This window comes from Nostoc sp. NMS7 (assembly GCF_017115085.1).
GTDB lineage: Bacteria > Cyanobacteriota > Cyanobacteriia > Cyanobacteriales > Nostocaceae > Nostoc.
This window is the reverse complement of record NZ_JABXKJ010000107.1, coordinates 1-57,671: the sequence shown is the minus strand read 5'-3', so window position 1 is coordinate 57,671 and position 57,671 is coordinate 1. Positions and strand designations below refer to the sequence as shown.

General features: G+C 44.3%; 49 protein-coding genes and 5 pseudogenes (1 of these 54 running past the window's edge). 39 read left to right on the top strand and 15 right to left on the bottom strand.

Translation table 11 applies throughout. The annotated features are described in order from the left end of the window. The 9 genes and pseudogenes from HWQ38_RS11425 to HWQ38_RS11385 all read right to left on the bottom strand — a co-directional run. A pseudogene (locus HWQ38_RS11425) lies at window positions 1–68 on the bottom strand (DUF3611 family protein) (it extends 499 nt beyond the left edge of the window). A 411-nt stretch (window positions 69–479) separates the two neighbouring features. Then, on the bottom strand, window positions 480–1,826 hold the full coding sequence (locus HWQ38_RS11420; RefSeq protein WP_292793339.1) for a DUF2254 domain-containing protein: 1,347 nt from the start codon (window positions 1,824–1,826) through the stop codon (window positions 480–482). Then, complete coding sequence (locus HWQ38_RS11415) at window positions 1,823–2,830, bottom strand: mechanosensitive ion channel family protein (RefSeq protein ID WP_292793337.1); 1,008 nt, start codon at window positions 2,828–2,830, stop codon at window positions 1,823–1,825. Before HWQ38_RS11415 ends, HWQ38_RS11420 begins: the two co-directional genes overlap by 4 nt. 235 nt (window positions 2,831–3,065) lie before the next feature. After that, window positions 3,066–4,076, bottom strand: coding sequence for a DUF389 domain-containing protein (locus HWQ38_RS11410; protein ID WP_292793335.1), 1,011 nt, complete (start codon window positions 4,074–4,076; stop codon window positions 3,066–3,068). Window positions 4,077–4,324: 248 nt separating this feature from the next. Beyond that, complete coding sequence (gene rppB, locus HWQ38_RS11405; RefSeq protein WP_292793333.1) at window positions 4,325–5,659, bottom strand: two-component system sensor histidine kinase RppB; 1,335 nt, start codon at window positions 5,657–5,659, stop codon at window positions 4,325–4,327. 45 nt (window positions 5,660–5,704) lie between these two features. Then, window positions 5,705–6,439 (bottom strand): two-component system response regulator RppA, encoded by a 735-nt coding sequence (gene rppA / locus HWQ38_RS11400; protein WP_292793331.1) that lies wholly within the window; start codon window positions 6,437–6,439, stop codon window positions 5,705–5,707. 76 nt (window positions 6,440–6,515) lie between these two features. Next, a complete protein-coding gene (locus tag HWQ38_RS11395; protein WP_292793329.1) occupies window positions 6,516–6,791 on the bottom strand; it encodes a hypothetical protein in 276 nt (91 codons plus the stop codon). A gap of 10 nt (window positions 6,792–6,801) precedes the next feature. Beyond that, on the bottom strand, window positions 6,802–8,169 hold the full coding sequence (locus HWQ38_RS11390; RefSeq protein ID WP_292793328.1) for an NAD(P)/FAD-dependent oxidoreductase: 1,368 nt from the start codon (window positions 8,167–8,169) through the stop codon (window positions 6,802–6,804). Between the two features lie 53 nt (window positions 8,170–8,222). Then, a complete protein-coding gene (locus HWQ38_RS11385) occupies window positions 8,223–8,750 on the bottom strand; it encodes a DUF2231 domain-containing protein (protein WP_292793327.1) in 528 nt (175 codons plus the stop codon). A gap of 640 nt (window positions 8,751–9,390) precedes the next feature. On the opposite strand from HWQ38_RS11385, the gene HWQ38_RS11380 reads away from it, so the two are divergent. The 33 genes and pseudogenes from HWQ38_RS11380 (at window position 9,391) to HWQ38_RS11230 (ending at window position 43,503) form a co-directional block, all read left to right on the top strand. After that, complete coding sequence (locus HWQ38_RS11380; protein ID WP_292793324.1) at window positions 9,391–9,780, top strand: SDR family oxidoreductase; 390 nt, start codon at window positions 9,391–9,393, stop codon at window positions 9,778–9,780. Window positions 9,781–9,905: 125 nt separating this feature from the next. Then, on the top strand, window positions 9,906–12,029 hold the full coding sequence (locus HWQ38_RS11375; RefSeq protein ID WP_292793322.1) for a glycogen debranching N-terminal domain-containing protein: 2,124 nt from the start codon (window positions 9,906–9,908) through the stop codon (window positions 12,027–12,029). A 35-nt stretch (window positions 12,030–12,064) separates the two neighbouring features. After that, the gene (locus HWQ38_RS11370; RefSeq protein WP_292793320.1) at window positions 12,065–13,312 is read left to right on the top strand and encodes a permease; all 1,248 of its coding nucleotides are present in this window, start codon (window positions 12,065–12,067) and stop codon (window positions 13,310–13,312) included. An 11-nt stretch (window positions 13,313–13,323) separates the two neighbouring features. Further along, on the top strand, window positions 13,324–13,479 hold the full coding sequence (locus HWQ38_RS11365) for a hypothetical protein (protein ID WP_292793318.1): 156 nt from the start codon (window positions 13,324–13,326) through the stop codon (window positions 13,477–13,479). A 218-nt stretch (window positions 13,480–13,697) separates the two neighbouring features. Beyond that, a pseudogene (locus tag HWQ38_RS11360) lies at window positions 13,698–14,867 on the top strand (sodium:proton antiporter); the annotation flags it as partial. A gap of 186 nt (window positions 14,868–15,053) precedes the next feature. Further along, window positions 15,054–15,872 carry an alpha/beta fold hydrolase gene (locus tag HWQ38_RS11355; RefSeq protein ID WP_292793316.1) on the top strand — a complete coding sequence of 273 codons (819 nt, stop codon included), beginning with the start codon at window positions 15,054–15,056 and terminating at the stop codon, window positions 15,870–15,872. 23 nt (window positions 15,873–15,895) lie between these two features. Further along, complete coding sequence (locus HWQ38_RS11350) at window positions 15,896–17,536, top strand: alpha/beta hydrolase (protein WP_292793314.1); 1,641 nt, start codon at window positions 15,896–15,898, stop codon at window positions 17,534–17,536. Window positions 17,537–17,818: 282 nt separating this feature from the next. Further along, on the top strand, window positions 17,819–18,193 hold the full coding sequence (locus HWQ38_RS11345; protein ID WP_292793311.1) for a hypothetical protein: 375 nt from the start codon (window positions 17,819–17,821) through the stop codon (window positions 18,191–18,193). Between the two features lie 354 nt (window positions 18,194–18,547). Continuing rightward, window positions 18,548–18,772 (top strand): annotated as a pseudogene (locus tag HWQ38_RS11340) (ISNCY family transposase); the annotation flags it as partial. 564 nt (window positions 18,773–19,336) lie between these two features. After that, the gene (locus tag HWQ38_RS40410; RefSeq protein WP_366933270.1) at window positions 19,337–19,426 is read left to right on the top strand and encodes a hypothetical protein; all 90 of its coding nucleotides are present in this window, start codon (window positions 19,337–19,339) and stop codon (window positions 19,424–19,426) included. Continuing rightward, window positions 19,413–19,631 (top strand): hypothetical protein, encoded by a 219-nt coding sequence (locus HWQ38_RS11335; RefSeq protein ID WP_292793308.1) that lies wholly within the window; start codon window positions 19,413–19,415, stop codon window positions 19,629–19,631. Before HWQ38_RS40410 ends, HWQ38_RS11335 begins: the two co-directional genes overlap by 14 nt. A 59-nt stretch (window positions 19,632–19,690) precedes the next feature. Next, on the top strand, window positions 19,691–19,807 hold the full coding sequence (locus HWQ38_RS40405) for a hypothetical protein (RefSeq protein ID WP_366933269.1): 117 nt from the start codon (window positions 19,691–19,693) through the stop codon (window positions 19,805–19,807). Continuing rightward, entirely contained in the window at window positions 19,770–19,982 is a 213-nt protein-coding gene (locus HWQ38_RS11330; protein WP_292793306.1) for a hypothetical protein, read from the top strand. Before HWQ38_RS40405 ends, HWQ38_RS11330 begins: the two co-directional genes overlap by 38 nt. A gap of 114 nt (window positions 19,983–20,096) precedes the next feature. Next, the gene (locus tag HWQ38_RS11325; RefSeq protein WP_292793303.1) at window positions 20,097–20,660 is read left to right on the top strand and encodes a DUF3611 family protein; all 564 of its coding nucleotides are present in this window, start codon (window positions 20,097–20,099) and stop codon (window positions 20,658–20,660) included. 11 nt (window positions 20,661–20,671) lie between these two features. Then, the gene (locus HWQ38_RS11320) at window positions 20,672–21,184 is read left to right on the top strand and encodes a DUF1269 domain-containing protein (RefSeq protein WP_292793300.1); all 513 of its coding nucleotides are present in this window, start codon (window positions 20,672–20,674) and stop codon (window positions 21,182–21,184) included. Window positions 21,185–21,319: 135 nt separating this feature from the next. After that, window positions 21,320–21,820 carry a universal stress protein gene (locus tag HWQ38_RS11315; protein WP_292793298.1) on the top strand — a complete coding sequence of 167 codons (501 nt, stop codon included), beginning with the start codon at window positions 21,320–21,322 and terminating at the stop codon, window positions 21,818–21,820. Between the two features lie 13 nt (window positions 21,821–21,833). Continuing rightward, window positions 21,834–24,251, top strand: a complete 2,418-nt coding sequence (locus tag HWQ38_RS11310) for a phosphoketolase (RefSeq protein ID WP_292793295.1) — start codon at window positions 21,834–21,836, stop codon at window positions 24,249–24,251. 58 nt (window positions 24,252–24,309) lie between these two features. Next, window positions 24,310–24,486 carry a hypothetical protein gene (locus tag HWQ38_RS11305; RefSeq protein ID WP_292793293.1) on the top strand — a complete coding sequence of 59 codons (177 nt, stop codon included), beginning with the start codon at window positions 24,310–24,312 and terminating at the stop codon, window positions 24,484–24,486. After that, complete coding sequence (locus HWQ38_RS11300) at window positions 24,483–25,025, top strand: RpiB/LacA/LacB family sugar-phosphate isomerase (protein WP_292793291.1); 543 nt, start codon at window positions 24,483–24,485, stop codon at window positions 25,023–25,025. Before HWQ38_RS11305 ends, HWQ38_RS11300 begins: the two co-directional genes overlap by 4 nt. Before the next feature lie 211 nt (window positions 25,026–25,236). Further along, entirely contained in the window at window positions 25,237–26,265 is a 1,029-nt protein-coding gene (locus HWQ38_RS11295; protein WP_292793289.1) for a class I fructose-bisphosphate aldolase, read from the top strand. Beyond that, window positions 26,262–26,888: a histidine phosphatase family protein gene (locus HWQ38_RS11290; RefSeq protein ID WP_292793285.1), complete on the top strand. Its 627-nt coding sequence runs from the start codon at window positions 26,262–26,264 to the stop codon at window positions 26,886–26,888. Before HWQ38_RS11295 ends, HWQ38_RS11290 begins: the two co-directional genes overlap by 4 nt. A gap of 20 nt (window positions 26,889–26,908) precedes the next feature. Next, complete coding sequence (gene tpiA, locus HWQ38_RS11285) at window positions 26,909–27,697, top strand: triose-phosphate isomerase (RefSeq protein WP_292793281.1); 789 nt, start codon at window positions 26,909–26,911, stop codon at window positions 27,695–27,697. Beyond that, window positions 27,694–29,325 carry a glucose-6-phosphate isomerase gene (pgi, locus tag HWQ38_RS11280; protein ID WP_292793279.1) on the top strand — a complete coding sequence of 544 codons (1,632 nt, stop codon included), beginning with the start codon at window positions 27,694–27,696 and terminating at the stop codon, window positions 29,323–29,325. The genes tpiA and pgi overlap by 4 nt, the downstream gene beginning before the upstream one ends. 34 nt (window positions 29,326–29,359) lie before the next feature. Then, entirely contained in the window at window positions 29,360–30,292 is a 933-nt protein-coding gene (locus tag HWQ38_RS11275; RefSeq protein WP_292793277.1) for a polyphosphate kinase 2 family protein, read from the top strand. A gap of 152 nt (window positions 30,293–30,444) precedes the next feature. Next, complete coding sequence (gene pgm, locus HWQ38_RS11270; protein ID WP_292793273.1) at window positions 30,445–32,139, top strand: phosphoglucomutase (alpha-D-glucose-1,6-bisphosphate-dependent); 1,695 nt, start codon at window positions 30,445–30,447, stop codon at window positions 32,137–32,139. Further along, entirely contained in the window at window positions 32,136–34,679 is a 2,544-nt protein-coding gene (glgP, locus tag HWQ38_RS11265) for an alpha-glucan family phosphorylase (protein ID WP_292793271.1), read from the top strand. Before pgm ends, glgP begins: the two co-directional genes overlap by 4 nt. Before the next feature lie 182 nt (window positions 34,680–34,861). After that, window positions 34,862–35,869 (top strand): slipin family protein, encoded by a 1,008-nt coding sequence (locus HWQ38_RS11260; protein ID WP_292793270.1) that lies wholly within the window; start codon window positions 34,862–34,864, stop codon window positions 35,867–35,869. A gap of 157 nt (window positions 35,870–36,026) precedes the next feature. Next, window positions 36,027–38,234 (top strand): glycogen debranching protein GlgX, encoded by a 2,208-nt coding sequence (gene glgX / locus HWQ38_RS11255; protein ID WP_292793268.1) that lies wholly within the window; start codon window positions 36,027–36,029, stop codon window positions 38,232–38,234. Beyond that, on the top strand, window positions 38,231–39,424 hold the full coding sequence (locus HWQ38_RS11250) for an acetate/propionate family kinase (protein WP_292793266.1): 1,194 nt from the start codon (window positions 38,231–38,233) through the stop codon (window positions 39,422–39,424). Before glgX ends, HWQ38_RS11250 begins: the two co-directional genes overlap by 4 nt. Before the next feature lie 31 nt (window positions 39,425–39,455). Next, on the top strand, window positions 39,456–41,948 hold the full coding sequence (locus HWQ38_RS11245) for a plasma-membrane proton-efflux P-type ATPase (RefSeq protein ID WP_292793264.1): 2,493 nt from the start codon (window positions 39,456–39,458) through the stop codon (window positions 41,946–41,948). Window positions 41,949–41,963: 15 nt separating this feature from the next. After that, the gene (locus HWQ38_RS11240; protein ID WP_292793262.1) at window positions 41,964–42,095 is read left to right on the top strand and encodes a hypothetical protein; all 132 of its coding nucleotides are present in this window, start codon (window positions 41,964–41,966) and stop codon (window positions 42,093–42,095) included. 207 nt (window positions 42,096–42,302) lie between these two features. Continuing rightward, window positions 42,303–42,683: pseudogene (locus HWQ38_RS11235) on the top strand (polyphosphate kinase 2 family protein); the annotation flags it as partial. Window positions 42,684–42,840: 157 nt separating this feature from the next. Next, entirely contained in the window at window positions 42,841–43,503 is a 663-nt protein-coding gene (locus tag HWQ38_RS11230; protein ID WP_292793260.1) for a restriction endonuclease subunit R, read from the top strand. Window positions 43,504–43,784: 281 nt separating this feature from the next. Here the strand turns inward: HWQ38_RS11230 and HWQ38_RS11225 are convergent, their stop codons facing one another. The 3 genes from HWQ38_RS11225 to HWQ38_RS11215 all read right to left on the bottom strand — a co-directional run bounded on the left by HWQ38_RS11225 (window position 43,785) and on the right by HWQ38_RS11215 (window position 47,193). Continuing rightward, window positions 43,785–45,491: a DUF262 domain-containing protein gene (locus tag HWQ38_RS11225; RefSeq protein ID WP_292793258.1), complete on the bottom strand. Its 1,707-nt coding sequence runs from the start codon at window positions 45,489–45,491 to the stop codon at window positions 43,785–43,787. A gap of 532 nt (window positions 45,492–46,023) precedes the next feature. Next, window positions 46,024–46,725, bottom strand: coding sequence for a response regulator transcription factor (locus HWQ38_RS11220; protein WP_292793255.1), 702 nt, complete (start codon window positions 46,723–46,725; stop codon window positions 46,024–46,026). A 192-nt stretch (window positions 46,726–46,917) separates the two neighbouring features. Further along, window positions 46,918–47,193, bottom strand: a complete 276-nt coding sequence (locus tag HWQ38_RS11215) for a sulfite exporter TauE/SafE family protein (RefSeq protein WP_292793253.1) — start codon at window positions 47,191–47,193, stop codon at window positions 46,918–46,920. Window positions 47,194–47,497: 304 nt separating this feature from the next. On the opposite strand from HWQ38_RS11215, the gene HWQ38_RS11210 reads away from it, so the two are divergent. The 4 genes from HWQ38_RS11210 (at window position 47,498) to HWQ38_RS11195 (ending at window position 49,813) form a co-directional block, all read left to right on the top strand. Next, the gene (locus HWQ38_RS11210) at window positions 47,498–48,334 is read left to right on the top strand and encodes a sulfite exporter TauE/SafE family protein (RefSeq protein WP_292793251.1); all 837 of its coding nucleotides are present in this window, start codon (window positions 47,498–47,500) and stop codon (window positions 48,332–48,334) included. Window position 48,335: 1 nt separating this feature from the next. Beyond that, entirely contained in the window at window positions 48,336–48,725 is a 390-nt protein-coding gene (locus HWQ38_RS11205) for a DUF1634 domain-containing protein (RefSeq protein WP_292793249.1), read from the top strand. 334 nt (window positions 48,726–49,059) lie between these two features. Then, window positions 49,060–49,497, top strand: a complete 438-nt coding sequence (locus HWQ38_RS11200; RefSeq protein WP_292793247.1) for an Rrf2 family transcriptional regulator — start codon at window positions 49,060–49,062, stop codon at window positions 49,495–49,497. A 19-nt stretch (window positions 49,498–49,516) separates the two neighbouring features. Beyond that, complete coding sequence (locus HWQ38_RS11195) at window positions 49,517–49,813, top strand: hypothetical protein (RefSeq protein WP_292793245.1); 297 nt, start codon at window positions 49,517–49,519, stop codon at window positions 49,811–49,813. A 23-nt stretch (window positions 49,814–49,836) separates the two neighbouring features. Here the strand turns inward: HWQ38_RS11195 and HWQ38_RS11190 are convergent, their stop codons facing one another. Next, the gene (locus HWQ38_RS11190; protein WP_292793244.1) at window positions 49,837–51,762 is read right to left on the bottom strand and encodes a transglycosylase domain-containing protein; all 1,926 of its coding nucleotides are present in this window, start codon (window positions 51,760–51,762) and stop codon (window positions 49,837–49,839) included. A 552-nt stretch (window positions 51,763–52,314) separates the two neighbouring features. Between HWQ38_RS11190 and HWQ38_RS11185 the strand changes: the two genes are divergently transcribed. Then, window positions 52,315–53,715 (top strand): ATP-binding protein, encoded by a 1,401-nt coding sequence (locus tag HWQ38_RS11185; protein WP_292793241.1) that lies wholly within the window; start codon window positions 52,315–52,317, stop codon window positions 53,713–53,715. A gap of 364 nt (window positions 53,716–54,079) precedes the next feature. Here HWQ38_RS11185 and HWQ38_RS11180 read toward each other — a convergent pair whose 3' ends face one another. Beyond that, the gene (locus HWQ38_RS11180; protein ID WP_292793367.1) at window positions 54,080–56,671 is read right to left on the bottom strand and encodes a chloride channel protein; all 2,592 of its coding nucleotides are present in this window, start codon (window positions 56,669–56,671) and stop codon (window positions 54,080–54,082) included. A gap of 235 nt (window positions 56,672–56,906) precedes the next feature. On the opposite strand from HWQ38_RS11180, the gene HWQ38_RS11175 reads away from it, so the two are divergent. Then, a complete protein-coding gene (locus HWQ38_RS11175; protein ID WP_292793239.1) occupies window positions 56,907–57,047 on the top strand; it encodes a hypothetical protein in 141 nt (46 codons plus the stop codon). Window positions 57,048–57,256: 209 nt separating this feature from the next. Here HWQ38_RS11175 and HWQ38_RS11170 read toward each other — a convergent pair. Continuing rightward, window positions 57,257–57,671: pseudogene (locus tag HWQ38_RS11170) on the bottom strand (hypothetical protein); the annotation flags it as partial.

Below are 57,671 nucleotides of genomic sequence, written 5' to 3'. Positions count from 1 at the left end.
ACTAAACGAAAGATTGCAGCAAATTCTTGTTTTTTTGGTGGATGTGAAAATTGTTCTATATCTAACATATATACCTCCTAAGTAGATGATTTAAGGGAATGTAGAAAATTGGAATTTATTTATTCCTCTTCTTTACCTGCTATACTAAACCTTTAGTTAAGCATCAGAACTTTACTTTTAAATCCAGGTTAGAAGCCTAAATTTCGCGTAGTAAGCATAAATAAAATGCTAGTAATAACGACTGCTATTCTTGACTTAGAAAGGAAGAGTTTCAAGCTTTTTAGTAGACGGATTCAGCATACGATGAAGATCCTTTTTTATTGTAGAACATTTATCAAGTGTTTTAAATATATGTCTCAGTTTGTGAATTGTTTGCCTCTGCATTACGATTTATCCAATTTCGCAACGCCCAAAAACTAATTAAAGCTGCTAATCCAGCCCCCAGAGAGTCCATAATTAAATCATCCAATTTAGAAGTTTCATTTTTTTCTTTCAGCTAATATCTGATTTTTTAAAGCTTGAATCGCATTGTCATATTGCTTTTGCACATCCTGGCGGTCTAGTTCTTCTGGTAAACCCTCTTGACTACCGCGCAAAATCATCTCTGCATGACGCTGTAAAACTACTTGGTATTTGGGATTGTTAGTGTAAGTTGCAACATTAGCGATCGCTTCCAATAAACGAATGGTTACTGATGCATCAGATCGTGCATATTGCCGAATTCCATTAAAGGCACTATCAACCAATCCCTCAAATGTTACCCCAAAAGCGATCGCACGTAATTTATCATCTTCATCGTAACGGTAGGGTGAAGGAAAATTTTTTTGAGCTAAACGGGACAGTCCCGCTCCTAGTCTATCAACACAGCGAATTGCGGTAAATGGGTCATTAATTCCTGGAGAAAGCGCACGTAGGGCAATTTCTACTAACTGATCGATGGGAAACTCGATATCTTGCTGTTCGCTACGTTCTTTACCCAAAATAAAGGCATCATTGATTTGTTTGGTTAATTTTTGGTTCACAAATTCACCAGGAAAAACCATAACTAAATCACTGTCCTTAACAACAAATTTTCCCGGTCGAGACTCGACGCGCAGTAAAAGATTGTGTTTTCGGGCAATTTTCATCAATCCTTCGTCGTCAATTGCTTGTATATAACCATTATTATTAACTTTTACAGGACTTGCAGCGAAGTCAAAATTTTCAGGTATTTCTGCAACTTCTTGTTTAAATGGGACGCTACGCCCAATTTTTTTGGGAAACAAGCGATCGATGGCTTTATCTAAGTCATCACTAACGTTTTCGATGATATGTGAAGCTTGAATTATTGTAGAAGCATGATCGATAAAATAAATCAAAACTCCGATGCTAATAATTGCGAGTAAAATACCGCATGTAACCGAAACTTGCGGTACAAACTGACTATATCCATCTCCGTCACCATGAATAGTCCGAAGTATGAGCAAGCAGTAGATAAACGTACTTATAAATGTGCCAAGCACAAGTTGATTACCAGTGTCCTGCATGAAATTACGCAGTAGACGGGGGCCAAAATTGGAAGCAGCTAACTGAAGCGCCACGATTGTAATTGAAAAGGCAGTAGCAGCAACGCTAATCATTGAACCTGCAACTGCTCCTAAAAGCGATCGCGCTCCATCTGCTCCACCAGTGTAGCTCCACCAATAATTAATATTTGCTTTACCTGTGCGATCGAGCATTAACATTGTAAATGCCAACGCAGTGGTAAGTATAGCCATAATTGAGGGAATGAACCAGTAACTTGAGTGGAGCGTATCCCAAAGTTTGCTCAGTTTGACATTTTTCATGTTTCGTTATTGACCGTTGTAGAATCTACTTTACTATTGCCATCATCTTGCTTTTGAGCAAGTAACCTGAGTGAACTGCTAATGCTGCGAGGCTTTGGTATTTCACCTTTACCAGATGGCCAACCTTCACGCTGACGGGAGCGATCGCCATCTATCTCTTCTGTCTGGTCATGGAATAAAATTTGCTGTGTGGGAAAAGGCAAATCAATGCCATTTTCAACTAAGGTTTTCTTAATTGCAGACAGCACTTTGTCCCTTGATGCGAGGTCATCTGCACGTCGTGGCGGGTTGATCCACCAACGAATGCGGATATTAACGGTACTTTCGGCAAGTTCCATGAGCAGCACATCAGGAGCAGGATCTTTCAGTATTTCCGGCACACTATGCAATGCTTCAAGCATTAACTCCTTGGCTCGGTCTATATCATCGCCGTAACCAATACCGACATCATACTGTAGTCGGCGACTTTCAAAGGCAGTGTTTACAGTTACCGAATTAGTGAACAATTCTGAGTTAGGAATGACAATGCGACGACCATCGTAAGTTCTAATTGTTGTCGCTCGTGTCTCAATATTTTCTACAGTTCCTTCAAAGCCTTTAAAAACTATTTGGTCATTGATTTGGAACGGCTCTGTCAAGAGGATCAGAATCCCAGCCAAGAAGTTTTGCAGAATGTCACGAAAGGCAAAGCCGATCGCTACGCCGCTAATCCCCAGTAGTTGTATCAAATCTCCGGCTCGGAATGTCGGTATTACAATCGACAAAGCCACAAATAGCCCGATTAACAGTATTGTACCTTGCGCCAAGCGTCCCAGTACTAGTCCTAGATTCCGAGCTTGGTGGCGATCGCGAGTCAATCGTTTAACTACTCTCTTAATCGCTCTAGCCACCGCGAAGAAGATTGCAAAGACAATCAATGCCAGCACGATATTCGGCAGTAGGACAATGAATCCGTTAATCATTCCCTGAATTCTATCCCAGAGTGCGGATATATCTGCATTCATGATCTTACTTGCTTAATTAGTCAACTTTAATAACTATATAAAAAAATCCTGATATCTAACTCCACCTTTAGTTCGTTTTTCCTATCTATAAATAGGATGAAAAATTTATTTTAGGGCAAGATAATAGGATTTTAGATATTAGATATAGGAGTGAAAATGAATGTAGAGACGTAGCAGTGCTACGTCTCTACAAGGATTCTGAATAACGCATATTTAAATTCGGTCGATATCTATTTTATTTGTGAGGATAATCTGATTTTTCTCCTCTGACTTCTTTCACTTGACTAACTTCAAAAATCAGGGAAAAACGTTGCCTAGTTTCTTTTTCAAGAAACGCTTCTAAAAGGCTTACTTGCTTTGATGTTACAGGTTCTTGTGCGCTAACACTCAAGCGAACTTGAGGCGGATTACTCAGCCAATTAGTATCAGTTTTCAGTAGTTCCAAACGTTGAAAAGTTACAGTTCGGTTCAGCAGTGCCTTTCTCAAATGGGTTTCGAGTTCTGCTTGTCTAACTAATTGGGTAAAGCTCACAGTTAAAGGTATCAGTAAAGCACCTGTTAACCCCAATGCCCATAGCAGTGCTTTTTGGGCGCGATCGACAGGAGAATAACCGGTGAATAAAAATGTCAGCATACAAGCAAGGCTAATACCCAAAAGATTTGTTAGGTAGAGCAAAGTCGCTCCTAAGCTGAGTGACAAGTTAAATTTTGCTAGACCTAAACCGATGACGCAAATTGGGGGCATAAGGGCAACAGCTATTGCCGTCCCTGCCACACTAGCAGAGATTTTTGAATTTACCTTAGCGTAGCCACTAATACCACCTGCTGCGACTGCAATACCCAAATCAAGCAGGTTAGGTTTGGAGCGAGATAGCACTTCACTGCCGAAACTAGGTAGATTAACGATCCAACCTATACTGCAAGAAATTACAAGTGCTAGTAATGTGCCTAAGAATACTGCTATTACGCCTTTACGAAATAGGTTGATATTTCCAATTAATGCACCAAAGGCTAAACCTCGAATTGGCAACATCAGAGGTGCGATAATCATTGCGCCGATAATTACAGCAGTGCTATTGGCAAGTAGACCAAATGTAGCGATCGCACATGAGCCAATAATCAAAACCAAATATGTTGCGTCGAGACTAGACTCTTCCAATAACTCATGTACCAACTGTTTTAGTTGTGATGGTTCAACCCTTTTGCGCTTAAAACCCCTAAAGCGATTGCGAATATTATTTATCAAAACTCCTCCAAATCAAATGATTTTAGATTCTGGATTTTAAACAAAAGCTTTAAGTAAGTCGGTGTAATTAAAGCTAACTGGCGGTGACTGTCATTAGTCATTAGTCCTTTGTCATTGGTCATTGGTAAGGGTTTTAAGCATATTTATGTTTCGTAATATAATTTGGTTCATTCCCACCAACTTACTTAGCATAGAATATCGTTATCAAGATAAATAATGCACTAGATAGCAACATTTATTTCCAGAAATCACGATGAAAGAGGAAGTCGAACTGTAAATGTACTACCTAGCCCAGGTTGACTTTGAACGTGAATATTGCCTTTATGCGCTCTGGCGATTGCGATGGCGATCGCTAATCCCAAACCCGAACCGCCAGAGGTACGAGAGCGATCGCGATCTACTCGGTAGAAGCGATCAAAAATTCGCTGTTGATGTTCAACAGCAATACCAATTCCTGTATCTTGAATTTTAATCATGGCGTAAAGCTCACTTTTTTCCAAAAAAACCGTAACTTTCCCACCGCTAAATGTAGCTTGAATTGCATTAGAAATTAAGTTGGAAATTAAGCGATAAAGCTGTTCTTCATTTCCCATCACATACAGTTTTTCTAGGATTTGTACCTGTTTAGAGAGATTGACTTTAGTTTCTACTGCCAAAAATGCTAATTCCTCAATTAAGTCGCTAATTAAATCATTCAAACAGCAAGACTGATATTCTCCTGTTAGTTCTTTTTGGTCTATCCTCGTTAATAACAGCAAATCTCCTACTAATTGTGATAGTCGCCGATTTTGGCGTTTGAGTACATCTAAAATTCCACCATTGGATTTTGGTTCTTGCTGTAACTTGATAGCAGCTTCAATAGTAGAGTACATTGCTGCTAAAGGTGTGCGAAACTCATGGGCAGCATCAGCAGTAAATTGTTGCATTTGTTGGTAGGAAAGATATACAGGTTGCATTGCCCTTCCTGCCAACCACCAACTAGACAAACCAACGAAAATCATGGAAATTGGCAATCCCAACACCAAAGCTAATCTTAAATAAGCAATATGTTGGTCTAAATCAGTGATACTACGCGCCACTTGTAGATAACCCGAAACCTGTTTTTGAGTATACAAAGGTAAAGTGATTTCGCGGTATCGAGCGCCAGAAGAATCTGTTAATATTTGCCAATGCTGTAATTCTGAGGTAATCGGTAAATTGTCAAATTCCATACCTCCACTAGCAAAAAGTTTTCCTGAGCGATTCAATAAGCGTATATAGTAATTAACTGGATTCGCCGCCTCTGTGATTGATTTTTTAATAGCTGTTGTTTTAGGCAAACAATTTGTCTGAGCCACACATAATTCTAAAGAAAATTCTTTATTCAGGCGTTGTAATTGTCCGGGTTGCTGCCAAGCCGGTTCAATACTTTTATGGAGTGCCTTTGCGACTGATTGCAATCCCTGGTCTATGGTTTCATAGTAGGCATGGGCAACCACACTATAAACCCCCAAACTAGATAGCCCTAAAATACCGCCCATGACGAGGGTATACCAAGCTGCCAGCCGCAACCGAGTCTGGTGGAAAATGGGGTTGCGTTCCATATTTCTATAACCTTGGTGAAAGTGTCGCTGTCGAGTTAGCAGAAATCATCTGCTTATTTCCGCAGCTGGAATATTGAGACGATAGCCCACACCATAAACAGTTTCAATTAAAGATTCGTTCTCTTCTTCTCCTAATTTGCGTCTCAATAAGCGAATTTGTGCTGCTACGACATTACTAACTGGTTCTGCACCAATTTCCCAAAGCTGATTAATAATTTGGTCGCGGCTGACAATTTGGTTAGGATGTCTCATGAAATATTCCAGCAATTGAAATTCCTTGACAGTTAAAGAGAATATTTGATTTTCACCGTGACCATACTGACGAGTAAGTTGATGAGTGCTGTAATTGAGCGTCAGGCAACCTACTTGTAAGCGTCGGGGTTGGACTTGAGGTGTCAGCGTTACTCCTACGTAAGAAGATCGCCGTTGTAATGCCCGCAATCTTGCCAGCAGTTCTGCCATATCAAAGGGTTTAACCAAATAATCATCTGCACCGCTATCTAGACCAATAATCTTTTCCTCCATTCGGTCTTTAGCCGTTAGCATTAATACAGGTAGAGTTAATTGGCGCGATCGCAACCATTTACACAACTCTATCCCCGATACTCCAGGCAGCATCCAATCAAAAATCGCAAGTGTGTACTCAGTCCAGCCAGTTTCTAAATATTGCCATGCCTGAGTACCATCTAGAAACCAGTCAACTATATACGCCTCATGGCTCAGGACTTGTTTGATTGCTGCACCTAAATCTGCTTCATCCTCAACTAATATCAGCCGCATAGTCAACCCAGTGCTAAAAGCCTTCTTTAATTACGCTTTCACGAAAAAGTGAAATAATTATGAAATTCTTATTCTACTAAAGAAATAAATAAGAATTAATGCCGTCTAGCAGTTGGGCAACTATAAGCTCAATTTGGATATGTGCAATATCACAACTTTTCCAGGCACTCGGCATTGGGCGGCCTTTTCCAGGCACAATATAGTCTAACAGTTCAATTCCCACACCATCTTCAACAGGTCGCAATGCTGTAATCTTGACTTCTGCTCCTGGTAAATTATCCAAGCGAGATTGGGTTGCACGCCAGTTGAGACTGCGGCTATCAATATGCATTCCCAGGAAGCTTTTTGCCACTCCCCAATCCTTATTTATTTTTCTCCTCGTCTCCCAACATTTTTAATAATTTTCTGGCAACTAAAACACCTACAACTCCTGCACCAACTACTTCCACTGCTTGCACGACTTTTTTACCTACATCGTGAGGGTCAAGGTGGTGATGAAAAATCTCTTCATCCACCCATTCAGTTGTTGCTTTAAAGTCATGAATTGGTGTTGGCAATAGCGTTAAATAAGTGCCTTGACGGATTAAATGCCCAGATTCGCCTGCAACTTCAAAAACATTGAAAAGGTTAGCAGCAGCATCATTTAACCCCAATTTTAAGAGAGTTCCGCGTATATTTACCTTTGCTGGTTTGAGTTCTTCTCCTAGAGCGATCGCTTTCAAATTCTGGGCAATATTGGCTCCTTGCTGATAAGCAACTTGGGCTGTAGGTGGTAGCGAATTATCCTGAACTGCTGCACAATCACCGCCTGCAAAAACTTCTGGAAAGTCGAGCAGTTGCATAGTGGGAGTGACTAAGGGACGGTTATGATGATCCCGATGTTCTTTGGGAATTGGTAAGTCTTGAATCAGTGGATGAGTGGAAGTACCAGCAGTCCAAATAGTGGTGTATGTTGGCAGTATGTTAACTTGATTATTGCTCTTATATTCAATTGTATTGGGGTAAACAGCAGTAGCTTCTGCTCCCATGAGAATTTCAATTGGTATAGTCCGTTTTTGTAATTCTTTCTCCGCAATTGGACGTAGTGGATCGTTAATATCGCCATCAAGGATTTTTTGACCATGATTGAGAAGAATCACCCGAATTTCAGCAGAATTTCCTCCCAAAGCGCTATACCAATGTGGGAGAAAATCAGCTAAAGTTGCCGCCATTTCTACACCAGAAGCACCACCACCAACTATGACTACTGTTAATAGTTTTCGACGTTGTTCTACATCTTCAGTTTGGATAGCTTTTTGCAAACAGTCGCGTAAATGACGATCAAGAGCGATCGCATCTGCTTGCGTCCAGAAAGGAAAGGCATTTTCTCTAGCACCTTCAACTTGATGATAGCCAGTAACACTGCCCAAAGCTAATACTAAGTTGCTGTAATTGTAAGAGTTTCCCGAAGCTAATTTGACTGCCTTTTGATGCAAGTCTATCGATTGCACTGCATCTTGAACAAAGATAACACCGCTACCTTTAAGTAATTCCGAAAAACGCGGGACTACTTGAAAGCTATCCATCTCACCATCGAAATATTCATATAGTAGCGGCTTAAAGCAAAAGCGCTCGTCTTTATCTATCAATATAACAGAGCGAGGATAATTTTCGTGAGCTAGGTGTAAGGCTGTAAATAATCCCGTAAAGCCGCCGCCGATAATCACAGTTTGATAAACTGGGCTGTTCATAGAATCCCTCGAAAATCTTGTTAAATTATGATGTTTTATTAATGAAAGCTATGCTAGATGAATAAAAACAAAGCTATCAAAATAGCGGTGAGGAACACAGCAAATCCAATAGCATATTCAACTCGGCGACTAAAAAATCCAACAGCAGCAATTAGAGCGATCGCTAGTCCAATAATGCCAACATATTGCTCTTTTTGTAACCCCCGTGCAATTAGTGGATCTTTACCTGGTGCTGGAGTTTCTTGAATTGCTTTTGAGGCGTATTGATCAAGGGATTCAACGTATACATCTGTTTCCATTAAGGCAAAGTAAGTACCGCTAATCAGTGTTGATTGGGCTGCTGTCTGGACTTTTGCTAGTCCGGCTTCAAACTGGCCAAAGATAATCGCTAAGAAAATTGCGATCGCAGCAACAAACATATTCCAGAAACTCACCTCAAATAAACGCACATTGCGGCTAAAATATCCCACTACATCGCAAAAGAAAGAAAAAAACACCATCGCAATCACAAAGTGAACGATAATTGGGTGCAAAGGATCGGGGTACGGTAGATTCTGGCTATTGAGAGGTAAGGCAGACATCGTTTTTTCCTTGGGATGTCAGGATCTGTGATTACTTAGATATTTTGTAAAAATAGGATTCAGTATTGAATGTTTGAAGATTTTTAATTTTGCAGATGCTGACAACATTTAGAATTCCTAACAATTAATATCTAAAAGATAGAGCAAAAAGCTACTATCTTAGGGATGAATTATCCAAAAATAAATTATGGTTTCCTGTAAGCTAAATTCCTCCAATTTATAATTCTAATAAATTTATTTATGGGGTTTTCCCCCTGCCCCCTGATCCCTGCCCCTTTTCCTCTTCATTGACTTCATCCTTTAAAGATTTCATCCAATAATGAAATCGTGATGAAATTTTTATAGCTCTTTCGGTAGAGATATTTATTATTCCAATGGCTAGAAGCGTTCATTCTTGCAAACCTCTAAAGTAATGCCAGAATCACCAAAATAGCTGTCAAAAATTAAAAACATAAGCAAAATGTGTAATTGGTATAAAAAGTTCAACGTAGGACAGCTTGCTTCAATTTGGATTCAATCATAAGTTTTCAATATCAGCTATCCTCAAACTTTGCAAATGAAAATACATAGCAAAAATTCTGAAAAAGTATTATGAGTTATTCCCCTTATCTGCTTAAAGGTCAAAAAGCACTTGTGACAGGTGGTAGTTCTGGGATTGGTGAAGCGATCGCTCGCTATTTGGCTGCATCAGGTAATTCCTTGGGCTGGTCACGTCAATTATGCTACTAGCAAGGGTGGTATTAATATGATGATGCAAAGTATTGCCCAAGAACTTGCCCCCCACAAAATTCGTGTTAATAGTATTGCTCCTGGTGCAATCAAAACCCCAATTAACAAATCAGCTTGGGATACCCCACAAGCAGAGGCAAATTTACTAAAACTAATTCCAGCAAAACGTGTGGGTGATGTAGAAGATATCGCCAAAGCAGCAGTTTGGTTGGCTTCTGATGACTCTGATTATGTCAACGGTACAACACTGTTTGTAGATGGTGGTATGACATTATATCCAGGTTTTACAGAGAATGGTTAAGATAATTCGTAATTCGTAATTCGTAATTCGTACTTAAGTTTTGTAGCTGGGATTTAAAAAGAGCCACAAAACTTGCTGCTTGTTGGAAGCGGGGAAATTAAAACCACACAATTGGTTAATTGAGAATGCCTACAAAAGTTACTGTCAATTCGGGTTTGATAACCATTAACGATGGTTCCTCTTTTTTAGTAACGGCTAGTGATGGTTCTATCGACGAGAATTTACCTCAAGGTTTTTTTGTTTGGGACACACGGCTGATTTCTTACTACGAAATTTCTCTGAATCGCTATCGCCTTTCGCTGCTAGCCTCTAGCAATATCACCCATCATAATGCACTTTACCAATTCACTAACCCACAACTTCCTATTATCAACGGCTCTTTACCTGCTGGTAGTTTGCTTGTAACTGTTCGGCGCGACATTGTGGAAGGTATGCATGAAGATATTGATATAATTAACTATCACAGTGAAGCTGTTAAGTTTCAATTAATGCTAGCTGTGCGTTCTGATTTTGCGGATATTTTTGAAGTCAAATCACAGCAAATATTGACGCGGGGTGAGACACAAACCAAATGGGAAAATGGTGTACTTACTACTGAATATCGCAATGGCTCTTTCTTGCGAGGTATTGTGATTGAGCCAGTTTGTGGTAATTCTGAGCCACGCTATGCCAATGGTCGTTTAATGTTTGATGTGGTCATTGCTCCTGGGAAAACATGGCACACTTGTGTCAATTTTACAGCCTTAGCTGATGGAAATGTTTTCAAACCTCAAAATACCTGCGCTGTGCCTCACAATACGAAAGCGGGAAAGGTTAGGGATGAATTTCTGACTAATGCAACAAAGTTGCGCTCGTCTAATGCTGAAATTGCCGAATACTATCAGCAAGCGATCGCAGATATGGGAGCGTTGCGGATTGAGGTGGATGATAATGGACATCAATTTTGGATGCCTGCTGCTGGTATTCCCTGGTTTGTTGCTGTTTTTGGACGTGACTCAATAATTGCTAGCTTGCAAGCGATCGCAGTTTATCATGAATTTGCCCGTGGCACGTTGCTAAAACTGGCTCAACTCCAGGCAACTGAGTTGGATGATTGGCACGATGCCCAACCAGGCAAAATGCTGCACGAAATGCGGCGCGATGAGTTAACCACACTAAACTTACTTCCATATCATCCCTATTACGGAACAGTAGATACTACCATCCTTTGGATTGTTACTTTATCTGAAGCCTATAACTGGAACGCCGACCTCAGTATGCTTGATGAGTGCCGAGAACCACTGGAAAAGGCGCTAAATTGGATTGATAAATACGGCGACTTGGACGGGGATGGATTTGTTGAGTACTTAACTCATTCGTCAAAAGGATTACGCAATCAAGGTTGGAAAGATTCGGGTGACGCAATAGTTTACCCAAATGGTGAGTTAGTTGAGCCGCCAATCGCTTTATGTGAAGTCCAAGGCTACGTTTATGATGCGTGGCTGAGGGCAGCTTTAATTTATGAAGTCTGGGGCGAAAAAGAACAAGCGAAAAAGCTGCGTCAAAAAGCCGAAGAACTTTATCAACGATTTAACGATCGCTTTTGGATGGAATCAGTTGGCTTTTACTGTTTAGGATTAGACGATAAAAAGCAGCAAATTCAATCAATTACCTCAAATCCGGGTCATTTGCTCTGGTCTGGTATCGTCCCAGAGGAACGAGCAAAAAAACTTGTTAACCGACTTTTTCAACCAGATATGTGGTGTGGTTGGGGTGTGCGGACTCTTTCATCTGAAAATCTGGCATATAACCCAATTAGTTATCAACGCGGTAGTGTTTGGCCTCATGATAACTCGATCATCGCTGCTGGATTAAAAAAGTATGGCTATCACAAAGAAGCTAACCGCATTGCTGAGGGGATTTTTGCTGCTGCTAGTTATTTTCAAGCTGGGCGAATGCCAGAATTGTTTGCGGGAATTGATCGCCAAGATGATAACTTTCCAGTCCCCTACCCAGACGCTAATATACCCCAGGCTTGGGCTGCTGGTTCAATTTTCTTACTGATTCGTACCATTTTAGGACTCAAAGCTGATGCCTCAAAACAACAGTTAAAAGTACAGCCGAATCTACCAGATTGCTTACCCGATTTAGAACTCACAAATTTGTCCGTGGGAGACGCTACGGTGGGATTACGCTTTTGGCGTGATGGCGAACAGACTCAATGGGAAGTTACCCATCTCGATGGTGAATTAGAAGTTTCTACTACTTAGGAATTGGGATAAAACTATTCTGATAATTGATAAAAATGAACACTATAAACCCTTTTAGCGACCCCATCAATGGAATTTTCCTAGCACTCAGCATGACATTTTCTATGTTCTGGGAAATTCTTTGGGCGCTCATTCTTGGTTTTACACTATCAGGTATTGTTCAAGCGGTAATTTCCAAAGGGGAAATGAGCCGACTACTACCAGATGCGTCACCAAAATCGATCGCAGTAGCCTGTGGTTTAGGTGCAGCTTCATCGTCATGTTCTTATGCTTCTGTCGCCCTTGCCCGTTCCATCTTTCGCAAAGGTGGTAACTTTACAGCAGCGATCGCATTTCAATTTGCCTCAACTAATTTAGTCATTGAACTAGGCATTATCTTGGCAGTATTAATGGGGTGGCAATTTACCCTGGCTGAGTATGTCGGTGGGTTGTTGATGATTGCCATATTAGTGTTTCTATTTAAAGTATTCCTAAAACCCCAGATGGTGAAAGCAGCTAAACAGCAAGCCAACCGGGGACTCTCTGGCAAAATGGAAGGACACGCCAACATGAATATGTCGGTGACAGAAGGTTCCATTTGGCAAAGAATTTTTTCTGATAAAGGATTTACATCCATTAGCCACTACTTTGTCATGGACTGGGTTTCAGTATGGTTAGATATTGGATTGGGATTAGTAATTGCAGGGGCTTTGGCTGCTTGGGTATCCAACGACTTTTGGCAAGCATTCTTTCTCACAGATCACCCTATATGGTCGAAATTATGGGGGCCCATTGTCGGGCCAATTGTAGCAATATTTTCCTTTGTTTGTTCTGTGGGGAATGTTCCTCTAGCGGCTGTGCTGTGGAATGGAGGTATTAGCTTTGGAGGAGTAGTTGCATTTATTTTTGCCGACCTGATTATACTACCAATTTTGAATATTTACCGCAAATATTACAGTTTAAAAGTTAGCATATTTCTAGCGATCGCTTTCTACACAGCAATGGTAAGTGCGGCATTAATCATTGAAATTCTGTTCCAGATTTTGGGGTTAATACCACAAGAACACAACGCCAAAGTAGTTGAGGCATCTATCCAATTTAACTACACTACAGTATTGAATATTTTGTTTTTGGCTCTAGCAGCTTTATTAGTTGCGCGGTTCTTCAAAACTGGTGGGCCGAATATGCTGAGAATGATGGATAACGGCAGCGAAGAAGAAGATAGCGAACACCATAACATGATGCATTATGTTGTGAGGAAGAGGAGAAAGAAATCTGTGAAAAACTTACCTATTAGAAGCTAATATTTACAATCATGGCAACTGATTCATCTAAAAAAACAATCTTTGCGGCGATGGGGGCTAACTTAGCGATCGCCTTTCAATACATTTCGGATCAAAAAGAGCCAAACAAAACACTTGTAGAGACGGCGATTTATCGCGTCTCGAAAACCCAAAATTGTTGCCAGTAGCCCTTAACCCAAGCGTATTGAGTTAGTAGCGATCGCTAGCAGTGCGTTAGTATACTCCTTTAGTGAAGTAAACTATGCATAGCCTGTCGCGCCAGTATCAGCCTGTTAAAAAGCTAGTACAGCACAGCGTAAATAGCTATATTTTTTCCTGAAATATAAACCTCATAATTTAGGAAGATTCAGTTATAGGAGGTTGTACAGCGCAACTTAATTTTTCTATGGAAGAATCCTTGCCCATTACTATTCTGATCAGTGCAACAGTTGTGGCTGGTATTGCTGCTCAAGTTTTAGCTGGTTATTTTCACATTCCTAGTATAGTCTTGCTACTTCTGTTTGGGATTCTTCTGGGACGAGATGGGTTTGATTTTTTAAATCCATCTTTACTGGGCATTGGTTTAGAAGTTGTGGTTTCGCTGTCAGTAGCACTTATTTTATTCGAGGGTGGTTTAAATCTACAGTTAGGAGAGTTAAAAGAGGTTTCTAGTAGTCTTCGCAATCTTGTCACTTTGGGAGTGCTGATTACCTTAACTGGTGCTGGAATGGCTGCACACTGGCTGAGTGAATTTCCCTGGTCAATTGCTTTTCTTTATGCCTCCTTAGTAGTTGTGACAGGCCCAACAGTAATTAATCCACTGCTCAAACAAATTGGTGTAGAAAAAAAAGTCTCAACACTTTTAGAAGGGGAGGGTGTTTTTATCGATCCAATTGGTGCGATTTTGGCTGTGATTGTGCTTCACTTTGTTTTGAGTGGAAATGTGGAGCCGCTCATTTTAATTAAGGGTTTGGTTTTGCGTTTGGGTATAGGCGTAGTTATTGGTATAGCTGGAGGCTGGTTACTATCCCAAATTATCCAACAGGATCAATTCTTATCCCAAGAGTTAAAAAATCTAGTCGTTTTAGCTAGTGTCTGGGGTTTATTTAGTTTGGCACAGGTGTTACGTAGTGAATCTGGTTTGGTGGTTGCTGTAGTTATGGGGATAGTTTTAAGAGCTAGTAACCTACCTTCAGAATCTTTATTGCGTAAGTTTAATGAACAGTTGAGCATTTTAGCTAATTCGGTTTTGTTCATTCTGTTAGCAGCAGACTTATCAATTGCCAGTGTTTTCGCTTTAGGTTGGGGTAGTGTTCTGACAGTTCTAGTGCTGATGCTAATAGTGCGTCCTATTAATATTTTAATATCTACCTGGAATCAAGGTTTTAACTGGCAACAGCAGTTATTTTTATCTTGGGTTGCTCCTCGTGGAATTGTAGCTGCTTCTTTGGCTTCTTTATTTGCAGTTTCACTTACAAAACAGGGTATCAATGGCGGTGATTCAATTAAAGCCTTAGTATTTTTGACAATAATGATGACAGTTTTTTTCCAAGGATTGACGGCTGGTTGGGTTGCCAGTCTGCTTGATTTACGTTTAGTAGATCAAATAGAGCAAGATTGTTTGCAAGCAACTAATGATGATGTCAATACCCAAAAAGATGTAGATAAAAACAGCTTTAGTTCTGAGTTAATTTAGTTGTAGCTAAAAATTTTTACTGACTTATCGAAATTATCACTCTTGTTCTCGTAAATTAGTTTATTTATGCCATCTAAAATTCGTAGTCATCCTTATTTTTTAACTCCCGAATTATCTAACCATAATTATCCACTCTTTGTATTTCTACCTGGAATGGATGAGACTGGCAAGGAATTGATGTATATTCAAACAGCAGGTTTAGAAGCAGCTTTTGATGTACGCTGTTTTGTCATTCCCCCTGATGTTCTCACAAGTTGGGATGAAATGACAGAAAAAGTAGCAACTTTAACCAAGATAGAACTAGAAAAAGTACCGCGTAGACACAAAGTGTCTTGTCGTGAGACATCGCACGTTTATCTTTGTGGAGAATCATTCGGTGGTTGCTTGGCGCTGAAAGTATTAGAAAAGTTTCCTCAGCTATTTACAAAGATTATTTTAATTAATTCTGCTTCTTCATTTCATCGAGTACCTTGGTTAAGTTTTGGTTCACTTTTGTTTCCTTATACACCTCAACTTTTTTATAAAATATCCTCGTTTTTATCTTTACCTTTTTTAGCTAATTTAAGTCGAATTTCACCTACTGCAAGCCTTGCTCTTTCAAAATCGACTAGTTCTGCACCACAAGAAACTGCTAATCAGCGATTATCCCTGATGAGAGAATTTGATGTTGACGAGAATAAATTATCTCAAATTACTCAACCTGTCTTACTAATTGGTAGTAGAAATGACCGACTTTTACCTTCAGAAGCAGAAGCACAATATTTAAGTAATATTTTCCCTAATCATCAGATAATAACTTTACCTCATAGCGGTCATGCTTGCTTAGTTGAAAGGGATGTTAATCTCTATCAACTTTTATTATCTGCTAATTTTACTCTTGCATAATGTACTATTTTAACTGATATATCATGACTCATTTGATAGATAAAAAAACTGTTTGGCTAAAATTGGCTTTGAGAATTTTTAGTATAGGATTGCTACCTACACTAACTGCTTATCCCGCTTTAGGTGCAGAGCGCATAAAATTTAATTATGGTCTTTTAGAAAGCTCTATCCCAATTAGTTCGCTCGAAACCTATGCTAGAACAGGCAAAGTAGACAATGATTTAGCTGGATATAGTCATTATGTAGACAAAAAACAACTAGCTGAACTGCGTCAGGTTTTACTAACTCCTATTCCTTTAAATCAAGTAGAAGTTTCGCAATTTCTTTATACACCCATTGGTGAGCGATTATTAGAAAAATTGGGGAAAGTTATTCAAACAGAATCTCACTTATCAGGGTTCTATGCAATTCGTGCAGCACTGATTTTGTCAGCCGCAGATTCTAAAGATTTTACGCTTTTAAATGTATTACACAAGTTTCCAGCAAGCGCAATTTCCATTAACTTAAACCAGAGTTTGGCAATAGCAGAGTCATTACAGAATTTAGTAAATCAAACTCAAAATGCAGTAGCATTTATTAACCAACAATCCCAACAAAAAGTAACTATAACTTCTACACTTAAGACCATTCCATTAATGGACTTGGGAAAAATCGGAAGTTTTCGCTTCTCAAAGCAAACTATTACACTTAATGACCTCTCACGTCAGAGGAGATTTCCTGCTGATATTTACCTCCCAACTGCTCAAACTCCTCGGACGATAATTGTCATTTCGCACGGACTTGGTTCTGATAGAACGAGTTTTGCATATCTAGCTGAACATCTCGCATCTTATGGTTTTGTGGTTGCTGTTCCAGAACATCCTGGTAGTGATGCAAGACAACTGCAAGCATTATTAGCAGGTACAGCAGATAGAGTTACCAATCCTAGAGAACTAATTGATAGACCTTTAGATATTAAATTTTTACTAGATGAACTTACTAGATTATCACAGTCTGATTCAACATTTAAGGGACGTTTAGATTTAGAACAAGTTGGTGTAATAGGGCAATCATTTGGTGGATATACGGCATTAGCATTGGCGGGTGCAAAGATTAATTTTGAGCAACTGAAAGCTGACTGTCCAGCTTTGGAAGATACGTTAAATGTTTCGCTTTTACTTCAATGTTTAGCGCTCAATTTACCAAATGCTAAATATAACTTATCTGACGCAAGGGTAAAAGCAGTAATTGCGATCGATCCAGTTGATAGTAGTATTTTTGGTCAAGCTAGTCTCAGCCAAATCAAAATTCCGGTGATGATTGTATCTGGCAATTCTGATACAGTTGCTCCAGCTTTAGCAGAGCAAATTCAGCCTTTTACTTGGTTAACAACTCCAAGTAAATATTTAGTACTTATCAATGGTGGTACACATTTTTCTACTATTGCAGAATCACCAAATGCAACCGTACCTCTTCCTACACAAGTAATCGGTTCAAGTCCTGCTTTGGCACGTCGTTATGTTAAAGCTTTGAGTGTTCCCTTTTTTGAAACATACATTGCTGAACAGTCAAATTACCTTCCTTATTTGAGTACAGATTACGTTAATACAATTAGCCAGCAGCCACTACCGTTAAGTTTAATTAAATCTCTGACACCTGAACAACTACAAGAAGCGTTTAAATAAAGATTTTGAAGCTATAGATTGATGAAATAAACACTAAATATTATTAATCTGAAAAGTAAGTGTTGATAATTAGCAGTAATTATGAATATAGCAACTCGCAATGAGCCAATTTAGGTATTTCGCTTAACTCCAGAGATATCACTGATTTGGACTACTTTAGGTTCATAGGGGAGCAATGTAAAGTAAGTTTTGTTGTAGATAAAATAGATTGGTCACTGATATCGATAATTGCCCAAGTATAATGAACAAGCACTATAGTGGTATAGTTTTTGGGGGTGGTGTTTGAGTTTATTTCGTAGGGATTACAGGCAAACTAGACCTAAGAGTAAGCGATCGCATCTAAAAAACCGTCTCTATTCTACTGGGATGTTTTTGTTTGTCGTACTATCTCTCTCCAGTGGACTAGGCTACCGTTTTTATAACCAACCAAAACTGGATGTAGGTAAGATAGCTCCCCAAACGCTTACCGCACCAAGTTCAGCCAATGTTGAAGATGTAAAAACAACAGAAGAAAGACGCAGGGAGGCTCGTAGCGGTGCTTCAGCAGTCTGGGTTGACGACCCAGTAATTAATGAGCAAATTCACCAAAATCTCCAGCAATTATTCACAAAAGGCAATCAAATCCGCGAAAATTCAGCAATTCTCATTTTGAAATAAATAGAGTATTAACCCCGATTTTGGAATTCCAAATATAGTACAAAAAAACTATTTTTTCAGCTAGAGGCGTAGGCGCAGCCCGCCGCAGGCATCGCTAAAAAACAATTGGGTGGAGGAATTAAGTATAAATACTCAATCAAATAGATGGATTGCCTGACAACGAAAGGGGGAAATTGAGGAAAATAGTTCGGTTTTTAGAATAGGGAATTCAAGGGAAATAAAAAATTATAATTGTTGTCAGATGATGTAAACTCGGTGAGTTAAAAATCCGACAGCGCGTCAAATTACTCAAACATGGCTAAAAAAGCAGCGAGTCTAGAAATTTCTGAATTAATGCAATTTTTACGTCAATAATTGCATGATTTACCTGATGAAAGGAAACCCGGAAATAATACGAGATATCAGGTAGAAGATGCAATGATGGCTGCATTTTCCATCTTTTTTACTCAGTCAGAGTCTTTTTTAGATCATCAACGATTAATGAAAAGCAATAAAGGAAAAGATAACGCAGAAAGTTTATTTTCAATTGAGAAAATACCCTGTGATAATCAAATAAGAAATTTGTTAGATCCGGTGCCAAAAACGGGGCATAAAAATTTCCTTAAAACTCAAATAAACTTACCAAAATGCTTTCGTTCCAAGATGTTACATTTTAGAAGTTGAAATATCGGTTAAATATCGGTGAGAAATCGGTTACTAATAAAAAAATGCTATCTAAATTAACTTCTATCTCATTTGAAAATATCAAATTATCAAATATCGACAGGACTTACGCAAACAATAGCCCAAACCCTGATTTTACCGTAGGGGCAATTCATGAATTGCCCCTACGCTGTGTAGTTTTGCGTAAGTCCTAATCGAATTAATTTTGAATTCGGAGGAAACGACGTGAATTTTCCCGTTAAGTCTGGAAATATCAAAATAAAGGTTTGAAGCCAGAAGCAATTATCAACAAGTCATATTTAGTGTTTGAGTTGATGTATAAATTATACAAATCCTGATAAACCATTCAAAAGCGGTAGATAAAATTGAACTTATTTACCTAGCAAGATAGAGGAAGTATTCAACATTTTCTGTTCTAGTGAAAAAATAGGGAACTAATCAGGAATTTTGCGGAGGTCGAGAGTTAATCAACAGAAAGTGATGAGCGAGTGCAACGGTGAAGAAATTCTTCGAGAACTCTGCGGTCATTTAGGATTTGATTCAAAAGGAAATCAACATGAGAACTATTGAGCCTGAAATTGATGAGCAAGTTGTTAGCTCTGGATGGACAACCGCGATCGCTGTTCTCATGATCCTGTTGGGCATCATTGCGTTGGCGCAGCCCGCCGCAGGCATCGCCTTTCCCTTCTTTGCTAGCGTTGCTTCAACCTTAGTATTTGGCCTTTGCCGGAATTACTCAAATCGTTTATGCCTTTCAATCGAGAGGTGCAGGTAAAGTCATCGGGAAGCTGATTCTCGGTCTTTTATTTATATCTCCTGGCTGGAATTTTCGTAGTGGTAAATCCGTTCAAAGGGGTGCTGGCCTTGACGTTAGTGTTGGGCATTACCATTTTTTTGCAAGGCATAATTGCAAGTGTCCATTGCATTTCAAATGCGCCGGATTTCACCTAACTGGGGATTGATGCTGGTGAGCGGTATCATCGGCATTATTTTCGGTATTTTCGTTTGGTCTAACTTTCCGTTTAGCGCAATTTGGCTGATTGGCACTTTCATTGGAATCAATCTCTTGTTTGATGGAGTTTGGATGCTGACTCTGCATTCAGGACAGCGACGCACTTCACAGTAGAGATTCAGAGCCGCACCGCACACAACAGGACAAGTGGTATGCGTTTGTCGAGTGTGCCTCACAGTTTGACACACCTGCTATTGTTCAAAGCAAAGATTTAGAGAGCAATGCCTTATGTCTAGCTACCTAGAATCAAAATCTCATCCTTCAGAGAGGCAGCAAGCTGCTAGTTTACTGCGATCGTTGGGGTGGAGTGGGTTTTGGATACAGTTTGTTTTAACCATTGTTTCTCTTCTGATTTTAGGGTTCGCGATTCTCGATCCGACTCTCAACCTCAATCTCAAATCAGGGATCGGTTTGCTGTCCGCAATTGGGGGAATTGCGGCTTTAGGCTTAAGCATTTACTGGTTCTTTCGCTACGTTCATCTTGGGCAACAATTGTCAGCCCCGGAACCAGCTTTACATCCTAGCCGCAAGGAAATAATTCAAGTTTTACAATTAGGAGTTGTAGTGAACTTGGCGGCAATGTTGCTGACGTTAGTCAGTATCGAAACAATTGTTGGAGGCTTGCTTCTCAAAACACTATCAGTTCCACCAGGAGCCGCTGTCTATCGGACAGGACAACTGATTGAGCCGATTGATATTTTTGTCGTACAAGCAAATATCAGTATGATTGTGGCTCAATTTGTGGGAATTGGAATTCCATTTTGGCTTGCAAGTCGTGTAGAACACCATTAGAAGAGAATACTATGAGTGACTTAATTGTGATTGGGTTTAATGATGAATTTAAAGGCGACGAAGTGTTGCTCAAGCTGGCAAAAATGCAGAAAGAGCATTTAGTTGATTTGGAAGATGCCGTCGTCGTAGTCAAAAACCACAAGGGTAAGCTCAAAGTTAAGCAAACCCTGGATCTACTGACAGCAGGAGCCGCAGGTGGAAGTTTTTGGGGATTGCTGATTGGGTTGCTGTTTCTCCATCCGTTGCTGGGTGTCACCGTTGGCATCGTCAGTGGGGCGCTTTCAGGTGCATTAACTGATATTGGAATCGATGACGACTTTATCCGAGAATTGGGCAAGACTCTGGAGCCTGGAACCTCTGCTATCTTTATTCTTGCCCGCAAAGTCACTCCAGATAAAGTTCTAGAAGAATTAAAACCCTTTGACGGCAAAGTGTTACAAACTTCGCTCTCGAATGTCGAGGAAGCAAATCTCAAAGCGGCTTTAGCAAAGGTTCAAACTGAGCAGGAAGTTCACGCAGCATAGCCTCACTTTTTTTGCGACGATACTCCGTCCCGCCTTCTGGCGATGGCGTAACCACCCGATGGATGCGATCGCCACATACTTGGTTGCAATAGTTGCAGATTACTTGAAGTGAGATTAACCTGAAGGCTCGAAACAATGAACTTTAAACGCATTCTGGTTGCCATTAATCATTCTCCTTTAACATCCATTGTGTTTGATCGGGCACTCAATTTAGCGCAGCAAGAGCAAGCTAAATTGATGATCCTTCATTGCCTCGTAGACTTTACTGCGATCGATCCAGGATTTGAGTCAGGTGGGACCTTTGGACTCTATCCGATCAACACTGGGCTTTCTCAATCATTTCGCGAGGAAACACTTCAGCTAGAGATTGAGCAGGCAAAAGTTTGGTTACAAGAATACTGTGATCAGGCAACTGCCCGAAATATTCCTGCTGAATATCAACACCATTTTGGTGAGCCAGGGGCAACGATTTCCAGTGTTGCTCAAGAGTGGAATGCTGATCTGATCGTACTAGGTCGGCATGACCACTCAGCGATCGCAGAATTTTTCGTAGGTAGTGTCAGCAATCATGTCGTTGACCATGCGAATTGTTCTGTTTTAGTCATAAAAGATACAAATCCTGATAAAGATAAATAAAGAGGGAAGAAGCATGAAAGTAATTGATAAGACTGGCGGAATAGGCTTAGAAATTGGGCAATCAACCATAAAAACAAAGACTCTTTCCCCAGAACTACTCCATAAGATAGATGCCTACTGGCGTGCCGCCAACTATCTGTCAGTTGGGCAAATTTATCTCTACGACAATCCATTGCTGAAGGAGCCTCTGAAACTCTCCCATGTCAAACCACTGGTGGTTGGACACTGGGGTACGACACCGGGACAGAACTTTATCTATGTACACTTGAATCGGGTAATCAAGAAATATGACCTAGATATGCTCTACATCGCTGGCCCTGGTCACGGGGGCCCAGCAATTGTGGGCAACGTTTACCTCGAAGGCACCTGGAGCGAAGTTTATCCCAACGTCACTCAGGACGAAGCTGGGTTGAAAAAGCTGTTCACGCAATTCTCATTTCCTGGTGGGATTTCCAGCCACGTTGCGCCGACAACGCCGGGGTCAATTCACGAAGGGGGTGAGTTGGGGTACTCCCTCAGTCATGCCTTCGGCGCTGCCTTCGACAATCCCTCACTAATTGTTGCCTGCGTCATCGGCGACGGGGAAGCGGAGACAGGCCCCTTAGCGACTGCATGGCAGTCTAACAAGTTACTCAACCCAATTACCGACGGTGCTGTGCTGCCAATCCTGCACCTGAATGGTTACAAAATCAACAACCCAACCGTCTTGGCTCGCATTGAGCATGAGGAGTTGGAACAATTTCTCAGAGGCTGCGGCTGGACACCTTACTTTGTGGAAGGCGACGAGCCGGAAAAGATGCACGAACTTATGGCCAGCACCTTGGACAAGGCGATCGAGGACATTCGGCAAAGCCAAAGCAATGCGCGGAACCAGAACGATACTACTCGCCCGCGCTGGCCGGTGATCATCCTGAAGTCGCCCAAGGGCTGGACGGGGCCAAAAGTCGTGGATGGTTTGCAAATCGAGGGCACATCGCGATCGCACCAGGTGCCGCTACTGGTGAACTCCGAGCATCCCGATCATGTCCAGCAGTTGGAAAGCTGGATGAAAAGCTACAAGGCAGAAGAACTGTTCGATGAAAACGGATGCCTCCTGCCGGAATTGGCTGAACTGGCCCCGAAGGGCGATCGCCGCATGGGTGCGAACCCCCACGCCAACGGCGGTATACTGCTACACGACCTGCAAATGCCAGACTTCCGCGACCACGCGGTGCATGTGCCTTCGCCCGGTGCCGTTGACGGTCAAGATACCCTCGTGCTGGGCAAATTCCTGCGTGATGTAGTCAAGCTGAATCAGCGGAATTTCCGCATCTTCGGCCCCGATGAGACACTCTCGAATCTTTTGGGCGCGGTGTTTGAAGTTACTAATCGTCAGTGGGAAGGGCGGGAAGAAAAAAATGATGAATTCCTCGCGCCAGCCGGACAAGTACTGGACTCAATGCTCAGTGAACACCAGTGCCAGGGTTGGTTGGAAGGCTATTTGCTAACTGGGCGGCACGGACTATTCAACAGCTATGAGGCGTTTATTCGCATCGTTGATTCAATGTTCAGCCAGCACGCCAAGTGGCTAAAGGTAACATCGGAACTGCCCTGGCGACGGAAAATCGCATCGCTGAACTATCTGCTCGCCTCCCACGTCTGGCAGCAGGATCATAACGGCTTCACGCACCAAGACCCCGGTTTTCTCGACCACGTGATCAACAAGAAAGCTGATATCGTGCGTGTGTACCTGCCACCCGACGCGAACTGTCTGCTATCGGTTTTTGATCACTGCTTACGCAGCCGACACTACGTGAATGTGGTGGTTGCTGGCAAACACGCGCTCCCGCAATGGTTGAGTATGGACGCGGCGATCGTGCATTGCACTGAAGGCATTGGCATCTGGCAATGGGCTAGCAACGACCAGGATACTGAGCCGGATGTGGTGATGGCTTGCTGTGGAGATACGCCGACGCTGGAGATTTTGGCTGCCGTTTCCATCCTGCGCGAACATCTGCCGGATCTGAAAATTCGGGTAATTAATGTTGTCGATCTGATGAAGTTGCAATCCGAGAGCGAACACCCGCACGGACTAAGCGAAACGGATTACGATTCGCTCTTTACCAAAGACAAGCACATCATCTTTGGCTTTCATGGATACCCCTGGTTGGTGCATCGGCTGACCTACCGCCGCACCAATCGCAATCTCCATGTCCGGGGTTACAAGGAAGAGGGTACGATCACAACGGCTTTTGACATGAGGGTACAAAATGACCTGGATCGCTTTCATCTGGTGCAAGACGTGGTGGATCGTCTGCTGCATTTGGGTAGTAAAGGAGCCTATCTCAAGCAGATGATGCAGGACAAGTTGATCGAGCATAAGCATTACATCGACAAGCACGGCGAAGACTTGCCGGAAATCCGCAATTGGAAGTGGAGCCACCCCAAATGAAGGCACGTGCTTTCGTGTGCTGTTTCTACATTTTTGGAATTTTTCAAGGAGATCGAACATGACCACCCAGATTGAAGTTAAAGGTCGGAACACTCCGTTCACACTGGATTGGGAAGAGCGGCGCTGGCAGTCTTTGGAGAAGCCACAGGAGAGTGATTTTCCGTTGATCGCAGTTTTGGATGGCAAGCGCTATGAGCTGTATTCGGATGGAACATTCGCCGAGGTGGAGCGGTGAGTAAAAAGGCATCATTTCCAGCGACGAGCGCCCTGCGCGCCACCAGCTGCAACACCGATAGAGAAACCGCTTGTCGGCTTGGGGGGGAAATAATGCACATTGGGATCGCGGCGGATCATGGTGGGTTTGAGTTGAAAGCGCAACTGACGGCTGCTCTAAAGGAGGCTGGTCACGAGGTTGAGGATTTTGGTGCTTATGAGTTGGTTAAAGTAGATGACTACCCGGATTTTGTAGTCCCACTAGCCCAGGCGGTGGCCAAGGGCACAATCCTTCGCGGTTTGGCCATTTGCGGTAGCGGGGTAGGAGCTTGTGTTGCTGCCAACAAGGTAGCAGGCGTGCGGGCGGCGTTAATCGCAGATTCATTCTCCGCTCATCAGGGGGTGGAAGATGACGACATGAACGTGATGTGTCTGGGCGGACAAGTCACCGGATATGCTGAATCCTGGGAATTGGTTCAGACATTTCTGGCTGCTCATTTCCAGCAAGATGAACGTTTCCAGCGACGTCTTCAGAAAGTAGCGGCATTGGAATTGAGGTGAAAAGGAACTCTTAACGGGCAACAGTGAGAAACTTCAGGGCAAACACACATTCTAACTGTACGCCAGCAAAAAATATGAAATCAAACGTTGCCGAAATGATGATTGCACCTTCCCTCCTTGCCTCCAACCAGTCTTGCTTCGGACAAGAAGCCGAACGTGCCGAACGTTCTGGTGCCGATCGGCTGCACCTTCCAAAGTGGAGCAACCCGAAATGAAAGTCCAAAAGCTGATAGAAACCGCGAAAATGCTTGTTGCTGACAATAAGGGTCTGCTGGCAATGGATGAGAGCAATCCAACCTGTAACAAACGATTCGCAAAGTTAGGCATTCCCCAAACCGAAGAAGCCCGACGCGCCTATCGAGAGTTGATTATCACCACGCCCGGTCTTGGTGAATACATTAGTGGCGCGATCCTCTACGACGAGACGATTCACCAGCAAACACCAGATGGCACTCCCTTTGTTCAAGTTATCATCAATGCGGGAATCATTCCCGGCATCAAAGTTGACATCGGTGCTAAGGATATGGCAGGTCATCCTGGAGAAAAGATCACCGAAGGTCTGGATGGATTGCGCGATCGCCTCAAGGAATATTTTCAAATGGGCGCTCGTTTTGCCAAGTGGCGCGCGGTGATTACCATCGCCGATGGCATTCCCAGCCGGGGTTGCATCGAGGCCAACGCCCAGGCGTTGGCTCGCTATGCTGCGTTGTGCCAAGAAGCCGGACTAGTATCGATTGTCGAGCCGGAAGTGCTGATGGACGGAGTGCATAGCCTGTCACGGTGCGGCGAGGTAACGGAGGAAGTCCTGCGAACTGTCTTCAAACAACTCTACAGGCAAAGGGTGATGTTGGAGGGCATGATCCTGAAGCCGAATATGGTGCTTCCGGGATTGACTTGTTCTCAACAAGAATCGGTGGACGAGGTGGCTGATGCCACGGTGAACTGTCTTTTGCGGGCAGTCCCAGCTGCCGTTCCGGGAATTGCGTTCTTGTCGGGCGGTCAATCCGGTGAACTGGCTTCGGCTCGTTTGAATGCTATGAATCTTAAATTCAAATCGCGATCGCCCTGGGCATTAGCGTTTTCCTTCGCCCGCGCTATCCAGCAACCAGCTTTGGAGCTTTGGCAAGGCAAAGAGGCGAATGTGTCAAAGGCACAGCAGGCTTTGTTGCATCGAGCTAAGTGCAATTGGGCGGCGCGTCGAGGCGAATACAATGCCGCGATGGAAGGGACGGGAGTATGAAAACAAGTATACCTACCCCCCTACGCCTTTACCTGATTCGGCACGGCGAAACCGAGTGGTCGCTCGACCGTCGGCACACAGGTCGCACGGATATTCCGTTGACTGCAAACGGCGAGTCCGAGGCACGGGAACTTGGCAAGCACCTCCGGGATATCCAGTTTTCCCATGTGCTGACCAGCCCACTCAAACGCGCCCAACAAACCTGTGCGTTGGTCGGGCTGGATCAAGTCCCGGAAATTGAACCGGATCTGGTCGAATGGGACTATGGCGATTACGAAGGGCAGAAATCCGTGGATATCCGCAAGGAGCGCCCGGACTGGAATGTTTTTCGGGACGGTTGTCCGCACGGTGAAATGCCCACCCAAATTTGCGATCGCGCCGATCGACTTATCGCTCGTCTGCGTGACCTGGATGGCAATATCGCCCTCTTTTCCCACGGTCAGTTCGGCGGCGTTCTAGCTGCACGCTGGATCGGGTTAACGGTGGTCGAAGCGCAGCATTTCCCCCTTGGCACGGCATCAATCAGTATTTTCGCCTTCGACCCCCACCACCCCACAGTGCCAGTTATCGCTTTGTGGAATGCTGCCTCTCATGAAATACTTAACTGCCAAAAGCTTCTGTAAACAACCAAGGGAAACCGGCCATGACTCAGAAATTTGTTATTGGTAACTGGAAGATGTATACCACCGCAGCTGAAGCCAGACATCTGTCCCAGGCGATAGTGGATGGCATGGGCATTGAGGACAGTGTTACCGTTGCGGTCTGTCCACCTTTTCCTTATCTGTCCCTAGTCGGGGAGATTCTCAAGGGCAGCCGGATTGCGCTCGGCGCACAGAACCTCTATCCCGATAAAGAAGGACCGTTCACCGGCGAGGTTAGCCCAACCATGCTCCTTGATCTCGGCTGCCAGTACGTGATCCTCGGACACAGCGAGCGCCGCCACAAACTGGGCGAATCCGATGCGTTCATCAACCACAAGGTAAGGGTTGCCCTGTCCGCCGGACTCGATGCAATCTTCTGCATCGGCGAAACTCTAGAACAACGCCAGGCAAACCAGACCAAAACAGTACTCGATCGGCAACTGTTTCAGGGCTTGGACGGACTGTCGGCAGCTACCTTAACCCACCTGAGCATCGCCTACGAACCAGTCTGGGCGATCGGCAGTAGCGGACATCACGCCACCCCTCAGCAGGCTCAGGAAACGCACGCCCTCATTCGGCATTGCTTCGGTCAGATGTTCGGGGAGCGATCGGCTCAGACGCTTGCCATCCACTACGGCGGCAGCGTCAATCCGAAGAACGCCGACACGTTCCTGAAGCAACCCGGTGTGGACGGTGTACTCATTGGCGGCGACAGCCTGAATGCCGAGCAGTTTTTAGCCATTGTTCAGGCAGGAATTAGTCAAACGCAAAGCCAAGTAGAGGCAGCATGACAACAATCATCCCCCTTACCCAGCGCGTGGCATGGCAAGCCCTCGAAGCCCATTACGTGAAAGTCCAAGAGTTGCATCTGCGGCAGTTATTTGCAGACGATCCAACGCGCGGGGAGCGCATGACAATTGAGGCGATCGGCATCTACTTCGACTATTCAAAGCACCGGATCACGGATGAGACGCTGACGCTCTTGCTGCAATTGGCGGCAGAGTCCGGTCTGCGATCGCGCATTGATGCCATGTTTCGCGGGGACAAAATTAACGTCACAGAAAAGCGGGCAGTTCTGCACATCGCCCTGCGTGCCCCCAAAGGGCAAACCATCGTCGTGGACGGCGAGGACGTTGTGCCTGGGGTTCACGCCGTGCTGGATAAGATGGCTGACTGTTCCACTCAGGTACGCAGTGGAGAGTGGAAGGGCTACACGGGCAAGCGTATCCGCAACATCGTCAATATTGGCATCGGTGGATCTGACCTGGGACCGGTGATGGCCTATGAAGCATTGCGCCATTACAGCCAGCGCGACCTAACCTTCCGCTTCATCTCCAACATCGACGGCACCGATTTTATCGAAGCCACCCGCGACCTCGATGCCGAGGAGACGCTGTTCATCATCGCGTCGAAGACGTTTACGACCCTGGAGACGATGACCAACGCCCACACAGCCCGCGACTGGCTCCTGAAGACATTGAAGCATCCCGATGCGGTTGCTAGACATTTCGTGGCAGTCTCGACCAACGTCGAAGCGGTGGCTCAGTTCGGCATCGACACCGCCAATATGTTCGAGTTTTGGGATTGGGTTGGCGGACGGTACTCAATGGACTCGGCCATTGGTCTCTCGACAATGATCGCCATTGGTTCCGAAGCTTTTCGCGCCATGCTGGACGGTTTCCACCAGATGGATGAGCATTTCCGCACGGCTCCTTTCCATCGCAACTTACCAGTACTCATGGGTCTGCTGGTTCTCTGGTACAACAATTTCTTTGATGTACAAACAATGGCGGTTCTTCCCTATGAGCATTACTTGAAGCGCTTAAGCGCTTATCTCCAGCAGTTGACGATGGAGAGTAATGGTAAGCACGTCACGCAGGATGGGACTGAGGTCGTCTACCAAACTGGGCCAATCTATTGGGGGGAGCCGGGTACTAATGGGCAGCATTCCTTCTACCAACTGATTCATCAGGGAACCAAGCTCATCCCCTGCGACTTCATCGGGTTTACTCAGCCGCTTAATCCTCTTGGACACCACCATGATTTACTCTTGGCCAACATGTTTGCCCAGGCAGAGGCGCTGGCTTTTGGCAAAACGCCCCAGGAGGTACAAGCTGAGAGCATACCAGCATGGCTAGTGCCGCACCAAACCTTCGAGGGCAACCGTCCATCCAGCACGATCCTCCTGGAACGGCTGACTCCGGCGGCGTTGGGCAAGCTCGTCGCACTGTACGAACACAGCGTCTTCACTCAAGGTGCTATTTGGGACATTGACTCCTTTGACCAATGGGGGGTCGAATTGGGGAAAGCCCTTGCCGCGCGCATCATTCCTGAACTTGAGACTGAGGACAAAAACCGACTCAAGCACGATAGTTCAACCAATACCCTGATTCGGCACTACAGGAAAGCCAGATTTTAGTGCTATTGACCTTAGACAGTTGAGCGTTAAACCTATGACCGATAAACATAGCCACAATGATTCATCATTAAACCCATTTCCGATCAAAAAACTTGACGATTTGATTCGTCCCTTTATTGTTCCACCAGGGCAGAAAATTTCCCTTGCCAAAGACCATGACCCAGCTTACAAAGCCCATTATCTAAAGAAGTCTGAAGCTGAAAGTGAACTACAAGAAGGTATTGAAGCTTTAGCAAAATATCAGGATATGCTTTATGCCCAAGATACTTATGCCTTGCTCATTATTTTCCAGGCAATGGATGCTGCTGGTAAAGACAGTACCATCAAACATGTGATGTCGGGTATCAATCCTCAAGGCTGTCAGGTGCATAGTTTCAAAGTTCCTGCTGGGGAAGAGTTGGATCATGACTATTTATGGCGATGTTCCAGAGCTTTACCAGAACGAGGAGAAATTGGCATTTTTAATCGCTCTAATTATGAAGAAATCTTAGTAACACGAGTTCATCCAGAAATTCTGGAGCAGCGACAAATTCCGCCTAACTTGATCGATAAGCATATTTGGCAACGTCGCTATGAGGAAATCAACAACTTTGAGAAATATCTGAGTAGCAACGGGACTATCATCCTCAAGTTTTTCCTGAATGTGTCTAAAGAAGAGCAAAAAAAACGCTTTCTAGAACGGATTGAACTTCCTGAGAAAAACTGGAAGTTCTCTGTTAATGATGCGAGAGAGCGCACGTTTTGGCACGACTATATGGTTGCCTATGAAGAAATGTTTAATCACACCAGCACAGAATGGGCACCCTGGTATGTAATCCCAGCAGATCACAAATGGTTTACTCGCCTTGTGGTAGCAGGCATCATTTATGCCCAATTGAAGGCACTCAATCTCAACTATCCCAAGGTCAGCGAAGCAAAACACCAGGAACTTTTGCAAGCAAAGGAAATGCTTGAGAGTCAGAAATAAAGACCACAATCCTTTAACGGAGACTAATACCATTTCACGAAAAATTTGATGCAGATGTAAACCATGAAAACCTTGGTGCATCTAGGTTTATTAATTGCGAATTGCGAATTGCGAATTGGTATAACTCCATCACGGACTTTGAGGAAAGCGTCATGAAAATCAGTCCCCTGGCCGGAAAGCTGGCACCACTGGAAATACTAGTCGATGTGCCACGGCTGATCACCGCCTACTACACCGAGGTTCCCGACCCATCAGTACCGGAACAGCGAGTGTCCTTTGGCACATCTGGTCATCGCGGCTCGTCCTTCAAACGGGCTTTCAACGAATGGCACATCCTGGCAATTACTCAGGCGATTTGCCTCTATCGCACGCAACAAAAAATCGCTGGTCCTCTGTATCTCGGTATGGATACGCACGCGCTCTCTGTTCCGGCTGGCGCTACTGCACTTGAGGTACTGACAGCAAATGGAGTCGAAGTGATGATCGCCGTTGGGGACGAATATACCCCAACCCCAGTAATTTCTCATGCGATTTTGACTTACAATCGCGATCGCAAAAGCGGATTCGCTGACGGGATTGTGATCACACCCTCCCACAATCCGCCCCATGACGGTGGCTTCAAATATAACCCGCCGCCGGGTGGGCCAGCCGACAACATAATCACTGGTTGGATTGAAGGAACGGCGAATGCGCTGCTGGAAGCCCGACTCCAAGGAGTGAAACGAATTCCCTACGAACAGGCTCTACACAGTGCCACGACGCATCGACACGACTATCTGACCGCATACGTCAACGACCTGGGCAATGTAATCGACCTGGATATCATTCGCAGCGCCAAGATATGTCTCGGCGTTGATCCCCTTGGCGGTGCTGGTGTCCATTACTGGGCGAGGATTGCGGAGCAACATGGTTTAAACCTGACCATTATCAACGAGACGGTCGATCCCACCTTTCGTTTTATGACGGTGGATTGGGATGGACAGATTCGCATGGACCCGTCTTCGCCCTATGCGATGCAACCACTGATCGAGATGAAGGATCGCTTTGATCTTTCCTTCGCCTGCGACACCGACTACGACCGACATGGAATTGTCACCAGAAGCGAAGGATTGCTGCCGCCTAATCACGACCTCTGCGTGGCAATTTTCTATCTTTTTCAAAACAGGCCGAAGTGGCACAAGGAAGCTGCGATCGGCAAAACGGTAGTGAGCAGCCAGATGATTGACCGGATAACCGCCAAACTTGACCGGCAGCTTTTCGAGGTGCCGGTCGGTTTCAAGTGGTTTGTGGGAGGATTGCTAGATGGCTCACTGGGATTTGCGGGAGAAGAGAGCGCGGGTTCGGTGTTCGCTCGTCTGGATGGCAGCGTCTGGACGACGGACAAGGACGGATTCGTTCCTTGTTTGCTGGCGGCGGAAATCATAGCGCGGACAGACCACGATCTCGGCGAAATCTACCGCGAACTCACGCACGAATTCGGTGAACCTGTCTACGATCGCGTTCAAACACCCGCCACTCCAGAGCAAAAGGAAAAGTTGGCAAATCTCTCACCACAACAGGTGACGCTCACCGAACTGGCGGGCGAAAAAATCCAGAGGGTACTTACCCATGCACCAGGCAACGGTGCTGCCATTGGTGGGTTGAAAGTGATGACCGAAAGCGGATGGTTCGCGGCACGTCCGTCAGGAACCGAGGACATCTACAAGATTTATGCAGAGAGCTTCCAAGGAACAGAGCATCTGCGCCACATCCTGGAAGAAGCACAGACGATTGTCAGCACTGCTTTGGTGGCATCCCCACAGAAGTTGGAGACTGCATCCAAGGCAAACCCAAAGGAGAACCCATGAGCCAAGAAACACCTTTCAGTACGTGGAACAACCGTTTTTTACCGACAGATGTCGAGGGGTTCGATTCCCTTGCCGAACTAGCTTTGGATCTGCGTTGGTCATGGAACCATGCTACCGATGAAGTCTGGCGGCAGCTTGATCCTGCACTTTGGGAGTTGACTCAAAACCCTTGGGTGGTCTTACAGACTGTCTCAAGGGACAAACTCCAGAGGGCGCTAGCCAATCCAGCCTTCTCTAAGAATGTAGATGACTTGTTGCAAATCAGGCGTCAGGAGGCAACTGCACTAGCCTGGTTTCAGCAACGGTATCCGCACTCTCCATTGAAATGTGTCGCGTATTTCAGCATGGAATTCATGTTGAGTGAAGCATTGCCCATTTACTCAGGCGGACTCGGCAATGTCGCCGGAGATCAGCTCAAAGCCGCCAGTGACCTGGGTGTACCGGTGGTTGCTGTGGGATTGCTTTACCAACAGGGCTATTTTCGTCAGGTGATTGACAAGGACGGCGCACAGCAAGCCCTTTATCCCTACAACGATCCCGGACAGTTACCGATCGCACCCTTGCGCCACCCAAATGGCGAGTGGTTGCGGTTGGAGATTGTCTTGCCCGGTTACTCGGTTTGGCTACGCGCCTGGGAGGTACAAGTTGGCAGCGTGAAGCTTTACCTGCTAGACAGCAATGACGCCGCAAACTTTCCTGCCCATCGAGGCATTACCAGCGAACTGTATGGCGGCGGACCGGAGTTACGCCTCAAGCAAGAAATGCTGCTCGGTATTGGCGGCTGGCGACTGCTTGATGCCCTCGACATCCAGCCGGAAGTCTGCCATCTCAATGAAGGCCACGCGGCATTCGCCATTTTAGAACGAGCCAGAACTTTTATGAACGAGACCGGGCAGCCTTTTGAGGTCGCACTGGCGGTCACGCGATCGGGGAACCTTTTCACCACCCACACGGCGGTGACTGCTGGCTTTGACCGTTTTGCTCCGGCTCTCATCGAGCAATACCTTGGTCGGTATGCCCAAGACAAGCTGGGCATTACAGTCCACGATTTGCTGGGACTAGGCCGCCAGAATCCAAATGACTCATCAGAGAGTTTCAACATGGCCTATTTGGCAATCCGTGGAAGCGGGGCGGTTAATGGGGTGAGTCGCTTACACGGTCAGGTGAGCCGGCGCATTTTCACGCCGCTCTTTCCACACTGGCCGGAGGACGAAGTACCGATCGGACACGTAACCAACGGAGTCCACATGCCAAGCTGGGACTCGGCTCCCGCCGATGATCTGTGGACGGGAGTCTGTGGAAAGGAGCGCTGGCTGGGCACGACGGAAAACCTGGGGCAGGACATTCGCCGCGTCTCCGACTCCACACTCTGGCAGTTTCGGACAGCCGCCAGCAAGTCTCTGGTTGAATACGCCCGCCAACGCTTGTCCCAGCAATTGATCGTCTCCAACGACACGCCGGAGGCGATTAATGGGGCGAACCATCTGTTTAGTCCCAATGCATTAACCTTGGGCTTTGCACGTCGCTTCGCTACCTACAAGAGACCAAACTTACTGCTGCACGATCGCGATCGCCTGCTTCGTATCTTGACCAATCCGCAGCATCCCGTGCAACTCATCATTGCTGGCAAGGCGCATCCGGCAGACCAGGGGGGGCAAGCCCTGATTCAAGAATGGGTACGTTTCATCCGGCAACCTGAGGTGCGCCCCCATGTGATCTTTCTCAGTGACTATGATATGCTTCTAACCGAACACCTGGTGCAAGGGGTGGATGTCTGGATCAACACGCCCCGGCGACCTTGGGAAGCTTGCGGGACGAGTGGCATGAAGGTGCTTGTCAATGGCGGCATCAATTTATCTGAGTTGGATGGCTGGTGGGCGGAAGCCTACAATCCTGAAGTTGGCTGGGCGTTGGGGGACGGTCAGGAGCATGGCGAAGATCCCGCTTGGGACGCAGTAGAAGCCAACGCGCTCTATGAGCTGCTAGAGCAGGAAGTGATCCCGGAGTTTTACACCCGAGACGACAGAGGCATCCCCACAGCATGGGTCAAGCGGATGCGAGAAAGTATGGCGCAGTTGACACCCCGCTTTTCCGCCACCCATTCGGTACGTGAATATACTGAGCAACACTACCTTCCGGCTGCCACTGCCTACCGCGATCGCGCCGCGAACAACAGCGAAGTAGGCAGGCAAATCGTCCATTGGCAGCACACTCTGCAAGATCAATGGGCTTCGTTGCACTTCGGCGAAATCAAGGTTGTGAGCGACGCACAAGGACACACATTCACAGTTGAAGTGTTTTTCGGTAGCCTTGACCCAAAGAGTGTACGGGTAGAATTATACGCCAACGGAGTGAACGGCGGCAACAGGTCGCGACAGGAAATGAAGCGCGGTCAGCCATTGACCACGGGAAACGGTTACATCTTTAACACGCAAGTATCCGCAACACGCCCAGCCACAGAATATACACTGCGTATTGTACCATACTGTGACGGCGTTGCGATTCCACTGGAAGATACACGAATCCTGTGGCAGCGATGATTAATTTTTGCATGGAGGATTGCCGCAAGGCGGAAGTCAAAAGTAGTGTGAGCGAGACGCTCACACGGGCAAGATGCCCGCACTACCAAAAACCCCTCAAAACAAAATTGACAGACTACTAGTTCAGAAAAAACGAATCACGGTTATCGAATTCAAGTGTCTAACTCATCAAGGTAATTGAAATGAAAACAATCAGCTCTTATCCATTATTTGGCTATCAACTTCGAGCGGGAAAGCTTATAGCGAGTACATCCCAAAGCACGGTAAATTCGTCATTATTTATGCAAAACTCCGTCCCGTATTACACTACTAACCCATTACTACTTTTAATGGTAATTATTGGTGTTGGAGGTGTGTTAGCTTCAATTCTTTCGAGCGCTATTAAGGTGGCGAATGAGTGGGAAAGATTGGTGGTATTGCGGTTAGGAAAATTCTTCGCTCTCAAAGGACCGGGACTCGTTTTCATTATTCCGATCATTGACACCATACCTTACCGGATTGACACTCGCGTGATCACCGCTTCTTTCCAGGCGGAGAAGACTTTGACTAAGGATACGGTGCCGGTTGACGTAGATGCAGTTTTGTTTTGGAAGGTTGTAGATCCTAAGAAAGCAGCTCTGGATGTCGCCGACTATAAAAGTGCTATTAGTTGGGCCTCCCAAACGGCTCTGCGGGATGTCATCGGCAAGACCATGCTATCAGATATGCTGGAAGGCAGAGAGAAGATTAGTAAGGATTTGCAGAAAATTATTGACGAGCGCACTGAGTCATGGGGTATCAATGTTATCTCAGTGGAAGTTAAGGATGTACTGATTCCCTCGGCTTTGGAGGATGCGATGTCGATGCAGGCTCAAGCGGAAAGAGAACGTCAGGCGCGTGTGATTCTCGGAGATTCTGAGCGACAGGTGGCAGAGAAATTTGGGGAAGCGGCTAAGACCTATATCAACAACCCTGTGGCTCTGCATTTGAGGGCGATGAATATGCTTTATGAGGGTTTGAAGGACAATGCCACGATTGTCATTGTACCCAGCACAGCCGTAGAAACTATGCAACTAGGGGGTCTTGCCGGGATGACAGCCTTGACTATGGGATTGGGGCAGGAGAAAAGCGAGATCAGAAAGCAAGAAGGCATTCAATCAATGAGGGATGTTGTAGAGCCAAATGGCACTAAATTAATCGCAAACCCTTAACGAACTTTGGGGGTTTAAGTCAAGTGTCTCTACAGGCAGCGCATTTTGTGTCGTGGTCTAAATCCCCGTCACAAAACGTAATTGCGAATTGCGAATTGCGAATTGCGAATTGGTTTAATCCGTGGGTGCTAATTTCCCATCTCTGGGCAGACTACCAATGAAAGATCCTTCACATGATCTGCACGATTATATCTCGGAGATATCCGCACGCGCTGGCGTGCGGGTGGGATCTCCTTTGCCTTTTGGAACCCAGGAAACTGGAGGAGGGGTGAATTTCGCCATTTTTAGCCGTGATGCCACCCGCGTTCGACTAGAGTTGTTTGACCATCCTGAAGACGCAGTGCCTACCAGGTCAATCGATCTCGATTCAGCGTGTAATCGCACCGGCGATGTCTGGCACGTTTGGGTGGAGGGAATCGTTTCTGGCCAATTCTATGCTTACCGCGTGGATGGAGCCTACGAACCCAGTGAAGGCCATCGTTTCAATTTCAACAAGCTTCTCCTCGATCCCTGTGCGATCGCGGTTTCGCAACTGCCTCCGTGGGATTTCGCCACGGCACGCGGCTATGACCCCTTGGCATCAGAGCCAGACCTGTCTTTCTCAAAGGTAGACAATGCCAAGTCGATGCCAAAATGTGTCTTTCTCAACGAGTCCTTCGAGTGGGATGGAGACTGTCCACCCCGGCATCCGTGGTCGAAGACCATTATTTACGAAATGCATATTCGTGGCTTTACCATTCATCCCAAGTCGGGCGTCGATCATCCGGGCACCTACCGAGGTCTGATGGAAAAGATTCCCTATCTCAAAACCCTGGGAGTGACGGCTGTAGAACTGATGCCCGTCCAGGAGTTCAATGATACTCCTATCCCGCGCCGGAATCCGCAAACCAATCAACTGCTCAGGAATTACTGGGGTTACGATCCCGTGGTTTTCTTTGCACCCAAAGCCTCCTACAGCAGTTCAGGCGGTTTAGGCCAGCAGAAGCTAGAGTTCAAGGAAATGGTTCGGGCTTTGCACAAGGCCGATATCGAAGTAATCCTGGATGTAGTGTTCAATCATACAGCAGAGGGCAATGAACTGGGTCCAACGCTCTGTTTTCGCGGAATAGCTAACGCGATCGCCTACACGCTAGCGGAGGACAAACGCTACTATAAGAACTACACAGGCACAGGCAACACCGTCAATGCTAATCATCCCGTGGTGCGAGACCACATCTTGGCCGCGCTTCGTTATTGGATGGTCGAGATGCATGTGGATGGATTCCGGTTTGACTTGGCATCGGTTCTTGGACGGGACGGTACCGGCAAGTTATTAGCTAATGCCCCTCTGCTCGAACGGATCGCCGAAGACCCGATCTTAAGAGACGTGAAAATCATTGCCGAGGCATGGGATGCCGGTGGTGCATATCAAGTGGGTAGCTTTTCAGAGCGGCGCTGGGCAGAGTGGAACGGGCGGTATCGAGACGATGTTCGGCGTTTCTGGCGTGGCGATGAGGGGATGCTCGGTTTGTTTGCCACCCGGATCTGTGGCAGCGCCGATATCTATACCAAGTCCGGCAAAGGACCTGAAGGCAGCATCAATTTCGTCACCTGCCACGACGGTTTCACTCTCAACGACCTGGTGAGCTATGGCCATAAGCATAATGAAGCGAATGGAGAGAACAGCCAGGATGGGACTGATACCAACTTTAGCGAGAACTACGGAGTTGAAGGCGAGACAACAGATGCCGCGATGCCTGCGGCGGGCGTAGCCATCGCGTCCATCAGAAAACGCCAGATCAAGAATTTTCTGCTGACCCTGCTGATATCGCGCGGTGTGCCGATGCTGCTCGGCGGGGACGAATTTCGTCGCACACAAGGCGGCAACAACAACGCCTACTGCCAGGACAACGCCACGAGTTGGTATGACTGGAGTTGTCTGGAACAGCACCAGGAGATTTTTCGTTTCACCTGTGGCATGATTGTCTTTCGGTGTGCCCATCCCATTCTGAGTCAGGAGAAATTCTATACGGATGCTGAGATCCAGTGGTTTGGCCCGCAAGGAGGCTTGCCCAATTGGACTGACCCCCAAGCAAAGCAGTTTGCCTGTCTGATCCATGAAGATGAGCAGCACGCACTTTGTCTGTTGTTCAATGCCAGTGTCGATGCGATCGATTTTCGGTTGCCCCCTCTACTGCCAGAGACTCGGTGGCATCTAGCCATCGATACTGGATGCGTTGCGCCACAAGACCTGTTCGCTGCGGGTGAGGAACCGCATTGGGAAAATCCAGACAATTACTCTTTGAAACCGCGATCGAGCGTCATTCTTCTGGCTCGATGCACGCACGATCAAGGGTTGCAGACAGCGTTCACGGAGGCCAAATGAAACCAGCTAACCCGCACATCCTGACGATTAATGGCGGCTCGTCGAGCATCAAGTTTGCGCTGTTCGAGTCCGGCGACTCCCTCCAACGGATTCTGGAGGGCGGGATTGAGCGGATTGGGCTGCCGGCTGCCAGTTTGCAGGTAAAAGGCTTGAACCCGGCGGACAACTTTTCGCGGTTAGTGTCGGCACCGGATCACACGGCGGCAGTGGACGCTCTGATGGATTGGATTGAAAAACATAGTGGGCGTGATGCCTTGAGCGCCGTAGGGCATCGCGTGGTGCATGGGGGACCCAAGTATAGCCAGCCGCAGCGAATTACTGCGGAAATGATTGAGGAACTGCATCAGCTAAGTCCATTCGACCCTGAGCATCTGCCGGAAGAGATATTGTTGACCGAGGCATTTCATCAGCGATTTCCAAATCTGCCCCAAGTGGCCTGCTTTGACACGGCTTTTCACCATGATTTGCCGCTTGTGGCTCGACTGTTACCGATCCCGCGTCGCTATGAGGCGCAGGGTGTACGACGCTACGGGTTTCATGGGTTGTCATACTCGTTCCTGATGGGAGAACTAGCCCGCCTGGACGGAACGGCAGCAGCACAAGGTCGGGTTATCCTCGCTCACCTCGGAAATGGCGCAAGCTTGGCGGCGGTGCATGACGGCAAACCCGTGGACACTAGCATGAGTTTTACGCCGACCGCCGGATTGCCGATGAGTACCCGTTCTGGCGATCTCGATCCGGGACTAGTTTGGTATCTGGCGCGTACTGAACAAATGAGCGCGAAGCAATTCAACGAGATGGTTAATTTCCAGTCCGGCTTGCTGGGAATATCCGAAATCAGTTCTGATATGCATGACTTGCTCGATCAGGAAATGCAGGACGAGCGGGCGGCGATCGCGATCGCCCTATTTTGCTACCAGGTCAAGAAATGGATCGGCGCATTCGCGGCGGCATTGGGCGGAGTGGACACATTGGTGTTCGCAGGGGGCATCGGGGAGAATGCCCCCACAGTCCGCGCCCGGATTTGCGATGGGCTGGGTTTCCTTGGCATCGAACTCGAAGCAAAGCGAAACGCAGCGAATGAGGACGTGATTTCTGCACAGACCAGCAGGGTTCCCGTCCGCGTAATTCACACAGATGAAGCACTGATGATTGCCCGCTTGGTCTGCCACACCCTTAAATTTGGCTGAAAAAAGGAAAAAATAAACCAAAGGAATACCCATGATCAAACCCGTTGCCGATCAGACCAAAGCTACCAAATCGAAGCCCGATGCGAAAGACGATCTGAAAACCCTGCCACTGCCGGAGGTGGAAAAAAAACTGGAGTCGTCGCCAGACGGACTCAGCCAAGCACAGGCGAAGAAGCGCCTGACTGAATATGGTCCTAACGAGATCGAGGAAAAGAAGACGAATCCATTCCTGAAATTCCTCACTTATTTCTGGGGACCGATCCCGTGGATGATCGAGGCGGCGGTGATTCTTTCGGGCGTGGTGCGGCACTGGCCGGATTTCTTCATCATCCTGTTGCTGCTAGTTACCAACGCTGTGGTGGCATTCTGGGAAGAAAGTGCTGCGGGCAACGCCATTACTGCTCTGAAGGCGAAGCTCGCGACCAAGACCCAGGTGAAACGAGATGGGAAGTGGATTACCCCGCCAGCGCGTGAGTTGGTGCCCGGCGATGTCATCCAACTGCGGCTTGGCGATATAGTGCCAGCAGATGCCCGCTTATTGGACGGCGATCCCATGTCGGTGGATCAGTCCGCGCTGACGGGCGAATCCCTGCCTGCCAAGTGTAACCCTGGCGACGCGGTGTTTTCCGGCTCGATCGTTCGTCGCGGTGAGAGCAGCGCACTGGTCTATGCCACGGGTGCGAACACCTACTTCGGCAAGACGGCGCAACTGGTGCAGAAGGCGCAAACTGTCAGCCATTTTCAAAAGGCGGTTTTAAAGATCGGCAACTACCTGATCCTCCTCGCCCTGGCTCTGGTGACGTTGATTATTACCGTCGCCATCTCCCGTGGCGACCCGATCCTCACTACGTTGCAGTTCGCTCTGGTGTTGACCGTAGCTGCGATTCCCGTGGCGATGCCAACAGTGCTGTCGGTAACGATGGCGGTTGGCGCACGCCTGCTCTCCAAGAAAAAAGCGATTGTCAGCCGATTGGTCGCTATTGAGGAACTGGCTGGTGTGGATGTGTTATGTGCGGACAAGACCGGCACCTTGACCCAGAACAAGCTGACGCTGGGTGATCCCTTCAGTGTGAATAATATTCCGGCTGATGAAATCATCCTCAATGGGGCGCTGGCGTCGCGCGCGGAAAACAACGACACCATTGATCTAGCCGTTTTGGACGGACTGAAAGACAAGGATTCGTTAAAGGCTTACGAGGTGGTTCACTTTACGCCATTCGACCCGGTGCATAAACGCACCGAAGCCAGCGTTAAAGCCAAAGACGGAAAAACTTTCAAAGTGACCAAGGGTGCGCCCCAAGTGATTCTAGCATTATCCACCAATGCTGGGCAGGTGAAGTCGGCTGTCGAGAAAGCGGTCAACGAATTTGCAACCCGTGGCTTTCGTTCGTTGGGCGTGGCGCGGGCTGAGGGCGATGGAAAATGGCAGTTTCTTGGTGTATTGCCGCTGTTCGATCCGCCACGGGAAGATGCCAAGGCAACCATTGCAAGCGCAGCAAAGATGGGCGTAAACATCAAGATGCTGACGGGCGATGCATTAGCGATCGCTCAGGAAACCGCCAAAAAGTTGGACATGGGCGCAAATATCCTCGATGCTGGTAGCTTGGGCGACTCGGAAAAGCAAGAGACATCAGAAGTGTCCGATTCCATTGAGAATGCCGACGGTTTTGCCCAGGTATTCCCCGAACACAAGTTCCACATTGTAGATGTCCTGCAAAAACACGGACATATTGTCGGTATGACGGGTGACGGGGTGAATGATGCCCCCGCGCTGAAGAAAGCCGACTGCGGCATCGCCGTTTCAGGCGCAACAGACGCAGCGCGGGCGGCGGCTTCCATTGTGCTGACAACGCCCGGACTGTCGGTGATTATTGACGCGATTAAGGAAAGCCGCCGCATTTTCCAACGGATGAACAGCTACGCGATCTACCGTATCGCCGAGACGTTGCGTGTGCTGTTGTTCATGACCTTGTCGATCCTGTTCTTTAACTTTTACCCGGTGACGGCGGTGATGATTGTGATGCTGGCGTTGCTCAACGACGGTGCCATCCTGTCCATCGCCTATGACAATGTTCATTACCGAGATAAGCCCGAGGCATGGGATATGCGCCTTGTGCTGGGGATCTCCACGGTGTTAGGCGTGATCGGGGTTGTCTCCGCGTTCGGACTGTTTTATCTTGGTGAGCGCGTCTTTCATCTCGATCGCGCACACATCCAGACACTGATGTATTTGAAGCTCTCCGTGGCTGGACATCTGACGATCTTCCTCACCCGCACACGCGGCCCGTTCTGGTCTATTCGTCCCGCGCGGATTTTATGGATAGCCGTACTTGGTACACAAGTCGTGGCGACGTTAATCGCGGTATATGGGCTATTTATGACGCCTCTCGGCTGGGGTTGGGCACTGTTCGTTTGGGGCTATGCGCTGGCGTGGTTCGTCGTGAATGACCGCGTGAAACTGCTCGCTTACCGGCTTTTGCTCCCACCACAGTCAAAACAAAGGAGTCCTCTAAAAAGCACTTGAGTATAGAGTCAAAATATGCCGCGAACACAGCGATTTTGTTTAGTTGCGGCATTTCTGATTCCTGTTTGGCTGGGCGCGACGCTGGGCTATTGGGGATTGCGCGGACAAACTGATTACAACAGGCACTTTGATGGTGGCGATCGTTGAAGAAATTCTTCCTGAAGCCCATCAAACTCAAGATACAAACTTATCTACCTTGACGTTTATCGGGAGTTTTGCATTTTAAATTTATTTTGAATAACTCACCAATTCTCTATTGTTCACAAAACTCTAGTTTCTATCAATATAAACAATATGTCTACTGATAAAGTTATCAAACTTTATATTTTGGATAAAAAGAATTTAAATCTGGTTCACTTTGAGAAATATCTAGTCAACAACGGAACTATCATCCTCAAATTTTTTCTGAATGTGTCTAAAGAAGAACAGGGAAAACGTTTTTTAGAACGGATTGACCGACCTGAAAAGAACTGGAAGTTCTCTGTTAATGATGCCAATGAACGTACTTTTTGGGATGACTATATGACTGTCTATGAGGATATGTTCAATCACACCAGTACAAAATATGCTCCTTGGTACATTATCCCCGCCGATCGCAAATGGTTTACTCGTCTGGTTGTGGCAGGTATCATTTACACGCAGTTAAAGGAACTGAATCTCAAGTATCCAAAGGTCAGCGAAGAACAATATCAAGGACTTTTAAATGCGAAGGAAATTCTGGAGAGCCAGAAATAAGGATGAAAATTGTTTGATTTTAGCGATCGCTATTCCTGTGAGTCGTGATTTTTACGCGATCGCTCTTTTGTTCTTAATATATCGTATATTAGGTATTGGAGCCTAGATCAAATGTCTAGACTTTTAAACTTCATGTAATTACTACAAGAATTTAACCGTGATTACAAATGCTAGTAGCCTTACCCTTGGCGCTCTCCGTCAAACTTTTGGCTTGAGACTCGACTCTAGCGATCGCTTTTTTGATGAATGGTTAAATAATGCGCCGACTCTAACCGAAGCGGAGCTACAAGGACTAGATCGCCTCACTCGAAACTATACCTATCTCAGTCAAGAAGAACCACCTCTCGAAGAAATTGTTAAGCTTGTAGTTATATCACCATTGCTAGATTTAGCAGGTTTCTATCAGTTTCCTTTTTTGGTAAAAGCAGAAGTAAGTACCAATATCGAAGTTGCAGACGAAGCTAATGCTATTGCAATTCAAGGCAGGATTGATATTTTGGTGATTCAAGATAGTTTTTGGATTTTGGTAATCGAGTCAAAGCCTGCAAGACTAGACGTTACGGCGGGAATTCCCCAAGCACTTACTTATTTGTTGAGCGCTCCCAACTTACAGTCAAGTTGTTATGGAATGGTTACAAACGGAAGAGAAGTATTGTTTTTGAAATGCGATAGCTTCGCTCGCCTCAGGCATCGCCACCAAAATGTCCCTCAATATACTCGATCCCATACTTATCGGTTACTTGAAAATACATCAGAACGTATCCAAGTTTTGCAGGGACTTAAACAAATTGGGGCTTATATTGGCGATTTGAGGAGTTAGGCGATCGCTATTTCTGTGAGTCATGATTTTTAGGCGATCGCTTAATAATTATTGGTCTTTGCGGCGGGATGCATCCTGAAAGGAATCGCCAACAACTTATCGGAACTCATCAACAAAGCTTACCATTTTTGCTTGCCTAATCTCGACTAGAAACAGACAAACTTAACGGACTTATCGGTTAGGCATGACGACAATGGCGCAGTCGGTTTGATCGATTTGTTCAACAACATTTTTTGCATTTATAAATTATCTGTTCTAAACATATAATTGGTAGTCCGAACTTATTTTTTATGCAAATTGGAATGAAAGAAACCCACAATTGATTCTAAAAATAATTTTTCTCTTGCTTCAATGTCGGTCTTTACCCAATCATCACTTGGGTATTTTGAAAGATCATTAACATTAGCAATGGGTGAGTCCTTATATTTATTTTTCTTTTGCCCGAAATAACCATTACCAGCTTGGATGTTTAATTTTTTTCCTATAGCCACTTTGTTTCCATATCGCTCCAAATAGACTTTTGCATCTTCGTGATTCCAGCCGTTGTAGTTAGCTGTATTCCAAACACGAGGGAAAATATGTTCAATCTGAAAATTGGAATCAATCTTGTCGCTTTGATTAGGATTTAGATAAGCGTGAAGCAAAATCATGGCGCGAGCAATTCTATTATTAGCCGTTTGAGCCAAAGTGGTCGAAAATTCTGAAGAAATTGAAGCGGTTATTGTAAGCGGCTTTCCTTTAAAAATATCAATGCAAAATTGGTAGCATGAATCCTTTATCGCATTTACTGTTGGCTTCTGAACAAACTCGGAAAACAGAAATGAAATTAATGTTCCGAGAAATTCCGAAAATTTTGTATGAAATGAATCCGAATCTTTATTTTTTAAAAAATATGCGCTCGTAACATATTTCCAGTATTCGTTTGGGTAATAGTTAAGGCAATGAAGATATTTAAACGACTGGCGAGAAATAAACTCTCGCTCCAGAAATTTCGATTCGCCTGCTTTCACCGTTAGCCAAAATTCTGCAAGCTCTTGCAATTCTTTCATAAAATCAGTTTGCTCTAATTTTTTGAATTTATTGTCAACGCCAGCATAAAATTTTCTTAAACCGATTTCTTTTGTTTTATCACTGTTTCTGCCGCGAATAACGTGTGAATAATATCGGAAGAGAGCATCCAAGCTCAACCTTGCATCATCGACTGTTTCAGTAAGCTCTTTCCATGAAGAAGTGAATTCTGATTTTCCCTCGGCAGTAGTCTTAGTGCGATAAAGTTGAGCTTTAAAAATGTCGGAATCCGAAAGCGGCATTCCTCGGTCGTTTAGGGTTGAAAATATGGTCAATGCGGTGTCTAGTTTTTCGCAATCAATTGGAAGTATAATGCAATTCTTTAAAATGGAAACACAAAATGCCTGCCAATGAATTGGATTGTGCATTGCGTATTCTTCACACATTGAAAAGAAATAATTATAATTCTTTGAATAAAGGTCGGTAGCGCTTGGCTTTGATTTTCCTGTCCGAAGAATCGCATGAAATACTTCATTGTCAGATTCGGTTGCAACCCGTGATTCTATGTGGATTAAACTGGTATCAGAGACTTTTCCCGAAATAGGATTAACGTCCCAAATACAGGGCGCAATTTGATTCTTGAGTCCAGTAATATTGTCGTCTTCAATTGCACTGTTTTCCAATTTTGAATAAAATGCCCTAAGAAGAAGCAAGAGTGAGGTGATACGCTGTTGCCCATCGATAACTTCAATTTCAATCTTTCCAGATTCATCATTTTTACAAGTGACAACCGTGCCTAGATAATACTCCTCACTTCCTATTCTTTCTTCAAAGAAACCAGTAAGATCCTGCCATAGAATTTCGCATTTTTCTAAATCCCATTTATATGGTCGTTGATAATCAGGAATAATGAATTTTGTTCCCTGCATTTCAGAAAATAGGCTACTTATACTTTTTTTCGTGACGTTAAGTTCCGCCATATTTTACTCCTTAAAAAATTATTCCTTCTGAACCCTGATATGATATTATCCTATGTCTTTGTAACACAACCACGTAAGATATCGACCAATCCCCTCAATTATCTAACTGCTAGAGGTTTTGCTGATAACTTAAGAACAAGGAAATAGGCGATCGCGTAACATAGAATTATAACTGACTTCAAAATGGCAAATTATATGCTATAAGCAAATATACGCGACAACCAAGAGCTTTCTCAGCTAATCCAACAAGCCAAGTCTAAGCGAGAAGCGATCGCCTTAGTCCAAGAAGGGCAACCAAAAGCAGTAGTCATCTCAGTTGCTCCCGACTTAATGAATTCTCGACATTTAAAAAGCTGGTTTACTAATTGCTTTTAGATAAAAATTAAAATTCCCCAAACCAATAATTAAATTGATTTGGAGAACTAATAGTGTTCTAGTGTAAAAGAAGAAGTTAACTTCAGTAATGTAATTGTAGTCTAACAATCAGTTGTAAAGATAAGAGGTAAATATCGGGTAGAAATCGGGTATTTTCCTAAAGCTGCTTTAAGCGATAGCCCAATCCATGAACTGTCTCAATAAAATCATCAGCAGCACCTACGTCTTTAAGTTTATACCGTAAACTCTTAATGTGAGACTTAACAGTTTCTTCGCTCGGAGGGTCATCAAGTGACCAAATACGCTCAATAATTCCGGCTCGACTTAGCACCCGCCGACCGCTAGAAACCATTAATTCTAAAAGAGCAAATTCTTTAGGTGTTAGATGTAAAGGCTTGTCAGAGTATGTGGCTTCATAAGTGCTAGAATTTAAACGCAGATTACCCCAACCAAAATCTGAAGAAGATGTTGCGGCACTATTGCGGCGCAACAGTGCGCGAACACGAGCCATTAACTCTGGCATTTCAAAAGGTTTAACCATATAATCATCTGCCCCAGCATCCAACCCGGTAATTTTGTCACCAAGGGTATCGCGTGCTGTTAACATGAGTACAGGTATTGTAATATTGCGCGATGAGCTATGTCTTGATGTAGGCGATCGCAAGCGTTGACAAAAACTTACACCATCTAGCTTGGGTAAGGTAATATCTAGTACCACCAAATCATATTCCAATACTTTAATGCAATCCCACGCTTCCTCTCCATCTTGGGCTATATCTACCACATATTGACGGTCAGTTAGGGCTTCCATCAGCATCTCTGCTAGCTGAACATCATCTTCGACTACCAAAATACGCATTGTGATAATATTTCTGTATTAAAAAATAGATAATACTATATTTTTTTTAGTAAAATAACTTTCCAATCAGGTTTCTTATAATAAAGTGAGTTAGACAGGGGAACAACTTTTACAAGTAAGAATCCCTAAATAAGACGATGACAAGGAGTAAATAAGATGTATTTTTTAATGAGCTTGAACAAAATTGCTGAGTTACAAAGTGGAATCGCCTACATTTGTAAACAGTACTCTGATAGCACTAACAAGCAGTAAAACTCCAAATATTCTCGCCAATATCACATTAGATAATCCTGTTCCTATTTTGGCACCCAGCCATCCACCTAATACAAAACCCAAGCAGAGCAATCCTGCTATTTTAAAGTCTACATATCCTTGCTTGTAGTAAGTCCATGCAGCCAAAATATCAATCGGAGGAACAAGCAAAGCTAATGTTGTACCCTGAGCTTGGTGTTGAGATAAGCCAAACACGAAAATAGTTATAGCATAAATATGACGTTCATAAAACTACTATATTTTCCTAGCTTTACAGTAGTTTAGCTGGTTAAATATCTGTTTTATAAATTTGATAAAAATTTAGTTGAATAGACTATAAAGAATTTGTCATTTTGACAGTTTTTTCAATGCTTATATATAATATAATTAAAAATTTTGATTAAATTAATAAGAAAAAATATTTGTTTTTATAAATGAAAAAATATAAAGTAAAACCAACCAACCAGTGTGAAACTAATTGGTGTTTTTACCCATAAAGCCAAATAGTGGAGAACAAACCTTGAATACTCTGGATTTTTCGCTATTAGTATGGTTTGGCTCTTTGAGCGCTGGATTTTTAGGAGCCTTGACAGGCTTGGGTGGTGGAGTAGTAATTGTTCCTTTCCTATCTGTAGTTTGTAGAGTGGATCTCCACTATGCTATTGGTGCTTCCTTAGTATCTGTGATTGCTACATCTAGTGGAGCAGCTTCTGCTTATGTAAAGGAAGGTTACACTAATATGCGGCTAGGGATGTTCCTAGAAATAGCAACAACCTTTGGCGCTATAGCTGGAGCGGTTGTGGCAGCGAAGATTTCTACTGGAGCGATCGCTATTGTGTTTGGGATTGTTTTACTTTATAGTGCGTACCTATCTCGTAAACCCTACTCCGAAAACATCGATAATTTACCGCCAGATCCCCTGGCAACACGCTTGAAGCTAAATAGTACTTATCCAACTTCTACGGGAGAACAATCTTACAACGTGCGTGGTGTTCCCTTTGGATTTGGGCTAATGTTTATAGCTGGTGTATTTTCCGGCTTGCTAGGTATTGGTTCGGGAGCGCTCAAGGTGCTGGCAATGGATCAAATAATGCATATTCCATTCAAAGTTTCCACAACTACCAGCAATTTCATGATTGGAGTAACAGCAGCTGCTAGTGCAGGAATATATCTAAACCGAGGTTATATCGACCCCGGATTAGCAATGCCAGTGATGTTGGGAGTACTGTGTGGTGCTGTATTGGGGGCGCGAGTACTTGTCAGAGCCAGGGTACAACTTTTGCGAAATATTTTCAGTGGTGTGATTTTGGTACTGGCGCTGGAAATGATCTACAAAGGTCTAACTGGGAGGCTTTAAAATGGTTCTAAACAGACGTACTAAGTTTGAGCAGCGTTTTGAGCAATTTATTGGCAATCTGTTAAGAGTCGGGGTCATCCTTGCTACCGTTCTGGTTCTAACGGGTGGAATTTTGTACTTAATTCGCCACGGGACAGAGGTTCCTAATTACCAGTTTTTTCGGGGAGAACCAGCAGAGTTTCGCACTCCAGCCGGGGTAAAAACATCAATATTATCAGGTCGTAACCGAGGCATTATTCAACTAGGACTACTGCTACTGATTGCTACTCCAGTTATGAGAGTGTTTTTTTCTCTGTTAGCCTTTGTTCGACTAAAAGATTATACCTATGTAATTGTGACTCTAATTGTACTGACTGGGCTAATTTACAGTCTTATTGGAGAAAATTCTTAGATAGGTCTAAGTTGGCTTCCTATTACTTATGTTACTCTTGTATAAAGAATAGATACTCCTGTCTCCCTTATGACAAGCTGTTGGAGCCGAGGGAGCAGAAGGCGAAAGGTGCAAGGAAAAAATAATAGTTAGTACAATACTTTCTTTAATAGCTTCAAGAGTTTATTAGAACAGTGTTAGAAGTTGAAAACTCGCACACATACCTTTAAATTACTATTTTGTCAATCATTCTTATTTATCTTTTTGAAAAAAAATCAAAATAGCTCGTATTACTTTATTACTTTAGAGTTTAGATAGAATTACAAGTTTAAAAGCTTGTATAGTATCTAGCCTGATGAGACTACCAAATAAATTTGAATACTCACTTATAGCGATGTTGGCATTGGTAGATTCCTACCAGAATGGCGATCCAATGCAAATTAAACAAATAGCAGAGCTAAAAAGTATACAAAATCGCTACTTAGAACAACTACTAGCAACATTAAGATGTCGAGGTTTAATTAATAGCATACGTGGCGCGAAGGGCGGCTACATCTTAGCACGTGACCCCCGAAAAATCACAGTTTTAGATGTTTTGACTGCCATAGAGGGAGTAGAGATTGATGCACCTGCCAACAATACAACTATTGAAACTATGGAATCGGGCATAGTGGAGGAGGTTTGGCAAGAAGCCTGTCAATCAGCTAACTTAGTTTTCCAAAAGCATTCACTCCAAGACCTTTGGGAAAGACGGTCTAAACGTCAACAAAGGGAACTTATGTACTATATATAAAAAGGTAAATATTGTAACAATGTTTAACAATAATCTTTTTTCCGAACCTTTTGGTGAAACAACTGATGTGGAAATTTGGCTTAGTCGGGCTGGGCTAAAATTTGAAGACTTAGGTAATGATCTCACTAGTGTAGCCATTCGTAAGCAATGGCGGGAATATCAAGCGGCAGTGCAAAGATGCTGTGCAACCTTGCATCAACCACCAGAACGTGTTCAACTGAGTGGCGTTTATCAAAAGTTGAGAATACCTACTAGTGAAGCAATGAGGTATAAAGTTCTGAAGACTTGCTGTGAGGTTTTCATCTGGAAAAATTAAATGCGTCTCAGCTTAGAACATTTTTAATTTGATTTCGGACGAGGAAAATTAGAAGGTGGCTGGAAGTTTTCTACTGGTACACCCTTAAGTGCCTTATGCATAAAATCACGCCAAATAGGAGCAACCATACCTCCGCCTGTCGCGTGGCTAGATAATTGTCGGTTGTTGTCCCTCCCTACCCAAATGGCAGTTGTTAACTGCGGTACCGTACCAATAAACCAAATATCTTTCTCTGAGGAAGTTGTACCTGTTTTTCCTGCAACTGGACGACCTATATCTGCACCTCTACCAGTTCCTTCTTTAACTACCGTTTGCATTACGTCTAAAATTGCTGCTGATGCCCAAGGGTCAAGAACTCGCTGAGGTTTAGGAGTATTATCTATTAACACATTGCCACTACCATCAGTAACACGGGCAATAATCGTTGGAGGCGATCGCCAGCCGTAATTAGCAAAAGTTGCATAAGCGCTAGCCATTTCTAATGGTGTCACACCGATCGCACCTAGTGGTAAAGAACTCACCGGTTCCATCGGACTCATAATTCCCAAAGTACGGCAAGTTTCAATAACTTTATTCATACCCACAGCTTTGCCAATTTTGACTGCGGGGACATTACGAGACTGGGCTAGGGCTGTACGAATCGGTATTGCTCCCATAAATGTATTATCGTAGTTTCGGGGATAATACCAACCGTTACCATCACGATAACTAACTGGAGTATCTAGGATTGTTGTATTTGGTGTAAATTTACCACTAGCAAAGGCAGTATAGTAAACAAACGGTTTAAAAGAAGATCCTGGCTGACGGTGGGCTTGAGTTGCTCGGTTAAATTCGCTAGTTTTTGAATCTACACCACCCACTAATGCTTTGATAAAATGTGTGCGAGGATCAATTGCCACTAAAGCCATTTGATTATTGTTTAATCCCTCACTTTCAAGAGTTTGATGCCACTTCTTGATAGTTTCTTCTGCCATCATTTGGAAGCCTGCATCTACTGTGGTTTGTACGTGCATTCCTCCTTTGAGCAACGTTTCATGCCCAAACTTTTTAATTAATTCCTGGGCTACAGTATTGGTAACGTAAGGCAAAGCACTACCTTGAAATGACTTGATTTCACCAAGTTTTATTTGTTGTTTGAGAGCATCATTATACTCTTGTTGAGTAATCCAATTTAATTCCAACATTCGCCCCAATACTTCTTTTTGTTTTTGTTTTGCCAACTTCATGCTGACAAAGGGGCTAAATTCTTCTGGAGCTTGAATCAAACCGGCCATCATTGCTGATTCGCCCAGAGTCAAATTTTGTGCTGATTTTTTAAAGTAAGTGCGTGCTGCTGTCTGAACACCATAGTTATTGTGACCCCAGTAAACTTGATTGAGGTACATCTCTAATATTTGGTCTTTACTGATAACTTGCTCTAAGCGAATTGCTAATACTGCTTCTACTATTTTTCGGGTAAAAGCGCGTTTTTGAGATAAGAAAATATTTTTTACTAACTGCATGGTGATTGTAGAACCACCCTCTCGCACTTCCCCAGATGCAAAATTGACTAATGCAGCACGTCCAATACCACCGGTATTAATACCATGATGCTCGTAGAAGCGACTATCTTCACTAGCTAATACTGCTCGTATTAAATTGGGGGAAATTTGATCTAAAGGCACTAATTGGCGATTAGCTTCCCCATGTATACGTGTTAAAAGCTTGCCTTTAATATCATAAATATAAGTTGTTTCTGAAGGTATAAAGTTTCGTAGTTGTCTAACATCTGGTAAATCGCGGAAACTAATAGCTAAACCCACTAGTCCTCCAGCCAGCACGGAACTTGATAGCATAGTAATTGATAAGAGTGTGCCACCAGTTACTTGACCGACTCTTTTGAAAAACTCAAAACTAGGTAAAGTCTGAATTTTGGATTGTTTCTCTTCAAAAGTTTTAAACGAAGACACGGCAATTTAATTTCCTCACTTATATTTTTAAATCCTCAGTATGATGCCTAAAAATTAGAGATGATAGAATAAGATAATCAGAGTTTATTTCATGAAAATCTATCAACCCGCTTTGATTTAGATAACTCACTTGGTTTAGCAGATAATGGTCAAGAAGGGTTTGGCTTTTTGAGTTGTAATGAGTTTTTTAAAATAAAACATGAGTCTTACTATATAAATAGGACTTACGCAAAACTATACACGGTAGGGGCAATTCATGAATTGCCCCTACCTCAAAATCAGGGTTTTAGCTATTGTTTGCGTAAGTCCTGATAAAATTAAAATTCTCCAAACAAACAATTAAATTTATTTGGAGATATTTTAGTGCAAGAGAGTTTTAATTTAATTACTATTTTAACAACTGGTTGTGGAGATAAAAGGCAAAAATCGGGTAGAAATCGGTTAGTAAGAAAGTTTTTTAACTAAGCTTAATATTGGAAAAATCTTTACTTTGATGTAAGGTCTTGGATAAGATATGGACTCTGAACCATTAATGATTAATTAATTTTTTCTATGAAATGGTCACTGGAAAGGAAATGGATTGCCTCTGGCTTTGGCTTGAGCTTATTATTAATGGGTACAGCTAGTCTTATTTCTTACCAAAATGCTACTCAGTTAATTGAAAGTAGCAATCAAGTGAAGGACACACATGAGGTAATGAAAAATGTTATTGACATCTTCGCTACACTAACCGATGCAGAAGCCGGACGCAGGGGTTATATTCTTTATAGAGAGCAATCAGAACTCAAACGTTACTATCAGGCAATGCAAAGCCTGGATGCCAAAGTTAAAAAATTGCAGCAACAACTTGCTGATGACTCTTATCAACAGCAGCAAATAACGAAGCTAAAATTCCTTATTGCTCAAAGAGTTCAATTATCTAAACAGTCGATTAACCTCAGAGAAGCAGGTAAATCAAGCTTTGCTATTCAAGCACCTTTAGTTACTCAAAGTAACCAAAACCGTAATCAAATCCGCGAAACGCTTACTCAAATGCAAGCTAGGGAGGAACAGTTACTGCAAATCTCGGTCAGACATTCCCAAGAGAATATCCGCAACCGGATGTTGATTGAATTTCTCAGTACTTTCTTGAGTTTTGCCATTTTATTAGGCGTTTATGCTTTGCTTTATCAACAATTAGTAAAGCGCCAAGAAGCAGAAGCTATTCAACAGACTTTAGCTCAAGAAAAAGAACTTAGCGAATTGAAGTTACGCTTTTTTTCAATGGTATCCCATGAATTTCGTACACCATTGAGTATTATATTAGGGTCGGCTCAACTATTGGCTCAAAGTAATCAGCAGTGGACGGAAGAGAAGAAACTTAAAAATCTGTATCGCATTCAATCTTCTGCTAGGTCAATGAACCAGTTACTAACCGATATTTTAACTTTGACTAGGGCAGAAGCTGGGAAATTAGAATTTCATCCAGAACTGATAGATTTGGAAGCATTTTGCATTAATTTGATAGAAGACCTCCAATTTTCTAATCAACAACAGCATACTATTAAATTTATCAGCCAAGGGAACTGTACTCATGCCAAATTAGACGAAAATATACTTTATTCCGTTCTGAGTAACTTACTCTCAAATGCAATTAAATATTCACATCCAGAGGGAAGTATTTTCTTAACTCTTAGTTGTGAATCATCCGCAATATTTTTCCAAGTTAAAGATAATGGGATAGGAATTCCTGGCGAATTTCAAGAGCATTTATTTGAGCCTTTTCATCGTGCTAATAATGTAGGCAAGATTGTTGGCAGTGGACTAGGACTTGCTGTGGTTAAAAAGTGTTTAGAAATACATCATGGAGAAATTTATGTAGATAGCGAAGTAGGAGGCGGAACAAGTTTTACGATAAAATTTCCCCAACAGGGAACAGTAATAGTCAAGAGTAAATTAAGTAGTCATGATTAAACTTAAATTTTCTTGGTTATAAGGTTTTTATCCTTACTATTTAACAAATTCATTTCGAGAGAAAGATGTCAAAAATATACCTGTTAATACAAAATATAATTAGAAAAAACTAAGGTTAATTTGGAATGAACAATGCCACACGTATTACTTGTAGATGATGAAGCGGCTATTTGCGACAGTCTTACCTATACACTAATACCGTTCAGTTAAGCCCAAAAACCTTGGTAAAGACGCGAAATTTTACGTCTCTACAGGTCTAAAATCAGTACCAAAAATCCTTAACTGAACTGTATTGAGTTATACAGTACAAAAAGAAGGTTACACGGTGACTACAGCCGCCGATGGACGGGTTGCGCCTATGTAATTAAGTTTTTACCATGATAACCGTACAATTACTCTTGCGAGAAATATTCTCGGCAATATTTCCTTGAATCGCTTGTTGCAGTAGGCTTTCACGGCTAGCTCCCAGAACAATAACATCACTATTGTCTTGTTCTGCACACTTGAGGACAGCATCAGAAACAGAATTGGCACGAACTGGAGTAGCTACCACTTTACCACTAACTCGGCGTTGCAGAAAGTGAACAGATTTATCTAGTAATGTTGTATCAGGAATGGAGTTATTAGGCTGGAAAACCTGACATAGCTTGATTTGAGGTGATGTACTTAAAGAAGCCAGAGCAGGTAATAACTTAATTGCTTGGCTGGAGTTAGGGCCACCTGCCATTGGCAACAACCAACGGTCAAAGGATCTTTTATCATCTAATTTAGCCAAGATAACATCACAACCTGCCTGTCGAATTATGGTATCCACCACTCGGCTAAAAACTCTACCAGGAGTTGATGTACTGCCTTTCCATCCCATCAGCACCAAATCAATATGTCTATCTTTGACAGTCTCTAAAATTGCCCCAGCAACATTATGTGTAACTCGGATTTGGGTGTGAATGGGAATCCGCCATTTCTCTCCTAATAATATTGCCTGTTGCAAAAGTTGAAGACTTTTGGCGGTTTGTACTCGTGTTTCCGATGGGATGCGGCTAGACGGAACGATAATCACTTGTAGGCATTCTATTTCGTAATTGCGATCTTTGGCGATCGCAACTGCCATTTCTAATAAAGTCTCAGCTGTCTGGGGATGTGAAAGTGGTACTAACAACCTTCCTTTGCCTGTAGCTGGAGCGCGAGTTTGGTAAACCACATAAGAAGGTGCTGATTTACGTTCTATTTGTTCGCTATTACCACTCAGTTGCTCTGCTTCTACACGGATAATATCACTACGAGTAATAATTCCTATGAGCTTGCGACCTTCTGTAACAGGCAAGCAGCTGAGGTGATAACGATTGAGTATATGCAGTACATGAGCCAGTGTAGCTGTGGGAGTTACTGTCACTGGCTCTGGTGTCATAATCTTGCTAATAGTTGTATCTTTGCCTAACTGTTGCGAAGCAATATTAACTAAATCTTTTTGAGTAATAATACCAACAACTTTACCATTCTCTAAAACTGGGAAGTTGCGATGGTGAGAGTCAGAAAATGCCTGTACTGCTTCATCAGTACTCATTTGGCTAGAGAGAGTTTCCACACGCCGTTGCATCACATCTACAGCACTCAGTTGTGCTAGAAGTCCCTCTGTGCTAGGCTCCTTGGTGATGTGAATCCCTTTCCACTCTAGTAGAAGGTCGTAGAGCGATCGATGGTCAATTTTTTCTGCTACTAAATAGGCAACCACAGACGCAATCATTAGCGGTAGCACCAGATTGAAATCTGTTGTCATCTCAAATACAATGACGACTGCTGTAATTGGTACCTTAGAGACGGCGCTAAAAAAGGCAGCCATGCCGACATGAGCATAGACTGTTGCAGCACTCATTCCCAGTAAACTGTGTTCAACAGCACCCACTAAGTAACCAAGGGCGGCTCCCAACACCAAGGTTGGAACTAGTAAACCCCCTGGCGCTCCAGAGCCGTAGGTAAAAATAATTAGGGTAAACTGAACTAAAAGAGCGATCGCTGCAAATGACCAGTTAGTATTACCCGCAAGCAAAATTTCTCTCAGCCCAGCATGATCCCGAAAGGCAGCAGGTAACAAGGCGATCGCCAAACCACTGACTAACCCAGCAATTCCAATTCGCCAGGGTAAACTCACATGTAGCAGGCGGCGGTTAATTGCTAGACTCTCAAGGATACCTTTATTAAATAGAATGCCTAGAAGTCCCGCCAGTACTCCCAAAATCAAGTAGAAAGGGATTTCCTGAGCGAAGAAAGTTGTATCGGGAAGACCTAAATTTAAATGATTTAGATCCAGGTTGTGGCTACCATAAAGCCGGGAGATGACTGAAGCGATGAAAGAAGCCAAAATCGCAGTACCAAGAGTGATACCTGACACATCTTGGAGCAATTCTTCCACTACAAAAAGCACACCTGCGATCGGTGCATTAAAAGCCGCAGCTAATCCCGCCCCGGCTCCGGCGGCGATCAGTTGGCGACGATGCTCTGGTGAAGTCGGTACCCAGTTACTAAGTTGATTTGCCAAGGCTGCCCCAATTTGGACAGTTGGCCCTTCCCGTCCCAAAGGCATTCCCGAACCCAACACTAATGTAGCGCTGATCAACTTGACCAAAGCAATCCGCAGATTTAACGGCATTGGTACGCGAGCCAATACCGCTTTCACTTCAGACATCCCACTACCTGATGCTTCCGGTGCAAAACGCTCTACTAGCCAACCAGCTAAAAGTCCCCCTACTAGTCCAATACCTGGTAGCACCAAGTAGGCAGGCCAATGGTAAGAAACACGCACTCGCAATGCGCCTGCCCAATCCACTGCCTGTCCTAACAGAACTGCCGCTAACCCAGAAACTAGACCAATCAGGCAAGCTTCCACGAAAGCCAAGCGCCTCGGTTGAAGCAGTTGACGGGAAAGCCTCAACCAGAGAATTTTACCCCTGGCTAACATATTTTTAGCAATCACTTGTCACCAATGAAGGTATATAAATGTCTGAAATGTCTTACCGTTCACCCTATTCATAGCTTTTCGTAAAAAAATGAAATCAGAATGAAATTTTTCTATGTCTAAAGATAGATATGTGCAGTATCAGTACAAAACTTGTGACATCTTGTACTGCTTGAAGGTGGGTATTTGTTAGCGGCTCTTCTGATTTTATTTTTGCTGTCGCACTACTCAAATCTATATGAATGCAACATTTAATAGGCTGCTTGAGTGGTTACGAGATTATATATCCGTAGATACTGTTACACTCCTACTTTCAGTTGCAGACCTACAGAGTTTAGCTGTACAAGCAACCATTGGACTAGAGGAAGAAATTACATAACAAATCCGTATCCCTATCGGGCGGGGCATTGCTGGTCATATTGCCGCCAGTGTTGAGCCGATGATGGTTAATAATCTGTCAGCAGTAGAGGTCGTGAGTCCAATTTTACTGAGCGCGATGTACAGCAATTACAACTTATTGCACATCGTCTTGGGTTGATCATAGCGGATGCCAGACTTTAAACTTCGTGGGCGATGCGATCGCTACAACTAGGAAGGAGAGCTTTTCACCCAGACATTATGGTTGTGATAAAAATCACCACGCTGTTCTAATGTAAACCCACCCAGCAATAATCCCAACCATACTTCTACCATCGGCATTTGCAACACACGTTGCAGTTTAACTAAAGAAATCTCATCTTTGACATTTATCAGGTGGTTAGCGATCGCGCTCTGCCATTTTTGGACATCCTCATCTGATGCCAAATTGCGAACATCTTCTAAAGTTGTCACCTCATTGAGCATTGCCAAAACATTCGCTTTTTCAACAGGTGCTACTACAGAATCACCCAACTCAGTAGGATATGAAAATTGGTGTGGGCCGTGTGGTTTAAAGGTTTGTGGTGTTTCCGGTTCAATCAAATCATCTAAATCCAGATGCATTGTTGTCCGCACTAGACCAGCA

Bases quoted from the DNA above. Each gene is read 5' to 3' on its own strand.
- HWQ38_RS11175 (WP_292793239.1), top strand. From the start codon at position 56,907: ATGAATGCAACATTTAATAGGCTGCTTGAGTGGTTACGAGATTATATA.
- HWQ38_RS11325 (WP_292793303.1), top strand. From the start codon at position 20,097: ATGTCTAGCTACCTAGAATCAAAATCTCATCCTTCAGAGAGGCAGCAA.
- HWQ38_RS11355 (WP_292793316.1), top strand. From the start codon at position 15,054: ATGCCATCTAAAATTCGTAGTCATCCTTATTTTTTAACTCCCGAATTA.
- HWQ38_RS11260 (WP_292793270.1), top strand. From the start codon at position 34,862: ATGAAAACAATCAGCTCTTATCCATTATTTGGCTATCAACTTCGAGCG.
- HWQ38_RS11385 (WP_292793327.1), bottom strand. From the start codon at position 8,750: ATGTCTGCCTTACCTCTCAATAGCCAGAATCTACCGTACCCCGATCCT.
- HWQ38_RS11350 (WP_292793314.1), top strand. From the start codon at position 15,896: ATGACTCATTTGATAGATAAAAAAACTGTTTGGCTAAAATTGGCTTTG.
- rppB (WP_292793333.1), bottom strand. From the start codon at position 5,659: ATGGAACGCAACCCCATTTTCCACCAGACTCGGTTGCGGCTGGCAGCT.
- HWQ38_RS11390 (WP_292793328.1), bottom strand. From the start codon at position 8,169: ATGAACAGCCCAGTTTATCAAACTGTGATTATCGGCGGCGGCTTTACG.
- HWQ38_RS11185 (WP_292793241.1), top strand. From the start codon at position 52,315: ATGAAATGGTCACTGGAAAGGAAATGGATTGCCTCTGGCTTTGGCTTG.
- HWQ38_RS11335 (WP_292793308.1), top strand. From the start codon at position 19,413: ATGAGAACTATTGAGCCTGAAATTGATGAGCAAGTTGTTAGCTCTGGA.
- HWQ38_RS11420 (WP_292793339.1), bottom strand. From the start codon at position 1,826: ATGAAAAATGTCAAACTGAGCAAACTTTGGGATACGCTCCACTCAAGT.
- pgm (WP_292793273.1), top strand. From the start codon at position 30,445: ATGAAAATCAGTCCCCTGGCCGGAAAGCTGGCACCACTGGAAATACTA.
- HWQ38_RS11205 (WP_292793249.1), top strand. From the start codon at position 48,336: ATGGTTCTAAACAGACGTACTAAGTTTGAGCAGCGTTTTGAGCAATTT.
- pgi (WP_292793279.1), top strand. From the start codon at position 27,694: ATGACAACAATCATCCCCCTTACCCAGCGCGTGGCATGGCAAGCCCTC.
- HWQ38_RS11295 (WP_292793289.1), top strand. From the start codon at position 25,237: ATGAAAGTCCAAAAGCTGATAGAAACCGCGAAAATGCTTGTTGCTGAC.
- HWQ38_RS11195 (WP_292793245.1), top strand. From the start codon at position 49,517: ATGTTTAACAATAATCTTTTTTCCGAACCTTTTGGTGAAACAACTGAT.
- HWQ38_RS11415 (WP_292793337.1), bottom strand. From the start codon at position 2,830: ATGAATGCAGATATATCCGCACTCTGGGATAGAATTCAGGGAATGATT.
- HWQ38_RS11180 (WP_292793367.1), bottom strand. From the start codon at position 56,671: ATGTTAGCCAGGGGTAAAATTCTCTGGTTGAGGCTTTCCCGTCAACTG.
- HWQ38_RS11220 (WP_292793255.1), bottom strand. From the start codon at position 46,725: ATGCGTATTTTGGTAGTCGAAGATGATGTTCAGCTAGCAGAGATGCTG.
- HWQ38_RS11305 (WP_292793293.1), top strand. From the start codon at position 24,310: ATGACCACCCAGATTGAAGTTAAAGGTCGGAACACTCCGTTCACACTG.
- HWQ38_RS11250 (WP_292793266.1), top strand. From the start codon at position 38,231: ATGAAACCAGCTAACCCGCACATCCTGACGATTAATGGCGGCTCGTCG.
- glgX (WP_292793268.1), top strand. From the start codon at position 36,027: ATGAAAGATCCTTCACATGATCTGCACGATTATATCTCGGAGATATCC.
- tpiA (WP_292793281.1), top strand. From the start codon at position 26,909: ATGACTCAGAAATTTGTTATTGGTAACTGGAAGATGTATACCACCGCA.
- HWQ38_RS11370 (WP_292793320.1), top strand. From the start codon at position 12,065: ATGAACACTATAAACCCTTTTAGCGACCCCATCAATGGAATTTTCCTA.
- HWQ38_RS11200 (WP_292793247.1), top strand. From the start codon at position 49,060: ATGAGACTACCAAATAAATTTGAATACTCACTTATAGCGATGTTGGCA.
- HWQ38_RS11290 (WP_292793285.1), top strand. From the start codon at position 26,262: ATGAAAACAAGTATACCTACCCCCCTACGCCTTTACCTGATTCGGCAC.
- HWQ38_RS11375 (WP_292793322.1), top strand. From the start codon at position 9,906: ATGCCTACAAAAGTTACTGTCAATTCGGGTTTGATAACCATTAACGAT.
- rppA (WP_292793331.1), bottom strand. From the start codon at position 6,439: ATGCGGCTGATATTAGTTGAGGATGAAGCAGATTTAGGTGCAGCAATC.
- HWQ38_RS11275 (WP_292793277.1), top strand. From the start codon at position 29,360: ATGACCGATAAACATAGCCACAATGATTCATCATTAAACCCATTTCCG.
- HWQ38_RS11245 (WP_292793264.1), top strand. From the start codon at position 39,456: ATGATCAAACCCGTTGCCGATCAGACCAAAGCTACCAAATCGAAGCCC.
- glgP (WP_292793271.1), top strand. From the start codon at position 32,136: ATGAGCCAAGAAACACCTTTCAGTACGTGGAACAACCGTTTTTTACCG.
- HWQ38_RS11310 (WP_292793295.1), top strand. From the start codon at position 21,834: ATGAAAGTAATTGATAAGACTGGCGGAATAGGCTTAGAAATTGGGCAA.
- HWQ38_RS40410 (WP_366933270.1), top strand. From the start codon at position 19,337: ATGAGCGAGTGCAACGGTGAAGAAATTCTTCGAGAACTCTGCGGTCAT.
- HWQ38_RS11320 (WP_292793300.1), top strand. From the start codon at position 20,672: ATGAGTGACTTAATTGTGATTGGGTTTAATGATGAATTTAAAGGCGAC.
- HWQ38_RS11240 (WP_292793262.1), top strand. From the start codon at position 41,964: ATGCCGCGAACACAGCGATTTTGTTTAGTTGCGGCATTTCTGATTCCT.
- HWQ38_RS11365 (WP_292793318.1), top strand. From the start codon at position 13,324: ATGGCAACTGATTCATCTAAAAAAACAATCTTTGCGGCGATGGGGGCT.
- HWQ38_RS11315 (WP_292793298.1), top strand. From the start codon at position 21,320: ATGAACTTTAAACGCATTCTGGTTGCCATTAATCATTCTCCTTTAACA.
- HWQ38_RS11225 (WP_292793258.1), bottom strand. From the start codon at position 45,491: ATGGCGGAACTTAACGTCACGAAAAAAAGTATAAGTAGCCTATTTTCT.